This is a genomic window from Vagococcus bubulae, assembly GCF_003950315.1.
GTDB classification, from domain to species: domain Bacteria; phylum Bacillota; class Bacilli; order Lactobacillales; family Vagococcaceae; genus Vagococcus; species Vagococcus bubulae.
In genome coordinates this window covers 1-50,414 of record NZ_NGJT01000017.1, presented here as the reverse complement: position 1 = coordinate 50,414, position 50,414 = coordinate 1, and the positions used below count along the sequence as shown (strand labels likewise).

Below are 50,414 nucleotides of genomic sequence, written 5' to 3'. Positions count from 1 at the left end.
GACTTGGTTCATGTTATAATCTTTATACATAAATAGCACTCCTTTTTAGTTGGTTTAGTCACCTTAATTATAAAGGATAGTGCTATTTTTTTCGTCAAAAAAAAGGAACAAAATCAAAAATAATTTTGTTCCTTTTAATTTTCGTTAATAGACTTTTGGGTCAGCCTCTTTTATTTTTTAGAATGATAAATCAATAAGTCTTGGTATACAGGAATAAATCCAACTCAAGTCCTATGACATTTGTTTAAAAATAAGACATAATATGAGTGTAGGTTAGTAATGTATAGATAAAGAAGTTAAGAGGAGGATATACAATGAACGAACGCGAAAGAATTTTAGACTTAGTTAAAAAAGGTATTTTAACAACTGAAGAGGCTTTAGTATTATTAGAAAATATTGCCACAGAAAAAGATGAAAAATTAATTGACAATGAAGCAAAACAAGTGAACTATAAATCAGCAGAAGAACAAGCCCAAACAGGCTATAATGACAATGAGGCATTAGAAAAGATTTTAGAAAAATTAGCAGAAGAAGAAAATAGAAAATCTGTGGAGTATGATGAATTAACTGTTGAGATTCAGGGATTAAGACAAGATATTCGAGAAATCGAAGAACAATTGACAGTCTTTGATACAATGGAAGATTTAGATACATTGACGCCTGAAAAAGAAGCAGAGCGTGAGCAACTGAAAAAAGATTTAGCTTATTTAAAAGAAACAGATGTTCAATTATCTAATGAAAAAGCAGAATTAAATGAAGAATTAAAATCGATTAAAAAAGAGCGACGTGATACACAAGAGACAGAAAAAATATTAGGATTTGATATTCCAAAGGATTGGAAAGAACAAACGAATGAAAAAATCAATCAAGCTTCTGGCAAAGTAGAAGAAGCAGGTAAGTACTTTGGTGACTTTTTGAAAAAAACAGTGGATGCTGTTAGTTCTACCGTTTCAGAGAATGTGGAATGGAAAGATGTTAATATTAAAGTACCTGGTGTAAGCTCTCATAGTTTTACACATGAGTTTCTTTATCCAAATAGTACTGCTACATTGATTGATGTCAAAGTAGCAAATGGTAAAGTTAAATTTAAAACATGGGACCAACCAGATGTAAAAGTCGTTGCCAACATTAAGTTTTATGGTAAATTAAACAACAATACACCATTTGAAGCGTTCATTGAGCGCAGTGAGATTGTTGTGGATGAAGAAAATATTTCATTCCAAGTACCAAACAAACGACTAAGCTGTGAATTAGATTTTTATTTACCACAACATTTATTTGACCATGTGTCAGTAAAAATGTTAAATGGTGATATTAAAGTTGAGGATATGTTATTAGGTGACGTTTTCTTAAAATCAACCAATGGTAAAATGAAAGTAAAAAATATTAAAGCAACCATGTTGGAAGTTGAAGGTGTTAATGGTAATATCCAAGTAGAAGATAGTGAGATTGTTGATTTTATTGGTCAAACAGTGAATGGAGAATTAATTAGTAAATCTGTTATTGAGCATACAAATGTATCGTTAATTAATGGAACAGTAAAAATCACATCAAATGATTTAAAAACTAAAAAAATCAAAGCGACAGTGGTGAATGGAGACATTAAAGTGTCTTTAGCTAAACAAGCTGGTATTCAAGCAGATTGTCAAACAAACTTTGGTTCAATCAAAAATCGTTTGGATAACATTGATATTTTAAAAGAAAAGAAAGAGCGAATGAATCAAATGGTTGAATTTGTTCGACAAGAAGATGACATGATTCAATTATCTTTAAATACCACAACAGGAAGTATTTACTTGAAAGATAATGACTAATAGATGGAGTGATAAAAATGGGAAGAAAACTAACAAAATCAAGTAATAATATTGTTTTAACAGGAACATTAGCAGGGATTGCAGAATATTTTAATATTGATCCAACGTTGGTAAGAATCATTTATGTGATTTTATCTATGTTTACATTTGGCTCACCAATTATTTTATATATTTTATTAGCCTTGATTGTTCCAGCTTCAAATAAACAAAGTAGACCACGTTCTCCATATGAAGGATACAACAGCCATCCATATGAAGAATCATCTAAAAGATATAAAACAAAACGACCAAGAAAAGAAGCTCAAAAAGTAGAAGAAGATGACTGGAGTGACTTTTAGTGACCTATTTTCAACGTCTAATTATTAATACATTGGCGTTTATCTCATTATCGGTGTTATTTCCTTCCATGTTTTATGTCAACAGTTTTATGATGGCAATTGTGGCAAGTATCGTGTTATCTGCCTTAAATGTGTTAGTAAAACCGATATTACATATTTTATCCCTACCGATTACACTCATAACGTTTGGGTTATTCAGTTTTGTGATAAATGGATTGATGTTAAAATTTACATCAGTGATTGTAGGCGAACAAAACTTTGCTTTTTCAAGTTTAGGAGCAGCTGTTTTTATTTCGTTATTGTTGTCACTGATAAATTCAATTATCGCTAATAGACAAGTGGATAGATATTAAAAAATGAATAGTTGAAGCATATGGTGTGTTAACACTGTATGCTTTTTTTGTTAATTTGACTGATTTTAAATTGATTTATCTCTTTGCTAGATTTTTTATGTCTTTTGATTTAAACTAGTATTTATGAAAAAGTTTTGAAAATGGATTGAGTGGACAGATAAAGAAAGTAGGGAAAGAAGATGACATTACGTTCTGGCATTGATGTGGGATCAACCACTGTAAAACTGGTCGTGATAAATGAAGAAAATGACGTGTTATTTTCCAAGTATGAGCGTCACTATTCCGATGTTAAAACTGCAGCAATAAATATTTTGAAAGAAGCACAAAAAGTGATCGGTGACCAACCCTTAACGATGAATATCACAGGTTCGGGTGGGATTGGTTTAGCTGATATTTTAGATATTGAATTTATTCAAGAAGTGATTGCCTGTACGAAAACGGTTGAAGAGATAATACCAGAAACGGATGTTGCGATTGAATTAGGCGGTGAAGATGCGAAGATAACCTTTTTTGATGGTGCAATGGAACAACGAATGAACGGTAGTTGTGCTGGGGGGACAGGTGCATTTATCGACCAAATGGCAACCCTCTTAAAAACAGATGCTAATGGCGTGAATGAATTAGCTAAAAACTATCAAACGATATACCCTATTGCATCAAGATGTGGGGTGTTTGCGAAAACGGATGTGCAACCTTTAATTAATGAAGGCGCAGCAAAAGAAGATATTGCAGCAAGTATTTTTCAAGCAGTGGTCAATCAAACAATAGCAGGTCTTGCTTCAGGTAGAAAAATAAAAGGTAAGATTGCTTTTTTAGGTGGACCATTATACTTTATGTCAGAACTTCGCCAACGATTTATTGAAACATTAGATATAAAAGAAGAAGATGTAATCTTCCCAGAAAATCCGCAACTATTTGTTGCCATGGGAGCAGCACTTGATTCAGAACAGTCAAAACCAAATCAGTTAAGTGAGTTAATTCACTTATTAGAAACAGAAGAGATGTCAGAATTATCTCAGTCAGATCGTTTAGAGCCTTTATTTGCAACACCAGAGGATTTAGCATCATTCAGACAAAGACATCATCAGGCATCTGTGAATGAAAGAGAGTTAGCCACACATGTTGGGCCAGTATTTTTAGGTGTTGATGCAGGTTCGACAACGACGAAACTAACGTTGATTGATGATGAGGGAAATTTACTTTACTCTTATTATGGAAATAATGAAGGAGAACCATTAGAAACAACCATCCGTATCATAAAAGATGTCTATAAAAAATTGCCAGAAAAAGCCTTTATTGCCAAGTCAGCGATTACTGGTTATGGTGAAAAATTAATTCAACATGCATTGAAGATAGATATTGGGGAAGTTGAAACAGTGGCTCATTACAAATCTGCCAATTATTTTAACCCAGGCGTTGATTTTATTTTAGATATTGGTGGACAGGATATGAAAGCCATGACGATTAAAGATGGTGTTTTGTCATCTATTCAATTAAACGAAGCTTGTTCTTCAGGGTGTGGGTCATTTATTGAATCATTTGCTAAATCACTTAATTACGGAGTAGAAGATTTTGCGAATTTAGCATTAGAAGCCAGTCACCCAGTTGATTTAGGGTCTAAATGTACCGTGTTTATGAATTCGAAAGTGAAGCAAGTTCAAAAAGAAGGTGCATCTGTCGGAGAAATTTCTGCCGGATTAGCGTATTCTGTTGTGAAAAATGCATTGTATAAAGTGATTAAAGTTCGAAGACCGGAAGAATTAGGTGAAAAGATTGTGTGCCAAGGTGGGACATTTTACAACGAATCTGTTTTACGAGCTTTTGAAGAACTTGTAGGACGTGAAGTTGTGAGACCATCGATTGCGGGACTGATGGGAGCTTTTGGAGCATCCCTTATTGCATTAGAAGATTATGAATTGGGGGATGAATCAACCATTTTATCTCTTGAAGAGTTAGATGACTTATCCATTGAAAATGATCGCATGGATTGTGGGTTGTGTGAAAATCATTGTATGTTAACGGTGACGTTATTTTCTGATGGTCGTCAGTTTATTACAGGAAACCGTTGTGAACGTGGTGCTAGAATTAAAGTCAAAAAAGAAGATAAAAAAGAAAACTTGGTCGATTATAAGTACAAACGCTTATTTAAATATAAACCACTTCGTAAAAAAGAGGTGACACGAGGAGAAATTGGGATACCTCGTGTGTTAAATATGTATGAAAATTACCCATTGTGGCATACGTTTTTTACCGATTTAGGATTTAGGGTGAAACTCTCACCACGCTCGAATAAGTCAGTCTATGAAAAAGGTATGGAAACGATACCGAGTGATACTGTCTGTTATCCTGCCAAAATATCGCATGGACATGTTCAGTCATTGATTGATGACGGAGTTCCGTTGATTTTTTATCCAGGCGTTATCTTTGAAAGACAAGAAGAAAAGTCAGCAGACAATCATTTTAATTGTCCAATCGTTCAAAGTTATCCTGATGTGTTACGAAATAATATGGATGACATCAGAGAGGGAAAAGTGGATTATCGTAACCCATTTTTAAACTTAGCGGATCCTGATTCAGTGGCACATGTTTTATATGAGTGCTTTAAAGATTTTGATGTGACACAAGAAGAAGTGACAAATGCCTTAACACATGGGTATGATGAGTTGGAGAAATTTAAAGAAGACATCCGAGCCAAAGGTGAAGAGACTCTTCGCATGTTGACGTTAAAAGGTGAAAAAGGGATTGTTCTAGCGGGCCGACCATATCACATTGATCCAGAAATCAATCATGGTATTTCACAGATTATTACTCAAGAAGGGTTTCATGTGTTAACAGAAGATAGTATTTCTCATTTGGAAGAAGTAGACAATTTGCGTGTAGTCAATCAATGGGTGTATCATTCTCGTTTATATGCAGCAGCTAAAGTGGTTGGAAAAAATCAACACTTAGAGATGATTCAATTGAATTCATTTGGTTGTGGGATAGACGCTGTGACAACTGACCAAGTGGAAGAAATATTAGATAGACATGGTAAAATTTTTACCGTACTAAAAATTGATGAAGGGCTAAATTTAGGGGCTATTCGTATCCGTATCCGTTCTCTTAAAGCGGCAATGAAAGAGCGTGAGAGAAATCATTATCAACCGGAGATTCAATTTGAAGAGCCTGAAAAAATTGTCTTTACAAAAGAGATGCGTAAAAAACATACATTATTGTTGCCTATGTTAAGCCCAATTCATCAAAGTGGCCTATTTGATATCGCATTGGAGTCTTCAGGTTACAACGTGGTGTGTTTGCCGATGATGGATAAAGAGGCAGTTAATGTGGGGTTAAAATACGTCAATAACGATGCATGCTATCCAGCAATTATCTCAATAGGTCAACTTGTGGAAGCTTTACAAAGTGGAGAGTATGATTTAGATAATGTGAGTGTGCTGATGACACAAACAGGTGGTGGGTGTCGTGCGACAAATTACATTCCACTTCTTAGAAAAGCATTAAAAGAAGCAGGATTTTCTCAAGTCCCTGTTGTATCGGTTTCTCTAGGTAATAAAGGAGTCGAAACAAACCCAGGCTTTAAGTTTACCTTGCCAATGTTAAAACGAATAGCTGTCGCTGTATTGTACGGGGATTTGTTTGAACGTTTAGTTTATCGGACACGCCCTTATGAGGTCAATAAAGGAGACATTGATGCTCTACATCAATCTTGGCTTAAAAAAGTAGAAAAAAATGTCCGTAATGGTTCTTTGACATTGTTTAATAAAAATATGAAGCAAATCATCCAAGACTTTGATACGATTCCATTACATGAAACCACTAAACCAAAAGTCGGAATTGTTGGAGAAATTTTTGTGAAATATTCTCCAACAGCTAATAATGACATTGTGAGATTATTGGAAGATGAGGGGGCAGAGGTAGTGGTTCCTGATTTAATTGGGTTTATGAATTATTCACTATACAATCAAGTTTGGAAATACGAAAATCTTGGAATGCCAAAGAAAAATAAAACATATGCAGAATTTGCGATTAAATTGATTGAAAAAATAGAAAAACCGATGTCAAAAGCATTAAATAATTCTAAACGATTTAATGGGGTGCATTCTATTAAACAATTAGCAGAAGACGCTAGTAAAGTATTATCAATTGGTAATCATACTGGAGAAGGATGGTTTTTAACCGGAGAGATGATTGATTTACTAAAAACAGGGGTTAATAATATTGTCTGTATGCAACCATTTGGCTGTTTACCTAACCATGTTGTGGGGAAAGGTGTTATTAAAGAATTACGACATCAATACCCTGGGGCAAATATTGCGGCGATTGATTATGACCCAGGCGTCTCTGTTGTTAACCAGTTAAATCGTATTCGTTTGATGCTTGCTACTGCTAAGAAAAATATGCAACCAACTGTTAAAGCTTAGTAACAATAAAAAGTAAATACAAGGGCTAATTTATAATATAGGAGTTGTTATAGATTGGAAAAGGTGAGGGGATTATGAAAAATGTTGTTAAAGCAATGGTGGTTATTTTAGGGCAAATAGTTGTTTTTAATCAAGTTGGTCAGAGTGAAAACTACAAAAAAAGCTTATTAAATAGTCCAGCATTGGCTTTGTTAGGGTTTGTTGGTTTAGTTTTTTTATTTAACTATGTGAGTAAGTTAAAGACAAAGACGAAAATATTACAAAAAATCGTGTCATTATTTTTTGCGATAGCGACATGGTTTATGAGTATTTATGGTTCAGGTTTAGACACAGTGATGGAGGTCATTGTGTCTCCAGTTGGGGTGATTTACTCTATATTATTTGTTGCTTCTTTTTATCTCTTAATAGAAACCATGCAAAAAATATTAACTTATTATTATCATAAAGACGAAACCATTCATTATAATAGATGGTTTATTCGGTGGTTTGAAGCTCATTCATTTTTAATACCATTTATTTTAATTAATTTGGTCTGGTTACTTGTGGCCTTTAGTGCATACCCTAGTGTGTTTATGGGAGACTCATTGGATCAATTAACTCAGTTTTTTTTACTAAGTACTAGGACAGCAGCTCATCCTGTTACGTCTACTATTTTTATGGGGAGTTATGTACATGTTGGGCAATTAGTTAGTACAGCTAACAATGGGTTATTTTTATATACTGTTGTTCAAGTTGTTTTTGTCGCATTTTGTGTGTCTTACGCTATTCACGTCACATACAAATTAACCAGGAATAGTTCATTACTACTGATTATTATGGTTATTTTAGCGATGATTCCTATGACAAATGGAACAGTTATTTTAGCAACAAAAGACATTATGTTTTCCGGTTTTTTTGTTTTATATATGGTAAGTTTAATTACTTATTTTGTGGATGATGATTACTATAAAAAGCATCATTTATATGTCATGCTATTCTTTAGTGTGTTTTTTATGATGCTGTTTAGATATAATACTCTTCATTTTATTGGATTAACTATTGTGGTGTATGTGTTTTTTGGGTTAGTTATGAGAAAGAAGTTTTATCGATTAACCTCCGTTACGATAATGATGATACTCGGTTTACTTGTCGGTTTTGGGTGTAATACTTTTTTAGCTAATGCGTTTGCTGAAGAACAAACCACACCAAAACGACGCGAAATGCTGTCGCTTCCTTTTCAATTTACTGCAAGGTATGCAAAATTTCATAGCAGTGATGTAACAGAAAAAGAGCGCATAGTGATTGATAAAGTATTAGATTATGATGCTATTAAGAAAAATTATGATCCGTATCGTTCAGATGTGGTAAAAGCGACACACAATGAATCGGCTACAAAAGACGAGATGACTGATTATTTTAATGTTGTAAAAAAACAAATAAGAATGGAACCACTAACGGCTGTTGAGTCAGTTATGGCGAGTCATTCAAATTTATTTAATTTAAACAAAACAGTGAATGATTATTATTCAAATGGTGTCAAGATGTCTGCTGATGATATGGAAACGATGAATTTAGAAAAAATAGGCATTCATGATAACAAACGTTCTCTTAGATTAAATAAGATACGTGTCAGATTATATAAAGTGTTTGACCGATTACCAGTGTTAGCGCAAATAGATAATTATGCTTTTTATGTTTTTATGATGTTGGCAGTATTTGTTTTATGGTTTACAGATAAGCAGTTTTATTTAGCTGGTTTACTGATTCCAACGGGAGCATTTATTGGAACGTTAATCGCTGGTCCAATTACTTTAGGTTATATTCGTTATATTTTACCTATTGTATTAGTAACACCTTTTCTTCTAGTTGTTGCATTGCAGACAAAAAAGAAACCATCCCTTGATTTAAATGATTAATCAAAGTAGGAGAAAATGATGAAACAACCAAAATTAAAGAAAGTTTATTTAATGGTCATGTTTTTATTGATTATCATTTCAATTGTGGTGAACGTCATTAATTTTAAACACAAAGAAATGATTAACATGATAATACTTGTTGTTTTTGCTTTAGATAGTTTTTACACGTTATGGAAAACTGATGATAAAAAGGATTATTTGAAGCATCATTTTCTAGATTTTATTGCGATTATCCCTTTTCATCATGCTTTTCGGTTAGTAAAGTTTTTCCCACTTGTGATTCAAAGTATTCAGATTACATCAATTGGTCAACGTTATGTGTTGCCTGTATTTTTAAAATTGAGAGAGACAGGAACTGGGAAACTCTTTAATATCTTTTTAATTATCTTTATTTTCTTGCCACTTCCTTTGTTGTGGGTGGAGCCGAACATTAAAAATTATGAGGATTTGATTTGGTGGGAAATGCAGACAGTTACGACAGTTGGATATGGCGATATTGTTATCCAAACAGGTTTGGGACGGTTTATTGGTGGTGTTTTAATGATATTAGGTGTGGGGATTATCTCGACATTTACCAGTAGTTTGACACGTGTCCTAAGTCATTCTAAGAAGCCGACTCATAAAAAAGCGGATTATATTATCGAATCTTTATTAAAAGAAAAATCATTTAGTGAAGATGATCTAGAAATTATTGATGCGTGGTTGAAGTTGGAACAAAAAAAGAAAAAAAGAAATCGTTAAATTTATAGATGTTATGTACCTCGCTTTATGCGAGGTTTTTTTGTTGTGTGTTTAGTATCATATTTTATTTGGTTATGATATTCTGTTTTTAATGATAAAATGATGAGGAAAAAGAGGTGTCGAATGATAAGAAAAAAATATGTGATTTATATTGTTCTGTTATTAAGTATATTAACAGGTATATTTTATATCGCTCAACAAAGAAATAGTTATAAACTTCAAAAAAATAATCAATCAGAAACCTTACAAATAGATATTGCCTTACTTGATTATCGACAAATGGCGAGTGAAGACGGCAGCGAGTTGTATCGAAACTTATTAGAACAAGCCTCTCAAATTGCCAGGCAATCAAATGCTTTACTATTTCAAGATGAAAGAAAATTTATTGATACCTCGATTGAGTTAACAGCTATTCAAGAAAAGGCACAAACATTAGATGGTTTTGCTGACATTGTTTCACTACAAAAAACACGCACTCAAATACAAAGAGATAAGGTGTATTATCAGAATTTAAAACAGGATCATGAGACGTTATCATTAGGTAAACAGTCATTTGGTCGATTATTAGTTTCTCTTTTAAGTATGTTAGGGTTTGTTTGGTTTCCACTGATGTCTTTAGTTAATTCACGATTGGTTGTGGAAGAAAAAGATCATGAGAGTTTGGTTAAAGGTCAACCTCGAAGTTTAATACAACGTTTAGTTAGAATATGTGGTAAAAGATTTTTAGTGATAATGGGTATCTTCATAGGAAGTATCAGCTATCTTGCTTTGCTACAATTTTTTGATAATAAGTTGTTTGGCGATTTTGGTTCTGTCGAAGTCATTAAACAACAGGTGTTTGTAGTGATTAGTGTACTGGGGAAAATGAGTTATTTTGTCTTGTTTGGTGCTTTGTTATATCTTGCTTCCTTTTTACTGAGTATTATGTTAAATACTATTACTAATAATAGTTACGTCACTGTCATCGTTGAATGTTTGGTGTATAGTTTGCTATTTTTATTTCCATCAATTATCCAACTGAGTGTGTTTCAATGGTTAGGAATCTTATCCCCATCATTAATCATAGATGGCCAGTGGAATCTGTCAACAAATCAAGGACTGATTATCTTAATCACAATGATACTTATTTTATTTATTATTTGTGTGTGGCAATTAACCTTTACAAAGAGAGGAAGACAATATGAGTGAATACATCAAACAAGAGTATGACGACTTTTTTCATAACAAAAAGAATATCGTATTGTATCTTCTTGTGGGACTTCTTACATTATTCTTTGTTATTCAATTAGAGCCGAGTTATAAAATCCATGAGGCAACCAATTTTAAAAATTTGGAATCTAGTTACTTAGATAAGAAACAGTTTTTAGAAACAGTTAATTTAGATGGTGATACACATCCAAGAGTTTTAGAAGCAGTAGCGGCATTTAATATCATGTTGCCTACTGAAAAGAAACGATATGAGTCTTTAAAATCAAATCATTTGGCTGAGTATGCTGCAAGTAGTGCTATATGGTACGGCTTTGGGACAAGTTACAATCCATCTTATTATACTTATGGCAATGATTTCGCTAAGTTTGAAAATACATACGGTAGCAGTAGTATGATACCTAAGATGACGGAATATGCTAAACGAGGCAACTCTTTATCTATGAATGAACTGAATGAAAGGACAGCTTGGCAACAGGTTGAACGATTGATGAAACGAATAGTACCGATGTTATTTAGTTTACTGGCCATTTTATTTTCGATTGATTTATTAAGTAAAGATAGAAAGCATAGTAGTTTAATTGATGGTTACCCAATCAGTCTATTTAGACGAATGATGATAAAACTTATCGTTACTATGAGTGGTTTATTTTTGGTCATCATTCCATTAGGCATTGGGTTTATTATTGTTGGACTACGACGAGGATTTGGCTCTATCCATTTACCTTCTAGTTATAGTGTTTTTCCTGTTGAGGCTATTTCCAATCTTGAATCAACTTTCCATAGTCAAACAATTGGCCTTTTTCTAGTCAAAAGTAGTTTATTATTATTACTACTAGTCTTTTTAATTATGCTAGTCTCATTACTAATATCATATTGGTCAAAAAATGATTTTCTAAATTTAGTTATGATCAGTTGTATCACTTTTTCAAGTTTATTGTATCAAAGACATGGCTTGGGTGATATTTATGCCATTCAATATTCGCCAATGAGTTACTTATTTACCGGTGATGTTGTTTCTGGTTACCAAGGATTTTTCTGGTCCACTCCATTTCTCACATATAATCAAGGATTGATGGTTGTGGGTATATCAATTGGTGTATTTATTGTTATAACGAAACTAAGTACAATCAAGAAACGTCAAATATAAGGAGGATACGATGATAAAATTAGAAAATATTCGTTTCGCTTATAAAAATAAGCCAATATTAGTTGATATTACACAAGAATTTCATGCAGGAGAAATCATTGGTCTTGTTGCACCAAATGGAACAGGAAAAAGCACACTATTAAATGTATTAATGAATTATAATAAACCACAAAAAGGTCAGCTGATTATTGATGGGACCGATACGTATAAAACAGCAAAAGATCAAATTAATTTGTATAAAAAAATAAGTATGATGCCAGACCAACAAGATTTATATGAATCAAAAACAGGGATGGAACACTTGAGTATGTATAAAGCGATTTGGCATTCGACGATTGATATCAAACGGTTGGTAATCGAATTACATATGACACATTATGTGAATGATAATGTTAGTAGCTACTCATTGGGAATGAGGCAACGGTTGTGTTTTGCTATGCAAATAGTGACCGATACAAAAATTATGCTGATGGATGAAGTGATGAATGGTCTTGATCCGACAAACGTGACACTCATATCAATGATGATGTCTAAAAAAAGAGATGAAGGAAAACTTATTTTTATCGCTTCTCATTTACTGGATAATCTAGAATCTTATGCAGACCGAATTTTTTTCTTGATTAATGGTCAGTTGGAATTATTTTATGATAAATCTAGTCCACATCAAAATGGTGAAAAGTTTTTAAAAATAAATGTGACAGATAGTAGTTTCCTGCCTGATTCACTTTTAAGTAGAGGAATATTATTATCTGAAGATAGGTTGATTATTCCTTTAGAAAAAGAAGAAGAGCACACGATATTTAATGATATTCCGGTTGAAAAAATGCAAACTATCAGTGTTTCAAGATTAACTCTAAAAGAAGCGTATGAAATAAAATTTGGGTTAAATAAAAAAAATTGACCTGTAAAGAAAAAACACTTTACAAGATTAATTAAAACTGTTAAACTATGCTTTGTGATTAAAACAAATCAAAAAATTTTTGGAGGTGCCTTAATAATGGCAGTTAAAATTCGTTTAAAACGTATGGGTTCTAAAAAGAAACCTTTTTATCGTATGGTAGTAGCAGATTCTCGTTCACCTCGTGATGGACGTTACATCGAAGTAGTGGGAACTTACAACCCATTAACAGATCCAGCTCAAGTAAAAGTTGAAGAAGACTTAATCTTAGACTGGTTATCAAAAGGAGCTCAACCTTCTGATACAGTACGTAACATTTTATCTCGTGAAGGAATCATGAAAAAACATCACGAAGCTAAATACACTAAAAAATAAGGTGGGCATATGAATGACTGATGCAAAAGATTTGGTATTAACCATTGTCCGTCCGTTAGTTAGTCAACCTGATTCTGTTCGTTTAGATGTTGAAGAATCTGAAGAATTTATGGAGTACAACTTAAGAGTGGCTTCAGAAGATATCGGTCGAATTATTGGAAAACAAGGTCGTGTTGCAAAAGCAATTCGTACGATTGTCTACAGTGTTCGCACGAATGATTCTAAAAGAATTCGTTTAAATATCCTAGATGACAACAATTAAAAAGCAAGCATTAGAGATAATCTAGTGCTTGCTTTTTTGCTATCTATAAGCTGTAAATCCTTTTCCAACGACTTCATGAGCACTTGTTACAACAACAAAGGCTTCTTCGTCGATGTCTAGGATAGATTGTTTTAATGTAATGAATTGATCTTCTTGAATCACGACCATAATCATTTTTTTTGATTCCAAGTTTAGACCACCTTCAATAGGAATAAGAGTAGCTCCTAAATCTAAATCAGAAATAATTTGTTCTCTAATTTTTTTATAATCATTTGAGATGATCATGACATTTTTAGAAGATTCTGGTCCAACCTGAACCGTATCGACCATACGACTCGTTAAATATAATGCAATGAGAGCAAATAAGACCGTTTGAACATCAAAGACAAATAATGCACTTAAAATAACAAGTCCATCACAAATTCCTAAAATAATCCCCAATTTAATTGGAATATATTTTTGAACGATTAACGCAATCAGAGCAGTCCCTCCAGTAGAGCCTTTTCCTAAAAAGACTAAACCAACTCCTAGTCCAACTGTGACACCACCAAAAATAGCAGCAAGTATCGGCTCAATATTATTTAACGCAACCCCATGAAGCAATGAAACGAATAAGGGGACGAGAAAGCTCCCTAAAATACTTTTGAAAAAAACTTCTTTCCCTAATAAGAAAAAAGATAATGTCAATAAGACGAAATTGACAGAAAATAACACAATACTAGGTGTTAAATGAAGTGTTTCATATAAGATAATCGTTAATCCATTAATCCCTCCTGAAACAATTCGGTTAGGCAATAAAAAAGCATTGAAACCAAAAGCGACAAATAGTGTTCCAATGATGATAAAAAGTGTATCGCTAAAGCGAGGCCCTATTTTTTTTTGTAACGTTTGTACCATAATGACTCCTCCTTGAAAATATATCGTAACTTATATCAGAAACATTTTAAAGAGTTTTTAAATTATTTTGTTAAAACAATTCCAATAAAACCTATTAAATGCCTATTGATTTTATATATGACGTACTATATAATCAATAACAGGTACTATTAAAAGTTAATTGGAGGAATTAGTGTGTTAAAACAAGTATATCAATTTGATGAAGGCAATGCAGATATGAAAGACCTATTGGGCGGTAAGGGAGCAAACTTGGCTGAAATGACACGCTTAGGCTTACCAGTACCACCAGGGTTTACGATTACGACTGAAGCCTGTATGTCTTTTTTAAATACAACAAAAGAATTATCAGATGAATTAAAAAAAGAAATAGATGAGCATTTAAGTTTATTAGAAAAGAAAACAAACAAATCATTTGAAGGTGATAATGACTTGTTACTTGTATCAGTCAGAAGTGGGGCAAAATTTTCAATGCCTGGTATGATGGATACCATTTTAAATTTAGGATTAAATGATGAAACAGTAGAACAACTTGCTTCATTAACAGAGGACGAAGCATTTGCTTATGATTGCTATCGACGTTTATTACAAATGTTTGGAAACGTTGTCTTTGGGATTGATATGCAATACTTTGAAAATTATTTAACTTTTTATAAACAAAAACATGGGGTTAAATTAGATAGTGAGCTATCTGGTAATGACTTAAAACAAATTGTGATTGAGTTTAAACGCATTATTTTAGAAATTAAAAAGAAACCGTTTCCTCAATCGGCAAAAGAGCAACTTTACTTGGCTATTGAAGCCGTGTTTCATTCTTGGAATAATGAACGAGCACATATTTACCGTGAGTTAAATCATATTCCTGATGATATTGGAACGGCTGTTAACATTCAATTAATGGTCTTTGGAAACAGTGGTCATACAAGTGGAACAGGTGTTGCTTTTACTAGAAATCCAGCCACAGGCGAAGATAAATTATTTGGTGAATACTTGATGAATGCTCAAGGCGAAGATGTTGTAGCAGGTATTCGAACGCCAGAACCAATAGAGCAACTAAAAACAGAGATGCCAGAAGTTTATGATGAATTTAAACGTCTTGCTCATTTACTAGAACAGCATTATCGTGATATGCAAGACATTGAGTTTACCGTAGAAAAAGGAAAACTCTATATTTTACAAACACGAAATGGGAAACGTACCGCACAAGCCAGTGTGAAAATTGCGGTTGATTTAGTAGAAGAAGGATTAATACGAGAAGAAGATGCGTTAATGACATTAAATCCAGATATGATTAGTCATTTATTGCACCCAGAGTTTTCTAAAGTAGCATTAGAAGAAGCCGTAAAAGTATCGGATGTTGGGTTACCAGCAAGTCCAGGGTCGGCTGTTGGAAAGATTTGTTTTGATGCTGCTACGGCAAAAGAATGGGCAGCACGAGGTGAAAAAGTCATCTTAATGCGTCAAGAAACGTCACCAGAAGACATTGAAGGGATGGTTGCCAGTGAAGCCATTGTGACAAGTCGAGGAGGTATGACGTCTCACGCAGCAGTTGTCGCTCGTGGTATGGGAACCTGTTGTGTTGCTGGATGTAGCGAATTAGACATTGATGATTTTCTAAAACGAGTTGTCTATCCAGGAGGTCAATTAAATGAAGGAGATATTATTTCAGTTGACGGCTCAAATGGCGTGATTTATTTAGGAGAATTGGATGTTGAAGTAACAGGAACCTCTCACTATTTTGATACAGTTATGGCATGGGCTAAAAAGCACGCTCGACTTGATGTGAGAATGAATGCTGAAACAGTCAATGATATCGAAACAGGACTATATTTTGGTGCAGATGGTATTGGATTAATTCGAACAGAGCACATGTTCTTTGGGGCAGAAAGATTGATTCAAATGAGACGTTTTATTTTATCAAATAGTTTTATGGAACGAGAAAAAGCACTTAAAGTGATTTTAGAGTATCAAATGGAGGACTTTAAAGAAATATTTACGACACTAAATGATTTACCAGGAGTGATACGTTTACTTGATCCACCATTGCATGAATTTATGCCAACAAAAGAAGAAGACATTAAACACCTTGCTACAGAGATGAATGTCAGCCCATCAGAAATCGAGAGACGATTAAAAGAACTACATGAAATTAATCCAATGCTTGGTCATCGTGGCTGTCGCTTAGGGATGACATATCCAGAACTGTATATTATGCAAAGTGAAGCCATTATTCGTAGTGCGATTGCCATGAAACGTGAAACAGGTTTAGACGTAACACCAGAAATTATGATACCATTAGTAGGAACGACAAAAGAATTGAGTGAATTAAAGGAAAAAATCGAATTATATCTTGATGCCTTGATGGAAGAAGAAGATATTACAGTCTTTTACCGCATTGGGACAATGATTGAATTGCCAAGAGCTTGTTTGATTGCTGATCAATTAGCCAAAACAGCAGATTTCTTTAGTTTTGGGACAAATGATTTAACTCAAATGACGTTTGGTTTTTCAAGAGATGATGCGGCCAAATATATTAATGATTATGTATCAAAAGGTGTACTACCAGTTGATCCATTCCAGACAATTGATAAAGATGGGGTGGGTGAATTAATTAAGGCGGCTGTCGAAAAAGGACGTTCAAGCACTCCTGATATTAAAATAGGTGTGTGTGGTGAGTTAGGTGGAGATCCAACATCAATTGAATTTTTTGACGACATTGGATTGGATTATGTTTCTTGTTCACCATATAGAATTCCGATTGCCTATATTTCGGCAGCTCAAAGTACCATTCGTCGTGCATCCCATAACAAATAAAAAAGAGGTGTCTTTGTGGAACTTAGTGAGCGACAAAAAAAGATTATTGATATTGTCAAAACGAATGAGCCAATTAGTGGCGATAAAATTGCAGAACAATTAGGATTAACCAAACCAACACTTAGAAGTGACTTAGCTGTATTAACGATGACAGGTATTCTTGATGCTAGACCTAAAGTAGGCTACATCTATTCGGGATTACCCTTTGATCCATTGTTACAAGAGCATTTGTTTGATGTTCAAGTTGACGAGGTGATGTCTAATCCAGTGATTATATACCCTCATACAACCATTAAAGACGCAACAACATCCCTATTTATGTATGATTGTGGGTCGCTTTATGTGATTGATGAAGAATCAAAAGATTTAATTGGGCTTGTCTCACGCAAAGATTTGTTACGTAGTTTATTGAATAATCAAGATTTGGAGTTAGCCATTGCGATTATTATGACACGTATGCCAAATATTGTTGTTGCTTATCCAGATATGACCATACTTGAAGCAGGTAGTTTATTAAGTAATCATGAAATTGATTCACTACCCGTATTAAGTCGAGAAACCAATCAAGTCATTGGTAAATTATCAAAAACAAAAGTGGTACAGCACTTTATGAAGTTAGGGAGAGAATTAAAAAATGAACAACTTTAGAGAAAGTAAATTCAAACAATTACAGCTATTTGTGATTTCAGATTCGATTGGAGAAACAGCGCAACGTGTCATTAATGCCGTATTAGCACAGTTTCCTAAGTTGGATAATTATGATATTAAAAAATTTCCATTTGTTGATTCAAAAGAAGTGTTGCTGCAAATTTTATCAGATGCATTAAATGAAAAAGCCATTGTAGTGACAACGCTTGTTGATAGTGAATTAAATAAAATTTGTGCGGATTTTGCTAAAAGTACAGGCTTAGAGTATGTTGATTACATGACAGAGTTGATGACAAAAATTTCTCATCGCACACACATGGAACCAAGCCATGAGAGTGGCTCACTTTATTTGATGGATCAAGAATATTTTAAGCGAATTGAGGCGATAGAGTTTGCTGTCAGATACGATGACGGAAAAGATCCAAAAGGGTTTAGAAAGGCGGATTTAGTGGTTTTAGGAATTTCACGTACGTCGAAAACACCCTTAAGTATGTATTTAGCCAATCGTTCAGTCAAGGTAGCCAATCTACCATTAATTCCTGAAGTGCCAATACCAAAAGAATTATTTCAATTAAATAATGTGCCAGTGATTGGTTTAACAGCTAGTCCAGAATATATTATGCGTGTGAGACAATCTAGATTGGATTCTCTTGGGTTAAATGGGAGTTCTTCTTATGTCTCCCTAGATAGAATAAAAGAAGAGCTGAGTTTTGCCCATGATTTGTATGACTCTTTAGGGGCAATTGTGATAAACGTTGAAAACCGATCAATTGAAGAATCTGCTCAGTTAATTGAAGAGGCTTATAAAAATAACTAAAAAATTCGTGATGCGCAGTTACTAGCGTATCACGAATTTTTATATAAACGAGTTAATTTCTTTATTCACTAAAAGAGGTCTTGTTCTTAAAATAGAATGTCCTGTTTTATTAAATATCACCATTTTAGCTTGTTTTAGTGAGTCGACAAAAGGAGTCATTTTATTGAGATCTATAATATCTCTATCACCAAAAATAAATAAAATCGGCATTTTTAATGTTTCACGGTAATTCTTAGTTAAGGGAAGATTTTTCATTGCTAAACGTAATACCCTAGACTCTTTTTTTAGACGCAAAAATTGGTCACTAATAGCGTATAAAGAGCGATAAAGAAGTTGTTTACTCTTTTTTAATTGATCAAATCTTATATTTGGAGAAATCAATACCATTTTGGAAATGCGTTCAGGATAGTAGTTGGCAAAAGATAATGCAATATTTGCACCATCACTAAAACCGACCATCATCACTTTTTCAATCTGTTCATTATCTAGTATTGTTAGAATATCCGAAAAAATAGCAGAAAAATCAAGTTGGTTACTTTCATTGGTTGATTTTCCATGGTCTCTAGTATCCATTAAAATGAGTTGATGGTCTTTTTGAAAGGCATCAACTTGCTTTTGAAAGGCGTGATGAGAGCCGCTGTTTCCATGAATGAAAAAGATCGGTGAGCCGTGACCTAAAATTTTGTAAAAAATATGGCTACCATCAGTAGATGAAATGATTTTTTCCATAAGAGATTCCCCCATAATCAATTAGGATTTTAATTCATAAATTTTTGAAGGACGACCAACACCTGTTGCACGTTCTCCAATCTCGGTAAAGTAAGGTAGCATGGCTTTTTTAAAGTTTGAATGATCAATATCTTTAAAGTTGACACCTAAAAACTTAGCATAAACTTTTCTTGCTTCACTAATTGTAAAATCTTTTCCCAAAACACGCAAGACTTGAGGTTCGTGATACATTTTATTACAAACTCGGTTAAAAGCCTTAATAATAATTTTGGCATGGTCAAACGCTAATGAATCCTCACCAATAGACTCCCCAGTGTCTAAATTAACACAAATGTTTGCATCAAGATGATTGGTAAGATATAACAAGTTTCCTTCACGCGTTAAATCAAACCAAGATGCTTTTGCCGCTTCATCTCCTGCATCCAGTGGTTCTTCTCCGATAAAAGCTAAATAACTCACTGTGATGACCCAACCACGTGGATCACGTCCAGGGGTACTAAAAGTGTGAAGTTGCTCCACATGTTCACGAGTAATCGTGACGTTTGTTTCTTCCTTTGTTTCTCTAATACAGCTATCTGCTGTCGCTTCTCCAGGAATAACAAATCCTCCAGGAAGTGCCCAGGAATTTTTGAAAGGATGGGTACTTCGTTTGATAAGCAATACTTTCAATGCATCTTGTTCTTTATTGTAACAAAATATCACATTATCCACTGTGACAGATGGCATATCTTGTGTTGGGAAATGTTGTTGTTTATACCAATTTAAATATTCTTCTTCACTAACTTGTGTTTCATAGTAGTGCTGTTCTGTTGTTTTTTTGTCGAAAGTCGACATATTCTAACTACCTCTCTTTTTAAACTTACTAATCTTCCTCTATTTTATCAGATTCCAGTTATTTTGAAACCTATTTACATTGAAAATAGGTAAGAAATACATTAAAAAAGTGAGCAAATTACTTTCCTTTTTATAGGGTAGGGGGTATATTGGTTTTGTAAGACACAAATACCTAGGAGGAATATATGTTTTTATTTAAAAAAGTACCAAGTATTTCAGCGCAAGAATTACAAGAAAAAATGAAAAAACCGATTGAATTAATAGATGTGAGAAGTCCTGAAGAATTTGCTCAAGGACATATACCTAAAGCGAAAAATGTTCCATTAGATACGATTCAACAATATAAGCCAAAAGGAAAAACAGTTTATGTGGTTTGTGCATCAGGTCCTAGAAGTAAACGTGCGACACAATACTTAGTTAGTCAAAAGTATGATGCCTATAATATTGAAGGTGGTATGATGATGTGGAATGGAACATTGAAAGTGGGGTATAAGTAATATGAGAACAATTATTGTTGGTGGTGTTGCAGGTGGAATGTCTGCAGCAACAAGATTAAGACGTTTAGAAGAAAATATGGACATTGTCATTATTGAAAAAGGACCGTATGTCTCATTTGCTAATTGTGGATTGCCGTACTATGTTTCTGGTGAAATTAGCAATCGTGAGGATTTATTGGTACAAACACCTGAAAAATTAAAAGCACGTTTTAATTTAGATGTCAAAGTGGAAACAGAAGTGATTTCTATTGATGCAGATAAAAAAGAAGTGACGCTGTTACATAATGGTCAAGAGGAAGTAATGAGCTATGATAAATTAGTTTTATCACCAGGAGCTAAACCATTTATCCCACCATTAGACGGCATTAATGACGCAACAAACTTATTTACTCTAAGAAATGTCCCTGACGTTGACCAAGTGATGAATTATTTAGATGAACACAAACCTAAAAAAGCGGTCGTAATTGGTGCTGGATTTATTGGATTAGAAATGGCTGAAAATCTGGTTCATCGTGGGTTAGAAGTGACGATTATTGAGATGGCACCACACGTTTTACCGACAGTAGATGCGGAAATGGCTTCCTTTATTACGAACGAGTTGCGTGATAAAGGGGTGAAAGTGTTAACGAGTCAAGGTGTTGTGGCGATGGAAAATAACGGACAAACGCTTGTATTAAATACTGGTGAAAAAATAGACACTGATTTAGTCTTGATGTCAGTTGGCGTTCGCCCTGAAAATGGTTTAGCTGAATCTGCTGGTATTGAGTTGGGTATGCGTGGTGGTATCTTAGTTAACGATTCGTATGAAACAAGTGTCAAAGATATTCACGCAGTAGGTGACGCGATTATCGTTAAAAATCAAATTAATGATGAAGACGCCATGATCGCTCTAGCTTCACCAGCTAATCGTCAAGGTCGTCAAGTGGCAGATGTTATTGCTGGTATGCCACGTAAAAACAAAGGAAGTATCGGAACAGCGATTGTTCGAGTGTTTGAGCAAACCATTGCATCAACTGGTTTAACAGAAAAACAAGTAAAAGATTTAGGTTATGACTATCATGTCGTTCATGTTGACGGAAAAAACCATGCAGGATACTACCCTGGTGCTAGTATGATTTTCTTAAAGTTGATATTTAACCCAACAACAGGTAAAATCTATGGTGCACAGGCTGTTGGAAAAGATGGAGCCGATAAACGCATTGACGTTTTAGCAACAGCTATTAAAGGTGGTTTGACAGTTGAAGACTTACCAGAATTAGAATTAACATACGCCCCTCCATTTGGTTCGGCAAAAGATATTGTTAATATGGTTGGGTATGCCGCATTAAACATTATTGAACATTTAGCCGAAAATATTCAATTAACTGAATTAGAACAAGAGAAAGCATCAGGAGCATTATTAGTCGATGTCAGAACACCAGAAGAGTTTGCGCAAGGAACGATTGATGGGTTTATTAATATTCCGCTTAATGACATTCGTCAACGTGCAGCTGAATTACCAAAAGACAAAGAAATTATTTTAAGCTGCCAAAGTGGACAAAGAAGTTACATTGCACAACGTATGTTAGCACAAATGGGTTATGACGTGAAAAACTTAGATGGATCCTATCTGCTTTATAAGGCGATTAATGGAATTTCATAAATAATAAGGAGTGGTCACAATGGAAGACACAAAAAGAAAAGTTAGTAATCGTTTGAAGCGTTCGGAAGGACAAATTAGGGGAGTTCTTAAAATGTTAGATGAGGACAAGAGTTGTCGTGACATTGTGGTTCAGCTATCGGCTATCCGCTCAAGTATCGACCGTGCTATTGGTGTGGTTGTAGCAGAAAATTTAATTGATTGCATAGAAGAAGAATCAATTACTCAAGAAGATCGAGATGAAAAAATCAAAGAAGCCATTGATTTAGTGATAAAAAAATAAAAAAAATCCAATTATTTGCATGATGTGAATAATTGGTTTTTTTGTTATTTATGAGTTGTTAAGAATAATATCCCCAATCACTTATTTACGAAAGAACGTTTTGTTAATTATTCTTTTGGTTGTATTTTTATACTTTATACAAGAATAATTGTATAAAAACAGTTGATTTTTTGAATATTAATTGTATAATTTAATGAAAATATAAAAAGAAAGAAGCTGATAAAATGTTTAAAAACGTCATTGTAAGAGTACCATCAAAAAACATTTCTGAAGGAATTACTAGCGTAGATGAAGGGAAACCCATTTACGAAAAAGCATTAGTCCAACATGAAAATTACGTTAGTGCATTAACAAAAGCAGGTGTTAACGTAACAGTATTAGAACCCAAAGATGATTTTCCTGATTCGTGTTTTGTAGAGGATGTTGCATTATGTACTAGTAAGTGTGCTATTATCACAAGACCAGGTGCTTTAAGTCGTCAAGAAGAAGCAAACTTACCAGATATGTTAGAGGCATTAACTCAATTTTATGACACGATAGAATATATCACAGAACCTGGGACTGTTGAGGCAGGTGATATCATGATGGTGGGCGACCATTTCTATATTGGATTATCTGAGCGAACTAATATCGATGGAGCCAATCAAATGATTGCAATTCTTGAAAAACATGGATTAAGTGGAGAAGTCGTTGAGTTAAGTGAAGTACTTCATTTAAAAACAGGACTTTCTTATTTAGAAAATAATCATTTATTAGTTTCAGGAGAATTTAAAACAGCTCCTCAATTTGAAGCATTTAATAAGATAGCTATTGATGATGATGAAGCGTACGGGGCTAATTGTATTTGGGTGAATGATTACGTCTTGGTTCCAAAAGGGTATCCAAAAGTGCAACAAAAAATTGAAGCATTAGGGTATAACGTCATCGTGGTGGATACATCAGAATTTAGAAAAATAGATGGTGGGTTGAGTTGTTTATCATTACGATTCTAAAAAAGAAATCATTATTAACTGTCCAAAGTTGTTCAAAAAATATCTAGATAATTGCTATTTATGTAGAAAAAGTTTAATTGAATGTGCTATCATAAATAAAGATATTTGAGTTAACGACATGAAGGAGAGTATTAATTGAAAAAAAGGATAATGGTTTTAGTGGGGATGTTGGGTGTATTAGTCTTGGTAACGACACTATCTGTTAAGTTAGTTAAAGGGACTAAATCGTCTGATGTAAAAGTGGCTTCGGAGAAAGTCATTCAAACGAGTCAAACAAATTCAAAGAAAAACAAAGAGAAGAAATCAGATAAAGCGAGCCTATTTGATCAAGAGCAAGTCGTTTCTGACCATGTTTTTCCAGTAAAAGATTTGAATACGCAACAAGTTAGTGAAGATAAGTTACCAAAAGGAACAGTTGTGACAGTTAAACCAGTCAAGGGTGAGGAAACATGGGTTGAAATAGTGAGTGATCCACCAAAGGGGTTTATTGAAAAAAAATATCTAGAACATCGAAGTGGGTATATTAATGCTAGAGAGAAAAAACGTTCCAAGGCTCTGACTCAAAAAGAATTTAATAAACAAGTCGACCAAGCTCTTGATGACTTTTTAGTTAAACATGGTGGAGATATAAGTGTTTATATTGAAACGGTTAATAATGATTTTTCTTATGGTTATCATGAAGATAAAGTTAGAAGAACAGCAAGTAGTATCAAATTACCTTTTATTGCTTACGTGATGAGTCTAGCAGATAAAGGAAAGGTGGATTTGGATACTAAGTTAACTTACACAACCAATTTCAAAATTGATGGGACAGGGATTATTCAGTTTGAACCAATCGGCACAGAATACACAATCAAACAGTTAGCTGAGTTGGTGATTCGTTATAGTGATAACGTGGCATATCTAATGTTATTAAATTACATTGGCGAATCAAACTTTGTTCAATTTTTATCTAAACTAGATTCTCAATCACCTAATAATCGTGTGTTTTCAACACCACGTATTTTGACGAAAGCCATGAAGTACGTTTATGATGAGAAAGATAGTAGTAAAAATATGGCAATGCTTTATGGTTGGCTACAAGATAGTATTTTTGATGATGGGGTTGCTGTGGGATTGCCAGGAGTAGATGTGGCACACAAAACAGGTTGGATGCCAATGTATACAGTGAGTAATGACATCGCACTCGTAAAAGATAAAAAAAATCCTTATTTTATCACGATTATGACAAGTGGATATGACAGTTCATATAGTGAGCAATCTATTTCTGATTTGTCTGCGATAGTTGATGAGTACATGTTGCAATTAGATTTAACAAAATAATAGCGAGCACATCTGGATGAACATAATCTTGATGTGTTTTTTTGTGTTTATTTAAGAAAAATGACTCTTTTTTGACAGTTTTATGTATAATAGCACTAAGGATTGACGATACTATATTTTAAGGAGAAGATTATGGGAAAAGTCAGAATTAATAATATGCTAGTTTACACCTATAATGGTGTTATGGGAGAAGAAAAAGTTCTAGGACAAAAACTAGAATTAGATATAGAATTGACGTTACCGTTAGAAGAAGCAGGGAAAACAGATGATTTACATCAAACAATTAGTTATGCCGACGTGTATACAGATGTCAAAACAGCGTTAGAGGCAAAATCATTTGATTTGATTGAAGCTGTAACATATTATGTGCTAGATATATTGGGTGAAAAATATGGTGATATGTTAGAGCATGCCTTAGTTAGAACAAGAAAATATCATGTACCAATTGCCGGTTTTTTTGACAATGTGGAAATAGAAATGGAAAGAGATTATTAAATGATGGAAACTTATTTGGCATTAGGTAGTAATATGGGAGATTCATTAGGTTATTTAAAACAAGCGATTGAAAAATTGAATGATCATGCGAATATCCAAGTGATAGATAAATCAATTATTTACGAAACGGATCCATATGGTGATGTGCCACAAGATAATTATCTAAATGCAGTCATACGAGTTAACACAGATTTATCACCGCACGAGTTATTAAAAGTAGTCAATGAAATCGAAGCGAATTTAGATAGAGAACGATTGATTCGTTGGGGACCAAGAACGATCGATATTGATATATTATTAATGGGAGAGTTAGAAATGGATACACCTGATTTAATCATCCCACATAAAGAAATAACCAAACGTTCCTTTGTGTTAATCCCTTTAAAAGATGTATACACAAAACAACACTTATTAGGAAAAACACTGGATGAATGGATAAATGAATCAGGAAATGCTGATGAGGTTAGACAGACAAATGAAAGTTGGGATTAGGATGGAACAAGATAAGCAATTACAAATTGAAGAAGCCGTAAAAACAATACTAACAGCTATTGGGGAAGATATTGACCGAGATGGATTGAAAGAAACACCAAAACGTGTGGCGAAAATGTATGCAGAAGTCTTTTCTTCCGTACGAGAAAAGGAATTTACTAATTACAAAGTCTTTCCAAGTTTGAATGAAGATGACATGGTACTAGTAAAAGATATTGAATTTTATTCTATGTGCGAGCATCATTTACTGCCATTTTTTGGGAAAGCGCATGTGGCTTATATTCCAAGTGATAATAAAGTATTAGGTTTAAGTAAAGTGGCTCGAATGGTGGATTTTTGTGCGAAACGACCAAATGTTCAAGAAGATTTAACGATTCAAATTGCGAATTTAATTAATGAAAAAGTTAAAACCAAAGGGGTCGCTGTATCAATTGAAGCTGAGCATATGTGTATGGCGATGCGTGGAGTGAAGGCAAGAGGCAGTGTAACGAAGACATTTCATTATCAAGGAGTATTTAAAGAAGATAAAGACGTAAAAAATGACTTTTTAAGAGCTTTGGATTAACCATGGATTTAATAGTCGCAAGCAACAATAAACAAAAAATACATGAATTGCAAGTTGCTTTTCCAAATGAAGTGATTTGCTCTTATACAAATTTTCGTGAACCAATTAGCATTAACGAAACAGGAAATACCTATCAAGAGAATGCCTTAATAAAAGCAAGAGAAGTGGCAACTATTTTAAGAAAACCTGTGATTGGAGATGACGGAGGGTTAGAATTATTTGCTTTTCCGAATAAGCTAGGTATTCACACTTCTCGTTTTTTTCAAAAAGAATTAACCGATAGACAAATGAACGAGCAATTACTAACCTTATTAGCCAACCAGGCAGATAGACGATTTAAGCTTCATGCTTGCTTAGTTTTATATAACCTTGAGGATAAACCAGTGATTGTCGAAAAAGCATTATCAGGATTTGTATCAGAGTCCATTTGTGAGGGTGGCGGTTATGGATTTGATTCGATTTTAATCCCAACAGGCTATACTCAGACTATGTCATTACTTAGTGATGAGCAACGTGATGAATTAAGTCCAAGAAATCAAGCGTTTAAAGAATTATTACGGAGGCGTTAACATGTTTTATGATAAACCGATTATGGGAATATTAAATGTCACACCAGATTCTTTTTCTGATGGTGGCGATTATACAGATGTTGAAATAGCTGTGAAACATGCCAAAGAGATGATTGAAGATGGTGTTGATATTATTGACATTGGAGGACAATCCACTCGCCCAGGATATGTTGAAATAAGTTTTGATGAAGAGATGAAACGTGTTGTACCTGTTATTCAGGCAATCCGAGCGTTTAGTGACATTCCCATCTCAATTGATACCTATTTCCCAGAAGTAGCTAAAGCGGCGTTAGAGGCAGGTGCAGACATTGTAAATGATGTAAAGGGGATGGATGTATCAGGAATGGTAGAAGTCGTAGCTAAATATCAAGCACCAATTATTATAATGCACTCACGTCCTAGACAAGAAGGTGTTTCTATTTTTGATGATTTGGCACAATTTTATCAAGAGAAAATTGCTTTATGTCAAGCACATAATATTTCGAAAGAAAACATCTGTTTTGATCCAGGGATTGGCTTCCATAAATCCATGGAAGACAATGAGTTGATTTTATCTTTTCCAGAAAAATGCCGTTATGAAGATTATCCACTACTTTATGGTGTATCAAGAAAACGAACGATAGCTCATTTAATTAATGAAGATAAACCAAAAGAACGAGATTTTGGATCAGTAGCAGCCTCACTTTATTCACTGGAAAAAGGAGTAGAGATGGTTAGAGTCCACAATGTCAAAGGGATGAGCGATACGTTAGCTGTTTGGAACAAGTTAAAAATGAATTAACAAAGAATTAACAAAGAAAAGCCCAACCTATCACTGGGATAGATTTGGCTTTTCTTCATTAATTGAAATATCATAGTAGGAGAGCGTTTTCTTCATGTTATCAATTAGATAATTTTGTATATATTTTGGTGAAATGACTTTGACGTGAGCCCCTTGTTCTAACAACCACATCTTAACTCCGTAGCCATTATTAGCAGGAATTTCAATACGGTGGCTACCGTCACTATTAACTCTTTTTATGACGGAATTTGGAAACCTATCTAGGACATAAGCCGGTTCGTAAAAAAAATCAATAACCAATGTTATTGGCTCGCCAAAAAAAGGTAAAGCCGTCTGATTTCTTAAAACACCACCTTGAAATCGATTCGCATATTCGACAGATTCGTGTTCGTTTAAAATCGTAATGTGAGTCATATTATTGATTCTAAATTTATTAAGGGCATCAAAATCGGTATCATCTTTAGTTGTGTGTTTAGCAGAAATCATAAAAAAATACAAATCAGAAAAATAAATATCCATTGGGACACGTTTAAAAATTTTTGTCTCACCATTTTTAGTATAAGAAAATTCAACTTTTTGTTGATTTAACATAGCATTTAACAATAATTTGATAGTAGGGTAGAGGTCTTGTTTAGGAACACCTTCATAATAAAATCGTTCATTAGATAATAATCTATCCATTGTATATTGATTCGATACATTTGCAAATAATTTGTAATATATCGTTTTCAACTCATTTTCATGAAACCCTCTACTTGCAAATAGAACTTTAAAAATCATAAATAGTTCATAGTCATCCATATATGATGATTGACTAAAATCAGTGAGTTGATAATACCCTCTATGAGAACGATCTAATTCCCCAAGGTTTTTAAAAGGAGAGAACTTTGAAGCTGGTAAACTCGAGTTTAGTTTATGAAGTAACTCATCGATAATAGCTATATCTCGCTGAATCGTACTGCCATTTTTATGAAATTCTTCCATTAAATCTATTTTTGATAACTTGTTTCCTTGAAGCAATCGAATAAATATAATTAAGATTCTTTCCTGACTAGACATAAAAACCTCCCTACCATTTAAGTTTTCTTAGGTATTTTTTAAAAGGTGCTAAATTTGTTAGATAAGTAATGAGTAAGCAAGAGATGACTTTATCACCAACTAAATCAATAAAAGTACTGAAATAGACAGATGTAAAATAAGTAAAACCAGAGTGATTTAGTAAGATAAAGAATAAATCACTAACAGATTTCTGCACGCCTTTAAATCCACCATATAAAATAATTCGAACAGGAGTGCTAAATAATGCCCCAACCACTGCTATGAAGATACCTGCCAAAATCGCTTTTTTATAAGAATGCATAAATGATTTAAAAAAATGTGACACCACTGCAATAGATAAACTAACTAGCATAAAAGGTAGGGCAAGTGGGCCATGGATAACTGACAATAAGAAGTGTGTTCCAACAGCCGTTAGAAGCCCGTATTTTAGTTTAAAATGTGATGAAATAAAAATGGTGCCAATAGAATCAAGAAATAAAAAAGGCACCCCTGAAAAGGTGATGATGGAACCTAATAAGGTGTTTGTTGCAATAGCTACAGCTAAATAGGCTAATTTTTTTGTTGAACGTTTTGTGTTAATCATTTTTACTAACTCCTCCATTGTATCATTATATTATATAACGTGATAATAAACATATAATGAACTATTACTTATTTAACACATATTTTTAATGATGTAAATATAAAATAGTTGATTAAAATTAAAAAAATAGAATTTTTTATAAAAAAAGTTAGTATAATGTAGTGATATTTAGTTGTTTTCTTCAATTTTTCAGAATTATTTTTGAAAATCATTTGACTTAATGTGGTAAATAAATTAAGATACTATTAATATTTAATGAGGTTTTTATACAAGTTTGTTTTTAATACATAAAAATATTAAAAAGAATATTTTTTACAAAAAATAAACAAAAAAATCCGTATATTGTAAATATTACAAAATGAAAAAGTTTGATAAAAAATGAATGGAGGTATTTGAATGATATCATTTGCTAATGATTATCTTGAGGGAGCTCACGAAAAAGTGTTGCAACGACTAATGGAAACAAATATGGAACAGGAATACGGTTATGGCTCAGACTCCTTCACAAAACAGGCGATTGAAAATATTAAAGAACTGATAGAGTGTCAGAATGCCTCCGTTCGTTTTTTAGTTGGTGGAACACAGACTAATCAAATCGTGATTGATGCGTTACTAGATAAATTTGAAGGGGTTCTAGCACCTGAAACAGGTCATATTAATGTAAGAGAAGCTGGGGCGATTGAGTATAGTGGTCACAAAGTACTAACCCTGCCATCAATTAATGGAAAGATTACAGCAACTTCTGTTAAAGAGTATCTTGATTTATTTAATGCAGATGAAACAAAAGAACACATGGTCTCACCTGGTATGGTATATATTTCTTATCCAACAGAGTATGGGACGCTTTATACTTATGATGAATTAGAAGCTTTATCTAATGTTTGCCAAGAAAATGGGTTGCCACTATTTATTGACGGTGCTCGTTTAGGCTACGGACTAGTGAGCGAAGAGTCAGAGGTGACAATTCAAGACATTGCTCGTTTTTCTGATGTATTTTATATAGGTGGAACAAAAATTGGTGCATTATGTGGGGAAGCAGTTGTGTTTACCAAAAATAATGAACCAAAGCATTTTGTTTCTATCGTTAAACAACATGGTGCGTTACTTGCAAAAGGAAGATTATTAGGGGTCCAGTTTTTAGAGTTATTTACGGATAACTTGTATTTTGATATAAGTCGGCATGCTGTCGCTATGTCTTTAAAAATCAAACAAGCCTTTTTAGATAAAGGCTATGAGTTATTCTTTGATTCTCCAACTAATCAACAGTTTATCATTATGACAAATGAACAAGTAGAGAAATTAAAACAACATGTTTCTTTTGCTATGTGGGAAAGATATGATGATAATCATATGGTTGTTAGGTTTGCGACAAGTTGGGGTACTTTAGAAAAAAATGTAGATGAATTAATAACGTACATATAAATGAATGCATGGGGTGATACTAAATCACCTCTTTTTTATTTACCTCCTATAAATTTTATGTAGACTTTGTAAAAAAATACTTACTATTTATAAAATATGATATATTAATAATAAATGGCTAAAGGGGAATAGAAAAATGGAGCAATCAATTAGAAAAATTAATCAAGTGATTAATGAAGTAGAAAAAGTTGTTTTAGGAAAAGAAGAGGTAATTAAGTTAACGCTAACCTGTCTTTTAGCTGGAGGACACGCTTTATTTGAAGATGTTCCAGGAACAGGAAAAACCATGTTGGTGAAAACGTTAGCTAAAACCATTCAAACAGATTTTTCGAGAATTCAAGCCACACCAGATTTATTACCGAGTGATATCTTAGGCGTTTCGATATTTGATATGGCGGATCAACAATTTGTGTTTCATCCTGGCCCTATTTTTACGACGATTTGTTTAGTCGATGAAATCAATCGGACTACAGCGAAAACCCAAGCCGCCCTATTAGAAGCAATGGCTGAAAAAAGGGTGACGATAGATAACAAGACGTATCAGTTATCCGATTGCTTTTTTGTACTGGCAACTCAAAACCCTATTGACTCAGAAGGAACATATCATTTGCCAGAAGCACAATTAGATCGATTTATGATGAAACTAAGTATGGGGTACCCTACATTGGAAGATGAATTATCGCTACTTCTTGGAGAAGATAGATCTGAAATTGAGGTTCAGCCAGTCATTGATTTAGAAGATGTTCTTCAATTAAAACAAGCTGCAAGACAGGTTAAAGTCAACAAATCATTGGCGATTTATGCCTTAAAACTAATTGAAGCAACTAGAAAACATCCAGCCATTGAATTAGGTGTTAGTCCTAGAGGAAGTCAGGATTTTATTCATTGTGCAAAAGCTTATGCGTTGATTAATGGACGTGATTTTGTTTTGCCAGATGATATCCAATACGTCTTTCCGTATGTTGTTTCACACAGATTAAAATTTAAACGTAAGAATTCAGAAAGTCAGTTCGATATGTTACAGGAGATAGTCGACAAAACAACTATCCCAATTAAGAGGTGAGTTATGTCTGATAAGGTGAAAAATAAACTGAATCTAGTAAAATATATCCTATTATTTTTAATGATATTGCTATACACGTTAATTTTCTTAACGACAATCGGATGGATTTTACTTAGTTTTATGTTCGTGACATTTTTATGTGTTTTGATTAGTTTAAAATTAGCGAAACTATCTTGTTTGAATATATCGTTGGAGACGTATTTATTAGCCAACAGAGAAGATAGCGTTCGTACCGAGATGACCATTCAAAATAAGACTTCAGGATTTGTTTTTTTTCCAGTATTAAAGATTACAATAGAAGATCTAGAACTAACGACTTATCTTTATGGGTATACCGGGCAAAAAAAAGTCATCACGATTGACTGGCAAGCAAATAAAAGAGGAAAGTATGAGACACTAGATGTTTTAGTTGAATCAAGTGATTTCTTTTACTTTTTTTACCAACAACAAATATCTAAGATAGCCATTGATTGGACCGTGTTACCAAAATTACTCAATACATCATCACTATTGTCTCTGATTGAAGAAAGACAAACAGAGACTTCTATTGGGGAAGTTTCTTATGATATTAAAAGGTATCGACCTTACACATATGGCGATTCTATGAAACAAGTCGATTGGAAATTATCGACAAAACATCAAGAAATTATGGTAAAAGAATTTAAGCAGGAAGAACAAGAGCAACCTGTGTTTGTGTTTTATCCACAACAAAGTTTTTATTTTGAAAAAATGTTAGATGTTTTTTTCAGTTTATATAAAGAATTAGAAAATAAACCAGTGTCATTTTATTTTGCTAATCATGATGAAAACAGTATAGAAATAACAGATATAATGGCTTTTTCTGAGGTGAAAAAGCAGGAGTCAACAAATTTATCATCAATTTTAATAGAGGATAATCAATCCGTGATATTATTTATACCAGAAATGACTAACTCTATTCAAAAAGAAGTTGAGGCTTATATAGAGCAAGTTGACATTCAAGTTATCACTTACGAAGAATTGAAGAAGAGTGAGGTGGTAGAATGATTAAGCGATTAAAAGAAAAATGGTTATTATCTATTCTTACCATCATATCATTTTCTGTAGCGTTAAGTCAGGTAGCGTTAGTATTTGATGTTGAAAATACCACAACTATTTGGTTGTTTATTGGTGGCTTATCAATCGTTGCAGGAGCGGTTCCTTACTTTATTATTCGATTGCTATTTTATGTTCCAGTTTATTTAATGTGTTTGTATAGCCTATCATTTTCTGGTTATGTTTATTCCTTTACTTTTTTCTTAACAGATTGGATTCGTAGCTTGGCTGGATTTGCGACGGCACAAAGTACAGAACATTATTCATTAGTTATGATGTCGATTATTTTGTTAGTAAGTATTTTAATTGTTGAGTGGCAAATATCGAGCGAAACGATTACACCACAGATGTTATTTTTTGTGGGCTATTTATTGTTACTTAATGAATTTAACGATATGTCAGTGACAATGCCAATACTAGTCATTGTGAGTATTTATCTGTTAGAAAGAGTCATTATAAGTAGTGATAAATTGTTAACCCCCTCTTTTTTTATTAGTCTAGCTTTAGTTGGCTTAGTAACAGGTTCTAGTCTATACATGCAGTCAACAGAGATTAAAAATACATTAATTAGTGCTAGTGCACCTTTAAGAAAAGAATTAGATAAGAAGGGGTTATATGAGTATATCAACGCACAAAAATTTCGCTTTATGGCCACATCAGGTTTTGGTGAAGACGATAGTGTGTTAGGTGGACCGATAAAGGATGATGATAGTTTAGTATTTGATGTGAGGCAAGCAACATCAAGATATTGGCGAGTAGATAGTAAGATGACTTACACAGGAAAAGGGTGGGAAAACACTGATTCGGGTATACCAACGTATAAAGAGGCTACCTCACTTACCATTGAACCAGAAGGCTATACTGGTCAATACAACACACCAGAAGAAGTAACCCTTCATTTTTATAATAGAAATACCTATCTTCCGTTATCGTATGGTAAAATTGAGATTCCTGAAAATCCAGGGAATGTGACATTTAAGTATTATGACACAACGCAGCGAGTTAATATGAATAAGGTACCTGATTATCAAGATATCTCAATGATTATAGCTACACCAAATTATGATGAAAGTCAGTTAAAGCAAGCTGATATTGTGGTACCAGATGAACAATATCTTCAATTGCCAGAAAATTTTCCCCAAAAAATTCAAGACTTAACATTAGAAATAACAAAAGGGAAGAAAACATTATATGACAAAGTTAACGCAGTCGAATCTTATCTAAAAATGTCGACAGAATATCACTATTCAAAATCTGCTGCAAGGCATACACCTGAAAATTCAGATTATGTTGAATATTTTTTATTTGAATCAAAAGTTGGCTATTGCGATAATTTTTCAACCGCTATGAGTGTGATGCTAAGAAGTATCGGTATTCCAACACGTTGGGCAAAAGGGTTTAGTCAAGGTCAAATAAGAGAAAAAACACAAAATGAAACGATTTATAACATTCGAAATTCAGATGCCCATTCTTGGGTAGAAGTTTATTTTGAGGGAAGTGGTTGGGTACCATTTGAACCAACACCTAGCTTTGCAGGAACTCAAAACAATGAGACTGAAAACAATACAACAGAAACTAGTCCATCTTCTAGTGAGAAAAATAAGGATAATATGCAACCATCAACAAGTACCTCATCAACTGAGTCATTAACAGTGAATACTAAACAGAATAAAGAAAGTATTTGGCGTAAAATATCGAAATTTTTCGAGGATAATCAACGTGTGATGACATGGATAATGAAAGTCATCATAGGACTTGTTGCAGTAGTCTGCTTAATAGTGGGAATAAAATATAGATATGTTATTAGTCTATGGTTTGTTATACACGTACTACATTGGCCGTTTACAAAAGTGTATACGTTGTTATTAAGACAACTAGAAACGCTATTAACACGTCAAGATAGCGTCTCTTTAAGCCAATATTCAGCTGATGTGTCTTCTGCAATGATAGAGATAGGAACCACATTTAGTGAGTTTACGAAACAATACGAAAAGATTGTTTATGGACAGGAAAAAGATATGAGACTAGATTCATTGCAAATAAATGACGTATTGAGGCTATCAAAACAAATAGTGGAAGAAAAGAGAACACCTAGCTAAAATCTAGGTGTTCAGGAAAATCAGGGACAAATTGACTAGGTGATATTTCTGTGATGTTTTCTGTTAAGGGGACTTCTTGAAATTGACAAGAATCAATCCAAACTTGTCCTTTTCCCATTAGTAAAATACCAATATTGATGATATCGGCTTGAGTAGGGACATCAAGAACGCATGAATAAAAATTCCAGTCAGTAGTAGTTGTAATTAATCGATCTTTCATATTGTCAAAAGCAAGCATATCATAATATTTTGAATCCACTCTTACCCATAGACCAGCTGAACCTGTAAGTAATTCTGTTTTTAAAAAGGCAGAAAATTTTACACGTTTTCCAATAAACGATTGGGCCTTAAATTGTTGCATGATAGTTCCAAATTCTTCTTCTTCGAAATTGTCTGCTATAGAAAATAATTTAGCTGACTGCGGACGAATATGTGAAACAGAGGTATCAATGGTCATATCGTATTTTTCACTAGCAGAACCTGATTTAAACCAACCGTTAATATTAGATGATTGTTGTGACATAAAAATCTCTCCTTTGCATGTTATGGTTTGATTAAGTGTTCGATACTTTTTCGGTGGTAAATGAAATATTTTTTTAAAAGCACGTGTAAAACTTTCTTGTGAGTGAAAGTGTGATTGATAGGCTATCTCTAAAATAGGTAGGTTGGTGTATTTTAATAGCATAGAAGCTTGTACTAAGCGCTGTTGTTGGATATAGTCATATAGAGATAGTCCTGTTTCTTTTTTAAATAACCGGTGAAAATGATAACGTGAGTACCCAATGTGATCAGAAATGATGTCAAGCGTTAAATCCTTATTTAGGTGTTGTTGAATATAGGAAATCGCTTGTTTGATATAGAGGGAGTAATTCATTTAAGATGACCTCCTTTTCTAGTAAAAGTGTATCATAGGTGAATTAAAAAAAATTGACCAATCTTGCTAAAAATTTGAATGGAGTGAGTCATATGAAAAAATCGCAAAACTTAATTTTAACTGAAAATACTATTATGGGAACTAAGCGATGTTTTTTGCGAAAAATCACACTATTAGATGTCGACGATATGTATGAATACTGTTCAAACAAAGACGTGACGAAATATACAAAATTTGAGACACATGAGTCAAAAGAAGAGACTAAAGAAGCGATAGCTAATATTTTTATTCCGGACAGATTAACTAAATGGGGAATAGAATTAAAACAAACCAAAAAATTAATAGGAACAATTGATTGGCTAACGATAAATGAAGATTCAGCTACACTAGGCTATGCCTTGTCAAAAGAGTATTGGGGACAAGGTATTATGCCTGAAGTCGCTCAAAGGATGATGCAACTGGCCTTTGAAGATTTGAAGTTAAAAGTTGTCTATGCTACACATCATAAAGACAATATTAATTCAGGAAAAGTTATGCAAAAAATTGGGATGAATGCTTGGGGGAAAGACTATTATTTTAATTTTAAAGGTGAACCCTTAGTAGAAATTGTAAAATACGGTATGACGTATGATGAATATGTTGAAATGAACCGTCATTTATTATAAATTAATTAAAATAAAAAGCGTTTACTTGTTAAAGCAAACGCTAGGTGTTATCTATTTTTATTTGACAAGTTTTTCTACGATTTAAAAAATAAACAACAACAAACCATACAATACCAATGATTTGAATTACTCCACCAATTTTAAAAGCAACTTGACTGTATGACGTATTATTAAATAATGTCATAATGATTAGAGAAATGGCGATTAATATTTTTGATGGTAAGCTTTTTTTACAGTGACATCCCATAAACATTCTCCTTAACTTTATATACTATCAAGGGTATCATATTTTTAGTGGGAATAACAATCATATTGATTAAAATGCTTAAGATGTAAAGGAAGAACAGTATGACAAAAAAGAAAATTACGATAAAAGATGTGGCAAAACAATCAGGAGTATCCATCACGACGGTGTCTCAAATTTTAAACGGAAAACAACAACAATTTCATCCTGATACAGTAAAGAAAGTTTTTCAAGCAAGAGATGATTTAGGGTATGCACCAGATTATTTTGCTAGACGAATGATTATGAAAAAAAGTCAGACAATAGGAATTATTGTTCCGGATATTACCAATCCTTTTTTTGCTACGTTAGTAAAAGGGATAGAAGAAGTTTTATTTAAATCTGATTTTATGACGATTTTATGTAATGTCGACACAAATGATGACAAAGGGATTAAAGCGTTAGAAGCATTAAATCATCGTGGTGTAGATGGGTTGATTGTGGCAAGCTCTGGGGTATCTATGAGCGAATTGGTGAAACAAGATGCTTTAAAAAATATTCCAGTGATTGAGCTAGATAGACAATCAACGAGTCAAACCATGGATTCAATTAAGACAAATGATTATTTAGGCGGAAAATTGGTAGCTGAGCTTTTAAATGAGATGGAGCATCATACTGTGGTAGCATTATTTCCTGAATTTCCTAGTCAAAATATTTTAAAACGCTTGGAAGGATTTACTAATCATTTTTTAGGTCAAGTGATTCACTTCTCAACCGAGTTATCAAAAGCCAGTGGGAAGAAACGTGTGTCAGATATTCTGCTTACTGATGCGACAGCTATTTTTGCGGCAAATGATGAGATAGCTTTTGGTGTTTATACTGGATTAAATGATTATGGAAAAAAAATTCCAGAAGATTATAGTGTGGTTGGATATGATGACATAGAAATGAGCTCATATGTTTTCCCATCACTGACAACCGTGTCTCAACCTATTTTTGAACTTGGTCAAAAAACAGCTAATACGCTAATTCAACGTATAGAGTCCCCTGAAATGGATGAGACTGAAATAATTTTACCAGTTAAATTAATTAAAAGATTATCGGTAGCACACCCTTGAAAACTATTTCAAAGTGTGCTATATTTTTTTCGAAAGCAAAATTAAAACGTTTTACTAAAACGTTTTAATTAAAAAGAAAATAGGAGGAACGTGTAATGAATCATGTCACTGTTATTGGAAGTATTAATTTGGATACAACGTTAAGAGTTAAAGAAATGCCTAAGCCGGGTGAAACCATTCATGCGATTGAGCATTTTACTGCGGGTGGTGGTAAAGGTGCTAACCAAGGAGTAGCAAGTAAACGATCTGGAGCTAACACTAGTTTTATTGGTGCAATTGGTAATGACGCTGCCGGAAAAGTAATGTTTGAATTACTTGAAGGTGAGGAAATTAATGTATCAGGTATTAAAACGATTGATAACGAATCAACAGGTCAAGCATTTATAACGGTTGACGAATCTGGAGAAAATAGTATTATGATTTATGCTGGTGCAAATAATCATGTTACTGAAAATTTAGTGGAAGATTGCAAACAAGTCATTGAAACAAGTGATTTTTTAATTGCACAGTTTGAAAGTGCTATCAGTGGGACAATGAGAGCTTTTCAAGTGGCAAAAGAAGCTGGGGTTAAAACGATTTTAAATCCAGCACCAGCTGTTAAAAATATGTCTAATGAACTTCTTAAATTGACAGATATCATTGTTCCAAATGAAACAGAAACAGAATTGATTACAGGGATTTCTTTAGAAGATGATCAATCAATTGAATTGGCTGCGAAAAAACTACAAGAATTAGGTGTTGAATTAGTGATAATCACGTTAGGAAGTCGTGGTGCCTACTATAATTTTGGTGATCAATCAGGATTTGTGTCTGCGTATAAAGTCAAAGCAGTCGACACAACAGCTGCTGGGGACACATTTATTGGTGCTCTTGCTAGTCGATTAGAAACCGATTTTTCTAATATTGAAGAAGCAATTGATTATGGAAATAAAGCGTCATCACTTACAGTCCAACGTTATGGCGCACAACCATCAATACCATTCGAAAATGAAATAAAGGAGACAAAATAATGAAAAAGTCAGCAGTTATTAATAGTGAGATATCAAGAGTTATCTCAAAAATGGGTCATTTTGATTTATTAAGTATTGGGGATGCTGGCATGCCAGTCCCATTTGGAACAGAAAAAATTGATTTAGCCGTTACAAATGGCATCCCTAGTTTTTTGGATGTTTTGGATAATGTACTAGAGGAATTAGAAGTTCAAAAAATTTATTTGGCAGAGGAGATAAAAGAGGCAAATCCAGTGATTTTAAAATGTATTGAAGAGCGTTTTGTCAATACACCAATAGAATTTATACCACATAGTAACATGAAACGAAAATTGAATGACACACATGCGTTTATTCGAACAGGTGAAATGACACCTTATGCGAATATTTTACTTGAAAGTGGCGTTACGTTTTAATTAGAAACTTTACCAGGGGGATTTTGTAAATATGACAGCTTTACTAATAGGGTTAGGACCATTACTAGGTTGGGGATTATACCCAACTATTGCATCAAAAATTGGTGGAAAACCAGTCAATCAAATTGTTGGTTCAACACTTGGAACATTGATTTTTGCGATTATTTTATTCTTTGCCAATGATTTAACACTGCCAAGTGGTATGGATTTAACATTAGGTATTGTATCAGGAATTGGTTGGGCAAGTGCCCAGATTTTGACATTTAAATCATTTGAATTAGTTGGCTCATCAAGAGCGATGCCTATTACGACAGCTTTTCAATTAATTGTGGCTTCTTTATGGGGAGTGGCTCATTTAGGAAACTGGCCAACAATGACAGATAAATTAATTGGAGCTTTAGCACTTGTATTGATTATTATTGGGGCAAGAATGACAGTATGGTCTGAAAAAAAAGACAGTGCCAATACTAATAATATTAAAAAAGCTGTGATTATTTTAGCAGTTGGCGAGATTGGGTATTGGTTATACTCTGCAGCACCACAAGAAACTAGTATTACAGGAATGAATGCATTCTTACCACAAGCCATTGGGATGGTAATTGTGGCGGTTGTTTATAGTTTGGTTGTCGCTGTGAAGGAAAAAGAAAACGCCTTGATGCAAGTGGTATCTTATAAACAAATTATTTCAGGATTTTTCTTTGCTTTTGCAGCATTAACATATTTAATTTCTGCTCAACCTAATATGAATGGGTTAGCAACAGGATTTATTTTATCTCAGACATCTGTTGTGTTAGCAACTTTAACTGGTATTTGGTTCTTAGGACAAAAGAAAACACCAAAAGAAATGAAAATAACGATTGTTGGGCTTATTCTTATTTTATTAGCTGCAACATTAACGGTTATTGTATAGCTTTTATTGGGACCTTCAATTTGGAGGTCTTTTTTGTATGTCTCTTAAAAAATTTATTTGTTTTTTTATGTATTTCGTTTTAAATCACAGGAATATTCTTTAAGATTGACTATGTGTTTATAAGTGTGTTATAGATGTTATAAATATTTAATATAATGTATTTATTTTGAAAGATAATGTGATATAATAACGAAGCTGATAGTATTTGAATTATTTTATAAAATTAGTCGTTAAGTCTAACGGAATTATTTTATATTAACAACATAAATTCGGTAAAAAACTAGAAAACCAGTGCGTTTTATCAACTAGTATGAGTTTATTTAATGATTTTATTATGATGAAATAGGTTTAAATTTAGTTAAGAAAGATATTCATTGTGTGATTCAGTTTAAAAAAGGGGGGATGAATACGTGAAGAGGATATTATCTGTCATTATTTTATTAAGTGTTTATTGGTTAGTAATAGGTGAGTCTAATCTAACCTTTGCCAAATCTTCTACCCAAATTCAAATGGATTCATCTAGTGATATGTTAATGAATGAAGAAATAGCAGATACAACAGATACTACACAAGAGATATCTAATGTTCCTCATAGTGAGTCATTTGTAGAGAATACAGCAGATACTAGTCAAGATGGTACCATATCTGGCACAAGTGAAAGTATGTTGCCTTCTACTAGGACCGAGAAAAGTTTGGTGGGGAATGGCACGCAGTCTTCGCCTTTTCTTATTTACACATATAATCAACTGTCAAATGTTGCGACAACTATAAATGCATCAAGTTATCCGACGATAAATTCGGGTACAGTATATATTAAGTTAATGGCAGATATTACGTCTAATGGAACAAGGGTTACTTTTTCAAACAGTAAAAACCCAATAATTATCGATGGCTCTACCACACAAAATAGTTCAGGTAATCATTATATCTATTATACGGGCAATAGTGGGTATGCGGGGTTGTTTGCACTTGGGACTGGCAATATGACGATTACATTTAAAAATATAAATTTTGGATCAAAAGACTCTCCAAGAAGCAACTATTATGGCTTTTGTTATAGTACATCCAATAACAATATCATAAATATACAAGATGTTCATTATTATGCTGAGATAGGTGGTCAACCGTTTTATGTTATAGGAAGTAATAGTGTATTGAATTTCAGTGGTAATAATACATTTGTTGTGTCAAATATCGATAGTAATAGTAATCAAGAATTTGCAGAATTTGCAGGAACCATGAATTTTAAAGAAGGAAGTAAAACAGCTATTGTACAAAAAACCAATGCTGTTTTAGCTTTTATTTGGTCATATAGCACGATTAATATGAATGTTGAATCGAATGCACAGGTATTTATTCAATCTGGAAAAACAGAAATGTTTTATCCAAGGTATGATGTTAATTTAACTGTTTCAGAAAGTGCAATGTTTACCTATTTGTTTGATCCTAATTTGTCATATATTGATCCTCAAACTGTTTTTGGTGACTCTAGCGATTATGAAACGATACAGGTATCAGGCAAGACAAACGCTTCGACTAACAACTTTTTTAGTGGGAGCGCTAATTTTAATCTATCAGCAGCCAATCAGTCTCAGATAGATTTTATAACAACTGGTTATCCTTTTCAGACAGGAACGCTTGATATAAACACTCAAGATACGGCAAGTATTAAATTTTTGAATCAAATGAACACAAGCCCAGCCTTAAATAGTTCAAATACTAGTCTTAAAGTAACGAATAATAGTAAAAATAGTACAATTTATAATTTAGCAAAAACACCAACAGGTAGCAGTACAACACCTGTTAGTGAGTTAATAGTACCTGGAACAAGCAGTGTAACGTTAACATCAAACTTACCAAAGTATAGTGCTATAGTTTATGAACCTGCTGTGAAAGTAGGAGGGATAATAGCAAGCGGATTGTCTGGGATTGATGAGAATAAAAATCCTTATAGCAAGATAACAAGCCACTTAACAGGCGTGTCGAGTTCGCTAGACTCAACTTATACTTATAAAGCACAATACTATGTAACAAATGATACAAGTACCGTATTAGATAATGCCACGTTAAATAATAATTATGATGAAACAGTTGCTACACAAACACATTTATCTGGAAGTTTTCATACATCGTTAGATAGCTTACCAAGTGTGGCAACAGAGGTTGGAGATCAGTCGACCTTAGCAAGTTTGGATCAACTTTTTTCAAGTGATTATACAGTGTATGGTCGTTTAGCCATTATTTCTCAATCCAATCATCAAACCTACTACACGTCATGGGAAAATACTATGGCAACAATTGATTCATTTCAAGCTGTTACATTGCCGACACTGATTAATATTGATGACAATATTAGTTATACCACCTCAGTTGGAAAATTTGGTATGTCATTTAATAAACAAATTTCTTATCCAATCGTTAACCAAAGTAATCGAATTATTGAAGTTATGCCAACTGTTTTGACACCGATGGGGAATAATAATGTCACTATTGTGACGGATTCTCCTAACGACTGGCAAGATAAAACATTACAATTACAACTAAACTCTGACGAGGCGAGTATTCAGTGGAATTTTGGAAATTTAATAAATCCGACTATATTGGAGCTTCAACCCTATTGGGATATAAAGAATAACGTACAACATTTCTATCTTGATGGGGCGTATAGTGGACCGTTTATGACATCAACACCAGCAATAGTAGACTATACTTTAGCTTTCTCGATAAACCCTAAATAAATGAAAGGTGTTGTTAAAATGGAAGAAAAACAACAAGAAGAAACACAGAAGAAAAAAAGATGGATACTATTACTGCTTCTTTTACTCTTGTTAGTGATTGGAGGATTTTTCGTATATAAAATTTTTTTTGATAAACCAACCGAAGTAGCAACTGTTGTAGCTGGTGATTTTTTACCTGAAGGGAAAGATGCTTCTAAGATGACAGAAAAAGAAATGACAAAATATGCTCAACAAGCAGTGGATAAGAGTAACTTTAATATGCGAATTATATCAGAAGCACATTTTAATAAAGAGACGATGACGGGAGGACTTGCCATTCAAAATCCTCCTCAAAATTCTCAGCCTGTCAATGTAGTTGTTACTTTAGATAGTGATAACTCTGTTGTATATGAATCAGGAGCTATTCAACCTGGAGAAGAGATTAAAGAAGCAACATTAACTCAAAAATTGAATCCAGGGTCTTATCCTGTCACTGCAACGTTTGATATCTATAATCCAGATACCAAAAAAAAGCAGGGACAAGTCAAAGCGTTATTAACTTTAATAGTTGATAAATAGATAAAACAAAAAGAAAAGGAGAAATAGATTATGAAGAAAACAGTATTAGGTTTATTATCAGTCACTGGAGTACTAGCATTTACAGCAGTCGGTGTATCAGCAGATCAAACAGGTGATGCAGTCGGTACAAGAGATGGGTCAAGAACGTATATTGGAGAAGATAGTGCCACTATCCCAGTACAAGGAACGTTAGGGGTAGATAATACGAAACCGGATTCTCCAATTGATGAAGGAGATGATGCATGGATTAATGTCACTGTTCCAACACAAACATACTTTTATTCAGCTGGAACTGTTGCTAATTCAACTATTACGTCCCCTAAGTACACTATTAAAAATAATTCAGGTCGACCAGTTGTTGTTAATTTAAATGGATTAACTGAAAGCGCAGATGCTGCTCAAATAGGTGGAAAGAAAATTAGTGAGACGACAGAGGCTAACAATGTTGTTGTTAATCTATTGGCTACAGGAGGTGTATCATCAACTGCATCTACTAAAATTATTACTAATGGAAACCCAGTTACGCCATTAACAAGTCAATTGGGTAGACTAGCAAATAATGAAGGAAAAGATAAAAAGTCAGACTCTGGAAACGAAGGGACAAATATTTTGACATTTAACTATGGTGGAACAATTGGGACAGATTTAGGTGGAATATTTAGTAGTAACTATACACTGGGATTGACTTTCTCAGTACCTTCAGACTGGGAATAGGTCATTTGCATTTGAGGTTGTAAAGGAGTGATGAAGTTGTCCAGTCAAATTGATATTACGGGAACTATTGGACAGAAAAAAATTAATTCATTACAATCAGTGTCGCCATCGAAAGTAGAGCCAAAACCATCAGTAACACATGAGTACTATGGCGTGTTGCCAAAAACAAATGAGCATGAGAATTTTTATTTTTTGGGATTGGGTCTAACGATTATATTAATTGCATTAGTCATTTATTTGATGAAAAAATCATCAACCTATTAGTTTTTCAAATAGTGTGTGACAAAAAAGTTGTGTTAAATTCGTTGTAAAAAAATAGGTAGACACAAACATATTGATATTATGTTAAAAAGTCCTCAGAATTTTTCTGGGGACTTTAAGTGTTTTACTAAGAAATATTTTTTTGTTACTGAATAGGGATTAAAACATCACAGAATTTATCGACTCCTTTTTCTTCTTTAAATCTTTCAATAATGGGTTGATTACGTAGGCTGAGTTTGTTTACATTGATGTGCATATCTAGATTAGACCAAAACTGTTGTACCTCTTTGGTTGTGTGTGGAATGGTAAAAACAGCATATTTTCCTCCTTTAAACTGACGTCCTTTTACCTCAAAATGAGATGTATTTTGTTTGGCAGTACAAAGTATTAAATCATATCGGCATTTTTCAGGAAGTGTTTTCTGAGGATTATCTAAAGCCATTCCTCAAATACCATAAGTGGCTAAGTCTTTTTGTAGATTATTATTAGTTATCCAACTTTTGAAGTCTGACATCATCTTAAAATTATTTGAATCGCGATAGGGACCAGTGTTTCTCATGTAAATGATATGGCTATCTTTTAAGTTTTCAACGGTGTAATTCATTATTAATTAATTCCTTCCAATTAATGTATTGAAAGGACTGCAGTCACTTTCTATTACTTACGATAATATGTACTAAAATAGAATGCAATAGTCATTTTAAAATTTGTTTTCCTATTTTTTAATAGAATTGTTTTTCCACAAAGAATAAGGCTATCAGGAAATTTATGTGTTTTTTTACAAATCATGATAGATTAATAGAAATGCTAAAAAATTGTTTAATTAACGTAAAAAAACATTGTACTTAGATCATTATGGTAAAATTATTTAAAAGAAAAGGTGAAAATTAATGACTAATCATAAAAAACAAGAAGAATTATATGTTCAATTTCTAGAGAGAAACGATTTTAAAGGATTGGAAAATTACCTTATTGAGAACTCGAATTTACCAGGAAGAATGGTTAACTTAAGATTAATTGCAACTGTTGCTAATTTTTTTGAGTCAAATGAAGAATTGTCAAAGTCATGGTATAGAATATTTAATAGTTGGTTTGATATTAAAATTGATGGTAATAGTCCTGAAATAATATTAGTTTTAACTGCATTAGAATCATTTGGTGGCATCTATCAAAACTTTTCTAGAAAAGAACAATTACTTATAGAGAAAAAATTAAAAGATTCATTAAATGATGAGCGTTGGCGTGTTAGAGAAATAGTGACAGAAAGCTATAAAAGAATAGGTTTATTGTCCTATGGAGACCTGATTAAGTTATTTGAAGATATTTTATCTAATGATCCTACACCGTTAGAAGTTAGAGGACTTTTAGCAACTGTTGCTCATCCAAATTTATTAATTTTAGAAGAACAACTAGATTTTTCTCAAAAGATATTGGAACTATCCTTTCATTATTATTTGAATTTTGATGAGAAAACATTTTCTAAAGAAGATAAATTAATATTAAAAAAGGGGCTATCCTTTGCACCTAGTGTTATTGTGAGTAAAAATCCAACTGTAGGGTTTCAATATTTTGACAAATTAATTAAAATTGATGATAAAGAGATCAATACAATAATAAAAACAAATTTAAAGAAAAAAAGATTAGAAAATGTTTTTCCTGATGAAGTTGAGATTCTTTTATCAGAGATCAATAAATAATTACTTGGGACGTTTATAAAAAATTAAGATATTGCTGATTAACATAAATAGTATTTGTTATGAAACGATGAATACTATAAAAGGAGAAAAATATGGTTAAGCCAATAATATTTACTGAGATAGGTTTAGATTTTGATAATAATAAATATGGCTTAGGTGTTAGTACAGAAATAGAGTATTCTGACTATGAAGAACGAAAAAAAGGATTTGTCAAAATAAATGTAAAAGAAGTTTATTTAAGAGTCTGGCTACTAAAATCTGTATTTATACTTTCAAAAAAAGAGGGAATTAAATTTGATAAGAAAAGAAGAAATAATTTAAAAGTCGTCATTGGTCTGTCAGATAAATAATTTTAGTTAACAAAAATTATTTATCTAACTTGAGAGTGGCATAGTTGTGTTCTTGAGAATATCATATTGGAAGTTTATTAATAAAAAATATTTTGATTGGTCAGGTGGAGCTAGTAAATCAATCTTTTTAAGAAAATTAAGTAATAAACTAAATATTATAAAGTATTTCATTTAGATGTGTTAATATGAAAAACTAACAGGGAAGTGACAGATAGAAAGTACCGAATAAAAATTAAAACAAAGTATCGAAACTCATTGATACTTTGTTTACAGTCCGGGGCCTCAGGATTGATTATGAGGGCTTTTATATTCAAAATATATTAGATATTCTGTAAAGGGGATTATCTATATTTCATTTTTATCCAAAATTATTCTAATATTATGGACTATTAATATAGAATGATTACTATGCTATTCAATGTGTTTGTTAATTTTATTAATCTCTTTTTTTACTCTAATCATAGAAATAATCCAAAGTATGGCGTATATAAATAGATAAATCATTGTAAAGGTAACTATATTCGTTACCGATAAATTTATCCAGTTTAAAAATATTGCTATGGGTAAAAACAAGCAATACGAGATAACCGCATGACTAACAGTCATTTTAGTAATACTCCAATCAGTACTCGTAAAGATAAAATTTGTCAATGTAAAAATGACTCCAATAACACCCCATAAAAATACTGAAATAATAAAGGCTATTAATTCAGAAGAGAATTTATCAATGAATGCTGGAGACATAGGAGAAAAAAAGTCACCTGAATATATAAATGAGAAAAAAATCGAAAACATCAGACCTATAAAAACCCCTGTTTTAAAGCCATTAAATACTTGAAAAACAATATGTTTGTTCATAATAAGCGCTCCTTTATATTTTTTAAATATCTTCTTGAAGAACTTGTCTGTTCCCCGTTTTTGAAATAAATAATAATAATTCCCGCATTGGTTAATTCTAATTTAGAAATATAATTAATGTTAATAATTTCATTGTTAGAAATTCTCAAAAAATTTTCATCTAAACTATTTTCTAATTCGTATAACCGATATTTAACAAGATACTCTTGATCATGTGTAGAACCGTATATTTTCTTATTATATGAAAAAAACCTTATGAATGAGCTGCAAGGGACCAGTATATTTTTTTCGTTATGAGAACAGCTTAAAACAGTTTTGTGGTTCTCTATTCCTTTTATTATTGAGTCTATTTCATCACTTTTTTCTTTTGCTTGAATTATAATTAAGTTATTTTCTAAATGTTTTTGTTGTTCAAATTTTACTCTCATAAAAACCTCCTTTCTTCTACAATGTTGATTATAGAATAAAATACTCATCTTTCATATAACATTGCGATACATGGTATAAAATTAAAGATGTATGGTTATCTATACAAAAGATTTAAATTAATTTTACTATATATAGAATGGTACTATTTGATAAACATAGTCACCATCATACGAAGAATAAAGAGTTCAGAATTGGTTTGGAGGTTATTGGTTACTCTATGATTTTTGTTAAAAAATGTCTGAGTTATCATAAGTCACATTATACCAAGTTGCATAATATGCTATATTAGCATTTGAAAAGATGGGATAATATGAATAAAGGTCAACAAATATTTTCGGAAGAGTTTAAAAAAATATTAACATTTAGCTGATATAAAATTTGGCTCTGTATGGAGTTTTGGTGATTCTTTTAAAATGGCTGATATAATGGTAAATTTAGTTTTAAATTGGGGAAAGATACATTCATTTTATACGAAAGATAAAGCCCTCCAAATTGATTCTGAGGGCTTTAATCTATTTCGTGATAATAAAATATAATACCTAGTTTTATTTAAACTTTGGTAAACTTACCATAAACCATCTTATGATAAGTCGAAAACTTCTTGAGCGGTGTAGATTGCGTTTAATACTTTAGGAAAACCAACATAAGGAATACATTGGGTAAATATTTCGATAATTTCTTCTTGTGTCAAGCCAACATTTAAACAGCCATTAATATGTACAATAAGCTGATTTTTTGTATCCCCCTGAGTTAATAAACAAGCAACAGTAATTATTTCTCGTTCCCTTAAATTTAAAACGTCAGATTCGTATATTTCTCCAAAGGCAAATTCGATAATATGTTGCCCAACATAAGGTGCAATGGATTCTAAATTATTAATTACTTTTTCTCCAGCAGTTCCATCAATTATTTGTAAATTTTTTAACCCAATTTTAAATTTTGTGTTTTTCATAATAAAATCTCCTTTATTTGTTATAATACTATTACTATAAACCTTCAAGTTAACTTGATAGCAAGGAGAAATTAAAATTATTATGTATCGAATAAAGAAAGTATCAGAATTGACTCATATATCCATATCTACATTACGTTATTATGAAGAACTAAATCTATTAACCCCTTCAAGAACAAATACAAATTACCGAGAGTATTCAGAAAAAGATATTGAGTGGATAAATTTTATTAAAAGAATTAAAGCAACAGGAATGAGCTTAAAAGATATTCAGCTTTATTCGGAATTAAGAAATAAAGGGGATGAAACAATATTGGAAAGAATGGATATGTTAGACAAACAAAAATCTTTACTTAAAGAACAAATGAAAGCTATTCAAAATGATATTTCTTTTATTGAAGAAAAAGAAGAAATATATCAAAAAATGTTAGAAAGGTAGCATAAGCGATGTTACTCTGAGTCAGATGTATGATATTTCTTATTAAAGGTTAAATAATGGAGTGACCAAATAAATATAAATATAGGTATGATAAATATGGGGAATATGAATATAAACATCGCTTCGTTTGAACCTACTATTCCAGATAAGAATAGTACTATAAATAATATAATTAATACATTTATGAATTTGACCATTGAATGTCGTTGCTTTATATCTTTTATTTTAAAAGATGATATAGAAATAGAAAACAAAATCAGTACTAGAATATATGCGATTGCTTGATTATCATCGAATTTAAAACCTATTCCATGACCTGTCGCAAAAATTAAAGAAAGAAAATAAATAATACTATAAATTAATGATAAGAAAAGTATTTGATGATACTCAGATTTCATATTATTCTCCCAACTTTCAATTATTTTTTTATTATTATGACATAGTATTTAAAATATAACTAGCAATCATTAGTTAACATAAATCAAATTATAACTAGTTAAAATAGATTATTTATTAAAGATAATGATTATGTGTTATTATATCTATAAAAAAGTAGGAAACCGTATATGAAAATAAAAAAATTATCTATGCCACTATCTGTTATACAAGTAAAAAATATTTCTGATATTGATTTATCGGTAACACCATTGTTTTTAGGAAAAACAGAGGATGAATTATCTGTTGTACTGCCTACTGAAAGGATACCTTCAAATTTTATATCTCGGGAAGATAACTGGAATGGATTTAAGATAGAAGGGGTATTAGATTTTAGTTTGATTGGAATATTAGCTAAAATATCTTCTCTTTTAGCAGATGCTAACATTAGTATTTTCGCTATATCGACTTATAACACCGATTATATTCTAGTTAAAACAAATCAGTTTGATGAGGCGATTAAAATATTAGAAAATAATAATTATCAATTAGCATAATTATTTAACCCTTATGCTGATGTTATACCAAGTTGAAACGAGGCTGACCCAAAAGTCTACCAAAAAAGAGTAAAAGGAACAAAATTATTTTTGATTTTGTTCCTTTTTTTGACGAAAAAAATAGCACTTTCCTTTATAATTAAGGTGTCTAACCAAATAAAAAGGA

52 protein-coding genes are annotated in these 50,414 nt (G+C 32.6%); 41 read left to right on the top strand and 11 right to left on the bottom strand.

What is annotated here, in order from left to right; genetic code table 11:
• Positions 1 to 314: 314 nt before the first annotated feature.
• The 11 genes from liaX (at position 315) to CBF36_RS09045 (ending at position 13,453) form a co-directional block, all read left to right on the top strand.
• The gene (liaX, locus tag CBF36_RS09095; RefSeq protein WP_125958144.1) at positions 315 to 1,814 is read left to right on the top strand and encodes a daptomycin-sensing surface protein LiaX; all 1,500 of its coding nucleotides are present in this window, start codon (positions 315 to 317) and stop codon (positions 1,812 to 1,814) included.
• A 17-nt stretch (positions 1,815 to 1,831) separates the two neighbouring features.
• On the top strand, positions 1,832 to 2,152 hold the full coding sequence (locus tag CBF36_RS09090; RefSeq protein ID WP_125958143.1) for a PspC domain-containing protein: 321 nt from the start codon (positions 1,832 to 1,834) through the stop codon (positions 2,150 to 2,152).
• Positions 2,152 to 2,505: a phage holin family protein gene (locus CBF36_RS09085; protein WP_125958142.1), complete on the top strand. Its 354-nt coding sequence runs from the start codon at positions 2,152 to 2,154 to the stop codon at positions 2,503 to 2,505. Before CBF36_RS09090 ends, CBF36_RS09085 begins: the two co-directional genes overlap by 1 nt.
• 179 nt (positions 2,506 to 2,684) lie before the next feature.
• On the top strand, positions 2,685 to 6,926 hold the full coding sequence (locus CBF36_RS09080) for a 2-hydroxyacyl-CoA dehydratase (RefSeq protein ID WP_125958141.1): 4,242 nt from the start codon (positions 2,685 to 2,687) through the stop codon (positions 6,924 to 6,926).
• Positions 6,927 to 7,000: 74 nt separating this feature from the next.
• Positions 7,001 to 8,821: a DUF6020 family protein gene (locus tag CBF36_RS09075; protein WP_125958140.1), complete on the top strand. Its 1,821-nt coding sequence runs from the start codon at positions 7,001 to 7,003 to the stop codon at positions 8,819 to 8,821.
• Between the two features lie 18 nt (positions 8,822 to 8,839).
• Positions 8,840 to 9,562 (top strand): potassium channel family protein, encoded by a 723-nt coding sequence (locus CBF36_RS09070; protein WP_165865445.1) that lies wholly within the window; start codon positions 8,840 to 8,842, stop codon positions 9,560 to 9,562.
• A 123-nt stretch (positions 9,563 to 9,685) separates the two neighbouring features.
• Entirely contained in the window at positions 9,686 to 10,750 is a 1,065-nt protein-coding gene (locus CBF36_RS09065; protein ID WP_125958138.1) for a hypothetical protein, read from the top strand.
• A complete protein-coding gene (locus CBF36_RS09060; protein WP_125958137.1) occupies positions 10,743 to 11,918 on the top strand; it encodes a hypothetical protein in 1,176 nt (391 codons plus the stop codon). Before CBF36_RS09065 ends, CBF36_RS09060 begins: the two co-directional genes overlap by 8 nt.
• 10 nt (positions 11,919 to 11,928) lie before the next feature.
• Positions 11,929 to 12,819, top strand: a complete 891-nt coding sequence (locus tag CBF36_RS09055; RefSeq protein WP_125958136.1) for an ABC transporter ATP-binding protein — start codon at positions 11,929 to 11,931, stop codon at positions 12,817 to 12,819.
• A 96-nt stretch (positions 12,820 to 12,915) separates the two neighbouring features.
• The gene (gene rpsP, locus CBF36_RS09050) at positions 12,916 to 13,191 is read left to right on the top strand and encodes a 30S ribosomal protein S16 (protein ID WP_117974025.1); all 276 of its coding nucleotides are present in this window, start codon (positions 12,916 to 12,918) and stop codon (positions 13,189 to 13,191) included.
• Positions 13,192 to 13,204: 13 nt separating this feature from the next.
• Positions 13,205 to 13,453 (top strand): KH domain-containing protein, encoded by a 249-nt coding sequence (locus CBF36_RS09045; protein ID WP_125958135.1) that lies wholly within the window; start codon positions 13,205 to 13,207, stop codon positions 13,451 to 13,453.
• A 39-nt stretch (positions 13,454 to 13,492) separates the two neighbouring features.
• On the opposite strand, the gene CBF36_RS09040 is transcribed toward CBF36_RS09045, so the two are convergent.
• Positions 13,493 to 14,350 (bottom strand): YitT family protein, encoded by an 858-nt coding sequence (locus CBF36_RS09040; RefSeq protein ID WP_125958134.1) that lies wholly within the window; start codon positions 14,348 to 14,350, stop codon positions 13,493 to 13,495.
• 174 nt (positions 14,351 to 14,524) lie between these two features.
• Here CBF36_RS09040 and ppdK point away from each other — a divergent pair, with 174 nt between their 5' ends.
• Genes ppdK through CBF36_RS09025 form a run of 3 tightly spaced genes read left to right on the top strand, consistent with a single transcriptional unit; the run spans position 14,525 to position 18,626 of the window.
• Positions 14,525 to 17,161 carry a pyruvate, phosphate dikinase gene (ppdK, locus tag CBF36_RS09035; RefSeq protein WP_125958133.1) on the top strand — a complete coding sequence of 879 codons (2,637 nt, stop codon included), beginning with the start codon at positions 14,525 to 14,527 and terminating at the stop codon, positions 17,159 to 17,161.
• 15 nt (positions 17,162 to 17,176) lie between these two features.
• Positions 17,177 to 17,809, top strand: a complete 633-nt coding sequence (locus tag CBF36_RS09030) for a helix-turn-helix transcriptional regulator (protein WP_125958132.1) — start codon at positions 17,177 to 17,179, stop codon at positions 17,807 to 17,809.
• Positions 17,796 to 18,626: a pyruvate, water dikinase regulatory protein gene (locus tag CBF36_RS09025; protein WP_125958131.1), complete on the top strand. Its 831-nt coding sequence runs from the start codon at positions 17,796 to 17,798 to the stop codon at positions 18,624 to 18,626. The genes CBF36_RS09030 and CBF36_RS09025 overlap by 14 nt, the downstream gene beginning before the upstream one ends.
• A 39-nt stretch (positions 18,627 to 18,665) precedes the next feature.
• Here CBF36_RS09025 and CBF36_RS09020 read toward each other — a convergent pair whose 3' ends face one another.
• Positions 18,666 to 19,355, bottom strand: coding sequence for an alpha/beta fold hydrolase (locus tag CBF36_RS09020; protein ID WP_165865444.1), 690 nt, complete (start codon positions 19,353 to 19,355; stop codon positions 18,666 to 18,668).
• Between the two features lie 21 nt (positions 19,356 to 19,376).
• Positions 19,377 to 20,189 (bottom strand): NUDIX domain-containing protein, encoded by an 813-nt coding sequence (locus CBF36_RS09015; RefSeq protein WP_125958129.1) that lies wholly within the window; start codon positions 20,187 to 20,189, stop codon positions 19,377 to 19,379.
• Between the two features lie 185 nt (positions 20,190 to 20,374).
• On the opposite strand from CBF36_RS09015, the gene CBF36_RS09010 reads away from it, so the two are divergent.
• From CBF36_RS09010 to folP, 10 genes are all read left to right on the top strand, one after another.
• The gene (locus CBF36_RS09010) at positions 20,375 to 20,686 is read left to right on the top strand and encodes a rhodanese-like domain-containing protein (RefSeq protein ID WP_125958128.1); all 312 of its coding nucleotides are present in this window, start codon (positions 20,375 to 20,377) and stop codon (positions 20,684 to 20,686) included.
• A 1-nt stretch (position 20,687) separates the two neighbouring features.
• Positions 20,688 to 22,328: an FAD-dependent oxidoreductase gene (locus CBF36_RS09005; protein WP_125958127.1), complete on the top strand. Its 1,641-nt coding sequence runs from the start codon at positions 20,688 to 20,690 to the stop codon at positions 22,326 to 22,328.
• A gap of 19 nt (positions 22,329 to 22,347) precedes the next feature.
• A complete protein-coding gene (locus tag CBF36_RS09000) occupies positions 22,348 to 22,608 on the top strand; it encodes a metal-sensitive transcriptional regulator (RefSeq protein WP_071456657.1) in 261 nt (86 codons plus the stop codon).
• A gap of 224 nt (positions 22,609 to 22,832) precedes the next feature.
• Positions 22,833 to 23,600 (top strand): dimethylarginine dimethylaminohydrolase family protein, encoded by a 768-nt coding sequence (locus CBF36_RS08995; RefSeq protein WP_125958126.1) that lies wholly within the window; start codon positions 22,833 to 22,835, stop codon positions 23,598 to 23,600.
• Between the two features lie 135 nt (positions 23,601 to 23,735).
• The gene (locus tag CBF36_RS08990; protein ID WP_125958125.1) at positions 23,736 to 24,923 is read left to right on the top strand and encodes a serine hydrolase; all 1,188 of its coding nucleotides are present in this window, start codon (positions 23,736 to 23,738) and stop codon (positions 24,921 to 24,923) included.
• Positions 24,924 to 25,055: 132 nt separating this feature from the next.
• Complete coding sequence (gene folB, locus CBF36_RS08985; RefSeq protein WP_125958124.1) at positions 25,056 to 25,418, top strand: dihydroneopterin aldolase; 363 nt, start codon at positions 25,056 to 25,058, stop codon at positions 25,416 to 25,418.
• Positions 25,419 to 25,910, top strand: a complete 492-nt coding sequence (folK, locus tag CBF36_RS08980) for a 2-amino-4-hydroxy-6-hydroxymethyldihydropteridine diphosphokinase (protein WP_333502255.1) — start codon at positions 25,419 to 25,421, stop codon at positions 25,908 to 25,910.
• A gap of 1 nt (position 25,911) precedes the next feature.
• Positions 25,912 to 26,475 carry a GTP cyclohydrolase I FolE gene (gene folE / locus CBF36_RS08975; RefSeq protein WP_125958123.1) on the top strand — a complete coding sequence of 188 codons (564 nt, stop codon included), beginning with the start codon at positions 25,912 to 25,914 and terminating at the stop codon, positions 26,473 to 26,475.
• A 2-nt stretch (positions 26,476 to 26,477) separates the two neighbouring features.
• A complete protein-coding gene (locus CBF36_RS08970) occupies positions 26,478 to 27,044 on the top strand; it encodes a non-canonical purine NTP pyrophosphatase (RefSeq protein ID WP_125958122.1) in 567 nt (188 codons plus the stop codon).
• Between the two features lies 1 nt (position 27,045).
• Complete coding sequence (gene folP, locus CBF36_RS08965) at positions 27,046 to 27,825, top strand: dihydropteroate synthase (protein ID WP_243638005.1); 780 nt, start codon at positions 27,046 to 27,048, stop codon at positions 27,823 to 27,825.
• Positions 27,826 to 27,855: 30 nt separating this feature from the next.
• Here the strand turns inward: folP and CBF36_RS08960 are convergent, their stop codons facing one another.
• Complete coding sequence (locus CBF36_RS08960; protein ID WP_125958121.1) at positions 27,856 to 28,884, bottom strand: helix-turn-helix transcriptional regulator; 1,029 nt, start codon at positions 28,882 to 28,884, stop codon at positions 27,856 to 27,858.
• Positions 28,885 to 28,894: 10 nt separating this feature from the next.
• Entirely contained in the window at positions 28,895 to 29,467 is a 573-nt protein-coding gene (locus tag CBF36_RS08955) for a hypothetical protein (protein WP_125958120.1), read from the bottom strand.
• Positions 29,468 to 29,863: 396 nt separating this feature from the next.
• Here CBF36_RS08955 and CBF36_RS08950 point away from each other — a divergent pair, with 396 nt between their 5' ends.
• From CBF36_RS08950 to CBF36_RS08935, 4 genes are all read left to right on the top strand, one after another.
• The gene (locus tag CBF36_RS08950) at positions 29,864 to 30,889 is read left to right on the top strand and encodes a threonine aldolase family protein (protein ID WP_125958119.1); all 1,026 of its coding nucleotides are present in this window, start codon (positions 29,864 to 29,866) and stop codon (positions 30,887 to 30,889) included.
• 136 nt (positions 30,890 to 31,025) lie between these two features.
• A complete protein-coding gene (locus CBF36_RS08945; RefSeq protein ID WP_125958118.1) occupies positions 31,026 to 31,952 on the top strand; it encodes an AAA family ATPase in 927 nt (308 codons plus the stop codon).
• Between the two features lie 3 nt (positions 31,953 to 31,955).
• Positions 31,956 to 32,978 (top strand): DUF58 domain-containing protein, encoded by a 1,023-nt coding sequence (locus CBF36_RS08940; protein ID WP_125958117.1) that lies wholly within the window; start codon positions 31,956 to 31,958, stop codon positions 32,976 to 32,978.
• Positions 32,975 to 35,125 carry a transglutaminase-like domain-containing protein gene (locus tag CBF36_RS08935; protein WP_125958116.1) on the top strand — a complete coding sequence of 717 codons (2,151 nt, stop codon included), beginning with the start codon at positions 32,975 to 32,977 and terminating at the stop codon, positions 35,123 to 35,125. Before CBF36_RS08940 ends, CBF36_RS08935 begins: the two co-directional genes overlap by 4 nt.
• Here CBF36_RS08935 and CBF36_RS08930 read toward each other — a convergent pair.
• Positions 35,118 to 35,999 (bottom strand): helix-turn-helix transcriptional regulator, encoded by an 882-nt coding sequence (locus CBF36_RS08930; RefSeq protein ID WP_125958115.1) that lies wholly within the window; start codon positions 35,997 to 35,999, stop codon positions 35,118 to 35,120. The two genes, CBF36_RS08935 and CBF36_RS08930, sit on opposite strands and share 8 nt — an antisense overlap.
• Before the next feature lie 92 nt (positions 36,000 to 36,091).
• Here CBF36_RS08930 and CBF36_RS08925 point away from each other — a divergent pair, with 92 nt between their 5' ends.
• Positions 36,092 to 36,664, top strand: coding sequence for a GNAT family N-acetyltransferase (locus tag CBF36_RS08925; RefSeq protein WP_125958114.1), 573 nt, complete (start codon positions 36,092 to 36,094; stop codon positions 36,662 to 36,664).
• Positions 36,665 to 36,704: 40 nt separating this feature from the next.
• On the opposite strand, the gene CBF36_RS08920 is transcribed toward CBF36_RS08925, so the two are convergent.
• Positions 36,705 to 36,911: a hypothetical protein gene (locus CBF36_RS08920; protein WP_125958113.1), complete on the bottom strand. Its 207-nt coding sequence runs from the start codon at positions 36,909 to 36,911 to the stop codon at positions 36,705 to 36,707.
• 101 nt (positions 36,912 to 37,012) lie between these two features.
• Here CBF36_RS08920 and rbsR point away from each other — a divergent pair, with 101 nt between their 5' ends.
• From rbsR to CBF36_RS08880, 8 genes are all read left to right on the top strand, one after another.
• On the top strand, positions 37,013 to 38,005 hold the full coding sequence (gene rbsR / locus CBF36_RS08915) for a ribose utilization transcriptional repressor RbsR (RefSeq protein WP_125958112.1): 993 nt from the start codon (positions 37,013 to 37,015) through the stop codon (positions 38,003 to 38,005).
• A gap of 95 nt (positions 38,006 to 38,100) precedes the next feature.
• Positions 38,101 to 39,015 carry a ribokinase gene (gene rbsK, locus CBF36_RS08910; RefSeq protein ID WP_125958111.1) on the top strand — a complete coding sequence of 305 codons (915 nt, stop codon included), beginning with the start codon at positions 38,101 to 38,103 and terminating at the stop codon, positions 39,013 to 39,015.
• Positions 39,015 to 39,410, top strand: coding sequence for a D-ribose pyranase (rbsD, locus tag CBF36_RS08905; protein ID WP_125958110.1), 396 nt, complete (start codon positions 39,015 to 39,017; stop codon positions 39,408 to 39,410). The genes rbsK and rbsD overlap by 1 nt, the downstream gene beginning before the upstream one ends.
• A gap of 31 nt (positions 39,411 to 39,441) precedes the next feature.
• Positions 39,442 to 40,320, top strand: a complete 879-nt coding sequence (gene rbsU, locus CBF36_RS08900) for a ribose/proton symporter RbsU (RefSeq protein WP_125958109.1) — start codon at positions 39,442 to 39,444, stop codon at positions 40,318 to 40,320.
• 410 nt (positions 40,321 to 40,730) lie between these two features.
• Positions 40,731 to 43,058: a hypothetical protein gene (locus CBF36_RS08895; protein WP_125958108.1), complete on the top strand. Its 2,328-nt coding sequence runs from the start codon at positions 40,731 to 40,733 to the stop codon at positions 43,056 to 43,058.
• Positions 43,059 to 43,076: 18 nt separating this feature from the next.
• Entirely contained in the window at positions 43,077 to 43,616 is a 540-nt protein-coding gene (locus CBF36_RS08890) for a hypothetical protein (RefSeq protein WP_207854494.1), read from the top strand.
• A 30-nt stretch (positions 43,617 to 43,646) separates the two neighbouring features.
• A complete protein-coding gene (locus CBF36_RS08885; protein ID WP_125958106.1) occupies positions 43,647 to 44,330 on the top strand; it encodes a hypothetical protein in 684 nt (227 codons plus the stop codon).
• Between the two features lie 36 nt (positions 44,331 to 44,366).
• Positions 44,367 to 44,594 (top strand): LPXTG cell wall anchor domain-containing protein, encoded by a 228-nt coding sequence (locus CBF36_RS08880; RefSeq protein WP_165865443.1) that lies wholly within the window; start codon positions 44,367 to 44,369, stop codon positions 44,592 to 44,594.
• 142 nt (positions 44,595 to 44,736) lie between these two features.
• Here CBF36_RS08880 and CBF36_RS08875 read toward each other — a convergent pair whose 3' ends face one another.
• Positions 44,737 to 45,033: a GyrI-like domain-containing protein gene (locus CBF36_RS08875; protein ID WP_125958104.1), complete on the bottom strand. Its 297-nt coding sequence runs from the start codon at positions 45,031 to 45,033 to the stop codon at positions 44,737 to 44,739.
• 448 nt (positions 45,034 to 45,481) lie between these two features.
• On the opposite strand from CBF36_RS08875, the gene CBF36_RS08870 reads away from it, so the two are divergent.
• Entirely contained in the window at positions 45,482 to 46,288 is an 807-nt protein-coding gene (locus CBF36_RS08870) for a hypothetical protein (RefSeq protein ID WP_125958103.1), read from the top strand.
• A gap of 92 nt (positions 46,289 to 46,380) precedes the next feature.
• Positions 46,381 to 46,638: a DUF3977 family protein gene (locus tag CBF36_RS08865; RefSeq protein ID WP_125958102.1), complete on the top strand. Its 258-nt coding sequence runs from the start codon at positions 46,381 to 46,383 to the stop codon at positions 46,636 to 46,638.
• Positions 46,639 to 47,049: 411 nt separating this feature from the next.
• Here the strand turns inward: CBF36_RS08865 and CBF36_RS08860 are convergent, their stop codons facing one another.
• The 3 genes from CBF36_RS08860 to CBF36_RS08850 form a co-directional block, all read right to left on the bottom strand.
• Positions 47,050 to 47,496, bottom strand: a complete 447-nt coding sequence (locus CBF36_RS08860; RefSeq protein ID WP_125958101.1) for a DUF3021 domain-containing protein — start codon at positions 47,494 to 47,496, stop codon at positions 47,050 to 47,052.
• On the bottom strand, positions 47,493 to 47,924 hold the full coding sequence (locus CBF36_RS08855; protein ID WP_125958100.1) for a LytTR family DNA-binding domain-containing protein: 432 nt from the start codon (positions 47,922 to 47,924) through the stop codon (positions 47,493 to 47,495). The genes CBF36_RS08860 and CBF36_RS08855 overlap by 4 nt, the downstream gene beginning before the upstream one ends.
• Before the next feature lie 581 nt (positions 47,925 to 48,505).
• Positions 48,506 to 48,877: a carboxymuconolactone decarboxylase family protein gene (locus CBF36_RS08850; protein WP_125958099.1), complete on the bottom strand. Its 372-nt coding sequence runs from the start codon at positions 48,875 to 48,877 to the stop codon at positions 48,506 to 48,508.
• A gap of 82 nt (positions 48,878 to 48,959) precedes the next feature.
• On the opposite strand from CBF36_RS08850, the gene CBF36_RS08845 reads away from it, so the two are divergent.
• Both CBF36_RS08845 and CBF36_RS08840 read left to right on the top strand, forming a co-directional pair.
• A complete protein-coding gene (locus CBF36_RS08845) occupies positions 48,960 to 49,316 on the top strand; it encodes a MerR family transcriptional regulator (RefSeq protein WP_125958098.1) in 357 nt (118 codons plus the stop codon).
• 566 nt (positions 49,317 to 49,882) lie between these two features.
• Complete coding sequence (locus CBF36_RS08840) at positions 49,883 to 50,248, top strand: ACT domain-containing protein (RefSeq protein WP_125958097.1); 366 nt, start codon at positions 49,883 to 49,885, stop codon at positions 50,246 to 50,248.
• The last annotated feature ends 166 nt before the right edge of the window (positions 50,249 to 50,414 follow it).

Coding starts and splice junctions, on each gene's coding strand:
- liaX (WP_125958144.1), top strand. CDS start 315: ATGAACGAACGCGAAAGAATTTTAGACTTAGTTAAAAAAGGTATTTTA.
- CBF36_RS09090 (WP_125958143.1), top strand. CDS start 1,832: ATGGGAAGAAAACTAACAAAATCAAGTAATAATATTGTTTTAACAGGA.
- CBF36_RS09080 (WP_125958141.1), top strand. CDS start 2,685: ATGACATTACGTTCTGGCATTGATGTGGGATCAACCACTGTAAAACTG.
- CBF36_RS09075 (WP_125958140.1), top strand. CDS start 7,001: ATGAAAAATGTTGTTAAAGCAATGGTGGTTATTTTAGGGCAAATAGTT.
- CBF36_RS09070 (WP_165865445.1), top strand. CDS start 8,840: ATGAAACAACCAAAATTAAAGAAAGTTTATTTAATGGTCATGTTTTTA.
- CBF36_RS09065 (WP_125958138.1), top strand. CDS start 9,686: ATGATAAGAAAAAAATATGTGATTTATATTGTTCTGTTATTAAGTATA.
- CBF36_RS09060 (WP_125958137.1), top strand. CDS start 10,743: ATGAGTGAATACATCAAACAAGAGTATGACGACTTTTTTCATAACAAA.
- CBF36_RS09055 (WP_125958136.1), top strand. CDS start 11,929: ATGATAAAATTAGAAAATATTCGTTTCGCTTATAAAAATAAGCCAATA.
- rpsP (WP_117974025.1), top strand. CDS start 12,916: ATGGCAGTTAAAATTCGTTTAAAACGTATGGGTTCTAAAAAGAAACCT.
- CBF36_RS09045 (WP_125958135.1), top strand. CDS start 13,205: ATGACTGATGCAAAAGATTTGGTATTAACCATTGTCCGTCCGTTAGTT.
- CBF36_RS09040 (WP_125958134.1), bottom strand. CDS start 14,350: ATGGTACAAACGTTACAAAAAAAAATAGGGCCTCGCTTTAGCGATACA.
- CBF36_RS09025 (WP_125958131.1), top strand. CDS start 17,796: ATGAACAACTTTAGAGAAAGTAAATTCAAACAATTACAGCTATTTGTG.
- CBF36_RS09020 (WP_165865444.1), bottom strand. CDS start 19,355: ATGGAAAAAATCATTTCATCTACTGATGGTAGCCATATTTTTTACAAA.
- CBF36_RS09015 (WP_125958129.1), bottom strand. CDS start 20,189: ATGTCGACTTTCGACAAAAAAACAACAGAACAGCACTACTATGAAACA.
- CBF36_RS09010 (WP_125958128.1), top strand. CDS start 20,375: ATGTTTTTATTTAAAAAAGTACCAAGTATTTCAGCGCAAGAATTACAA.
- CBF36_RS09005 (WP_125958127.1), top strand. CDS start 20,688: ATGAGAACAATTATTGTTGGTGGTGTTGCAGGTGGAATGTCTGCAGCA.
- CBF36_RS09000 (WP_071456657.1), top strand. CDS start 22,348: ATGGAAGACACAAAAAGAAAAGTTAGTAATCGTTTGAAGCGTTCGGAA.
- CBF36_RS08995 (WP_125958126.1), top strand. CDS start 22,833: ATGTTTAAAAACGTCATTGTAAGAGTACCATCAAAAAACATTTCTGAA.
- folB (WP_125958124.1), top strand. CDS start 25,056: ATGGGAAAAGTCAGAATTAATAATATGCTAGTTTACACCTATAATGGT.
- folK (WP_333502255.1), top strand. CDS start 25,419: ATGATGGAAACTTATTTGGCATTAGGTAGTAATATGGGAGATTCATTA.
- folE (WP_125958123.1), top strand. CDS start 25,912: ATGGAACAAGATAAGCAATTACAAATTGAAGAAGCCGTAAAAACAATA.
- CBF36_RS08970 (WP_125958122.1), top strand. CDS start 26,478: ATGGATTTAATAGTCGCAAGCAACAATAAACAAAAAATACATGAATTG.
- folP (WP_243638005.1), top strand. CDS start 27,046: ATGTTTTATGATAAACCGATTATGGGAATATTAAATGTCACACCAGAT.
- CBF36_RS08960 (WP_125958121.1), bottom strand. CDS start 28,884: ATGTCTAGTCAGGAAAGAATCTTAATTATATTTATTCGATTGCTTCAA.
- CBF36_RS08955 (WP_125958120.1), bottom strand. CDS start 29,467: ATGATTAACACAAAACGTTCAACAAAAAAATTAGCCTATTTAGCTGTA.
- CBF36_RS08950 (WP_125958119.1), top strand. CDS start 29,864: ATGATATCATTTGCTAATGATTATCTTGAGGGAGCTCACGAAAAAGTG.
- CBF36_RS08945 (WP_125958118.1), top strand. CDS start 31,026: ATGGAGCAATCAATTAGAAAAATTAATCAAGTGATTAATGAAGTAGAA.
- CBF36_RS08940 (WP_125958117.1), top strand. CDS start 31,956: ATGTCTGATAAGGTGAAAAATAAACTGAATCTAGTAAAATATATCCTA.
- CBF36_RS08935 (WP_125958116.1), top strand. CDS start 32,975: ATGATTAAGCGATTAAAAGAAAAATGGTTATTATCTATTCTTACCATC.
- CBF36_RS08930 (WP_125958115.1), bottom strand. CDS start 35,999: ATGAATTACTCCCTCTATATCAAACAAGCGATTTCCTATATTCAACAA.
- CBF36_RS08925 (WP_125958114.1), top strand. CDS start 36,092: ATGAAAAAATCGCAAAACTTAATTTTAACTGAAAATACTATTATGGGA.
- CBF36_RS08920 (WP_125958113.1), bottom strand. CDS start 36,911: ATGGGATGTCACTGTAAAAAAAGCTTACCATCAAAAATATTAATCGCC.
- rbsR (WP_125958112.1), top strand. CDS start 37,013: ATGACAAAAAAGAAAATTACGATAAAAGATGTGGCAAAACAATCAGGA.
- rbsK (WP_125958111.1), top strand. CDS start 38,101: ATGAATCATGTCACTGTTATTGGAAGTATTAATTTGGATACAACGTTA.
- rbsD (WP_125958110.1), top strand. CDS start 39,015: ATGAAAAAGTCAGCAGTTATTAATAGTGAGATATCAAGAGTTATCTCA.
- rbsU (WP_125958109.1), top strand. CDS start 39,442: ATGACAGCTTTACTAATAGGGTTAGGACCATTACTAGGTTGGGGATTA.
- CBF36_RS08890 (WP_207854494.1), top strand. CDS start 43,077: ATGGAAGAAAAACAACAAGAAGAAACACAGAAGAAAAAAAGATGGATA.
- CBF36_RS08885 (WP_125958106.1), top strand. CDS start 43,647: ATGAAGAAAACAGTATTAGGTTTATTATCAGTCACTGGAGTACTAGCA.
- CBF36_RS08875 (WP_125958104.1), bottom strand. CDS start 45,033: ATGGCTTTAGATAATCCTCAGAAAACACTTCCTGAAAAATGCCGATAT.
- CBF36_RS08870 (WP_125958103.1), top strand. CDS start 45,482: ATGACTAATCATAAAAAACAAGAAGAATTATATGTTCAATTTCTAGAG.
- CBF36_RS08865 (WP_125958102.1), top strand. CDS start 46,381: ATGGTTAAGCCAATAATATTTACTGAGATAGGTTTAGATTTTGATAAT.
- CBF36_RS08860 (WP_125958101.1), bottom strand. CDS start 47,496: ATGAACAAACATATTGTTTTTCAAGTATTTAATGGCTTTAAAACAGGG.
- CBF36_RS08855 (WP_125958100.1), bottom strand. CDS start 47,924: ATGAGAGTAAAATTTGAACAACAAAAACATTTAGAAAATAACTTAATT.
- CBF36_RS08850 (WP_125958099.1), bottom strand. CDS start 48,877: ATGAAAAACACAAAATTTAAAATTGGGTTAAAAAATTTACAAATAATT.
- CBF36_RS08845 (WP_125958098.1), top strand. CDS start 48,960: ATGTATCGAATAAAGAAAGTATCAGAATTGACTCATATATCCATATCT.
- CBF36_RS08840 (WP_125958097.1), top strand. CDS start 49,883: ATGAAAATAAAAAAATTATCTATGCCACTATCTGTTATACAAGTAAAA.